General features: G+C 48.7%; 47 protein-coding genes and 1 riboswitch (1 of these 48 running past the window's edge). Of the genes, 14 read left to right on the forward strand and 33 right to left on the reverse strand.

Annotated features, from left to right (window positions below; translation table 11 throughout):
• The first annotated feature begins 184 nt into the window (after nucleotides 1-184).
• Nucleotides 185-1,387: an enoyl-ACP reductase FabV gene (gene fabV / locus NX722_RS01320; protein WP_262566364.1), complete on the forward strand. Its 1,203-nt coding sequence runs from the start codon at nucleotides 185-187 to the stop codon at nucleotides 1,385-1,387.
• A 101-nt stretch (nucleotides 1,388-1,488) separates the two neighbouring features.
• Here the strand turns inward: fabV and NX722_RS01325 are convergent, their stop codons facing one another.
• The 8 genes from NX722_RS01325 to NX722_RS01360 all read right to left on the reverse strand — a co-directional run bounded on the left by NX722_RS01325 (nucleotide 1,489) and on the right by NX722_RS01360 (nucleotide 10,484).
• Nucleotides 1,489-2,202: an electron transport complex subunit E gene (locus NX722_RS01325; protein ID WP_262566365.1), complete on the reverse strand. Its 714-nt coding sequence runs from the start codon at nucleotides 2,200-2,202 to the stop codon at nucleotides 1,489-1,491.
• Complete coding sequence (gene rsxG / locus NX722_RS01330) at nucleotides 2,195-2,905, reverse strand: electron transport complex subunit RsxG (RefSeq protein ID WP_262566366.1); 711 nt, start codon at nucleotides 2,903-2,905, stop codon at nucleotides 2,195-2,197. The genes NX722_RS01325 and rsxG overlap by 8 nt, the downstream gene beginning before the upstream one ends.
• 5 nt (nucleotides 2,906-2,910) lie before the next feature.
• The gene (gene rsxD / locus NX722_RS01335) at nucleotides 2,911-3,966 is read right to left on the reverse strand and encodes an electron transport complex subunit RsxD (RefSeq protein ID WP_262566367.1); all 1,056 of its coding nucleotides are present in this window, start codon (nucleotides 3,964-3,966) and stop codon (nucleotides 2,911-2,913) included.
• 62 nt (nucleotides 3,967-4,028) lie between these two features.
• Nucleotides 4,029-6,272: an electron transport complex subunit RsxC gene (gene rsxC, locus NX722_RS01340; RefSeq protein ID WP_262566368.1), complete on the reverse strand. Its 2,244-nt coding sequence runs from the start codon at nucleotides 6,270-6,272 to the stop codon at nucleotides 4,029-4,031.
• The gene (gene rsxB, locus NX722_RS01345) at nucleotides 6,269-6,874 is read right to left on the reverse strand and encodes an electron transport complex subunit RsxB (protein WP_262566369.1); all 606 of its coding nucleotides are present in this window, start codon (nucleotides 6,872-6,874) and stop codon (nucleotides 6,269-6,271) included. The genes rsxC and rsxB overlap by 4 nt, the downstream gene beginning before the upstream one ends.
• Before the next feature lie 19 nt (nucleotides 6,875-6,893).
• Complete coding sequence (gene rsxA / locus NX722_RS01350) at nucleotides 6,894-7,478, reverse strand: electron transport complex subunit RsxA (protein ID WP_262568758.1); 585 nt, start codon at nucleotides 7,476-7,478, stop codon at nucleotides 6,894-6,896.
• A 459-nt stretch (nucleotides 7,479-7,937) separates the two neighbouring features.
• Nucleotides 7,938-9,767 carry a CyaA/EF/ExoY family adenylyl cyclase toxin gene (locus tag NX722_RS01355; protein ID WP_262566370.1) on the reverse strand — a complete coding sequence of 610 codons (1,830 nt, stop codon included), beginning with the start codon at nucleotides 9,765-9,767 and terminating at the stop codon, nucleotides 7,938-7,940.
• A gap of 87 nt (nucleotides 9,768-9,854) precedes the next feature.
• Nucleotides 9,855-10,484 carry a glutathione S-transferase gene (locus NX722_RS01360; RefSeq protein WP_262566371.1) on the reverse strand — a complete coding sequence of 210 codons (630 nt, stop codon included), beginning with the start codon at nucleotides 10,482-10,484 and terminating at the stop codon, nucleotides 9,855-9,857.
• 116 nt (nucleotides 10,485-10,600) lie between these two features.
• Between NX722_RS01360 and NX722_RS01365 the strand changes: the two genes are divergently transcribed.
• Nucleotides 10,601-11,323 (forward strand): SDR family oxidoreductase, encoded by a 723-nt coding sequence (locus NX722_RS01365; RefSeq protein ID WP_262566372.1) that lies wholly within the window; start codon nucleotides 10,601-10,603, stop codon nucleotides 11,321-11,323.
• 4 nt (nucleotides 11,324-11,327) lie between these two features.
• On the opposite strand, the gene nhaC is transcribed toward NX722_RS01365, so the two are convergent.
• Both nhaC and NX722_RS01375 read right to left on the reverse strand, forming a co-directional pair.
• Nucleotides 11,328-12,770 (reverse strand): Na+/H+ antiporter NhaC, encoded by a 1,443-nt coding sequence (nhaC, locus tag NX722_RS01370; RefSeq protein WP_262566373.1) that lies wholly within the window; start codon nucleotides 12,768-12,770, stop codon nucleotides 11,328-11,330.
• A 277-nt stretch (nucleotides 12,771-13,047) separates the two neighbouring features.
• Nucleotides 13,048-14,505, reverse strand: coding sequence for a hypothetical protein (locus NX722_RS01375; RefSeq protein ID WP_265442327.1), 1,458 nt, complete (start codon nucleotides 14,503-14,505; stop codon nucleotides 13,048-13,050).
• 838 nt (nucleotides 14,506-15,343) lie between these two features.
• On the opposite strand from NX722_RS01375, the gene NX722_RS01380 reads away from it, so the two are divergent.
• The 3 genes from NX722_RS01380 (at nucleotide 15,344) to NX722_RS01390 (ending at nucleotide 17,095) form a co-directional block, all read left to right on the forward strand.
• On the forward strand, nucleotides 15,344-16,024 hold the full coding sequence (locus NX722_RS01380; protein WP_262566375.1) for a hypothetical protein: 681 nt from the start codon (nucleotides 15,344-15,346) through the stop codon (nucleotides 16,022-16,024).
• Nucleotides 16,025-16,153: 129 nt separating this feature from the next.
• The gene (locus NX722_RS01385) at nucleotides 16,154-16,801 is read left to right on the forward strand and encodes a hypothetical protein (RefSeq protein ID WP_262566376.1); all 648 of its coding nucleotides are present in this window, start codon (nucleotides 16,154-16,156) and stop codon (nucleotides 16,799-16,801) included.
• A 9-nt stretch (nucleotides 16,802-16,810) separates the two neighbouring features.
• On the forward strand, nucleotides 16,811-17,095 hold the full coding sequence (locus tag NX722_RS01390) for a DUF2288 domain-containing protein (protein ID WP_262566377.1): 285 nt from the start codon (nucleotides 16,811-16,813) through the stop codon (nucleotides 17,093-17,095).
• Between the two features lie 70 nt (nucleotides 17,096-17,165).
• Here NX722_RS01390 and pstB read toward each other — a convergent pair whose 3' ends face one another.
• From pstB to NX722_RS01410, 4 genes are all read right to left on the reverse strand, one after another.
• Nucleotides 17,166-17,936, reverse strand: coding sequence for a phosphate ABC transporter ATP-binding protein PstB (gene pstB / locus NX722_RS01395; protein WP_322740902.1), 771 nt, complete (start codon nucleotides 17,934-17,936; stop codon nucleotides 17,166-17,168).
• A gap of 1 nt (nucleotide 17,937) precedes the next feature.
• Complete coding sequence (gene pstA / locus NX722_RS01400; protein WP_262566378.1) at nucleotides 17,938-18,846, reverse strand: phosphate ABC transporter permease PstA; 909 nt, start codon at nucleotides 18,844-18,846, stop codon at nucleotides 17,938-17,940.
• Nucleotides 18,843-19,709, reverse strand: a complete 867-nt coding sequence (gene pstC, locus NX722_RS01405) for a phosphate ABC transporter permease subunit PstC (RefSeq protein ID WP_262566379.1) — start codon at nucleotides 19,707-19,709, stop codon at nucleotides 18,843-18,845. The genes pstA and pstC overlap by 4 nt, the downstream gene beginning before the upstream one ends.
• 141 nt (nucleotides 19,710-19,850) lie before the next feature.
• Nucleotides 19,851-20,693, reverse strand: a complete 843-nt coding sequence (locus NX722_RS01410) for a phosphate ABC transporter substrate-binding protein (RefSeq protein WP_262566380.1) — start codon at nucleotides 20,691-20,693, stop codon at nucleotides 19,851-19,853.
• Nucleotides 20,694-20,874: 181 nt separating this feature from the next.
• On the opposite strand from NX722_RS01410, the gene arfB reads away from it, so the two are divergent.
• Nucleotides 20,875-21,288 carry an alternative ribosome rescue aminoacyl-tRNA hydrolase ArfB gene (gene arfB / locus NX722_RS01415; RefSeq protein ID WP_262566381.1) on the forward strand — a complete coding sequence of 138 codons (414 nt, stop codon included), beginning with the start codon at nucleotides 20,875-20,877 and terminating at the stop codon, nucleotides 21,286-21,288.
• Nucleotides 21,289-21,440: 152 nt separating this feature from the next.
• Nucleotides 21,441-22,016 carry a hypothetical protein gene (locus tag NX722_RS01420; protein ID WP_262566382.1) on the forward strand — a complete coding sequence of 192 codons (576 nt, stop codon included), beginning with the start codon at nucleotides 21,441-21,443 and terminating at the stop codon, nucleotides 22,014-22,016.
• Between the two features lie 43 nt (nucleotides 22,017-22,059).
• On the opposite strand, the gene NX722_RS01425 is transcribed toward NX722_RS01420, so the two are convergent.
• Complete coding sequence (locus NX722_RS01425; protein ID WP_262566383.1) at nucleotides 22,060-23,238, reverse strand: hypothetical protein; 1,179 nt, start codon at nucleotides 23,236-23,238, stop codon at nucleotides 22,060-22,062.
• Between the two features lie 426 nt (nucleotides 23,239-23,664).
• On the opposite strand from NX722_RS01425, the gene NX722_RS01430 reads away from it, so the two are divergent.
• Complete coding sequence (locus NX722_RS01430) at nucleotides 23,665-24,627, forward strand: Tim44 domain-containing protein (protein ID WP_262566384.1); 963 nt, start codon at nucleotides 23,665-23,667, stop codon at nucleotides 24,625-24,627.
• 37 nt (nucleotides 24,628-24,664) lie between these two features.
• On the opposite strand, the gene NX722_RS01435 is transcribed toward NX722_RS01430, so the two are convergent.
• Complete coding sequence (locus NX722_RS01435; RefSeq protein ID WP_262566385.1) at nucleotides 24,665-27,592, reverse strand: hypothetical protein; 2,928 nt, start codon at nucleotides 27,590-27,592, stop codon at nucleotides 24,665-24,667.
• A gap of 124 nt (nucleotides 27,593-27,716) precedes the next feature.
• Here NX722_RS01435 and rlmF point away from each other — a divergent pair, with 124 nt between their 5' ends.
• Both rlmF and NX722_RS01445 read left to right on the forward strand, forming a co-directional pair.
• A complete protein-coding gene (gene rlmF, locus NX722_RS01440; protein WP_262566386.1) occupies nucleotides 27,717-28,673 on the forward strand; it encodes a 23S rRNA (adenine(1618)-N(6))-methyltransferase RlmF in 957 nt (318 codons plus the stop codon).
• A 121-nt stretch (nucleotides 28,674-28,794) separates the two neighbouring features.
• A riboswitch (TPP riboswitch) is annotated at nucleotides 28,795-28,902 on the forward strand.
• A 64-nt stretch (nucleotides 28,903-28,966) separates the two neighbouring features.
• Nucleotides 28,967-29,950, forward strand: coding sequence for an ABC transporter substrate-binding protein (locus tag NX722_RS01445; RefSeq protein ID WP_262566387.1), 984 nt, complete (start codon nucleotides 28,967-28,969; stop codon nucleotides 29,948-29,950).
• A gap of 131 nt (nucleotides 29,951-30,081) precedes the next feature.
• Here the strand turns inward: NX722_RS01445 and NX722_RS01450 are convergent, their stop codons facing one another.
• The 3 genes from NX722_RS01450 to NX722_RS01460 form a co-directional block, all read right to left on the reverse strand.
• On the reverse strand, nucleotides 30,082-34,908 hold the full coding sequence (locus NX722_RS01450) for an RING finger domain-containing protein (RefSeq protein WP_262566388.1): 4,827 nt from the start codon (nucleotides 34,906-34,908) through the stop codon (nucleotides 30,082-30,084).
• Between the two features lie 271 nt (nucleotides 34,909-35,179).
• A complete protein-coding gene (locus NX722_RS01455; protein WP_262566389.1) occupies nucleotides 35,180-36,691 on the reverse strand; it encodes a peptide MFS transporter in 1,512 nt (503 codons plus the stop codon).
• Nucleotides 36,692-36,905: 214 nt separating this feature from the next.
• Nucleotides 36,906-38,213, reverse strand: coding sequence for a peptide MFS transporter (locus NX722_RS01460; protein WP_262566390.1), 1,308 nt, complete (start codon nucleotides 38,211-38,213; stop codon nucleotides 36,906-36,908).
• A 447-nt stretch (nucleotides 38,214-38,660) separates the two neighbouring features.
• Between NX722_RS01460 and NX722_RS01465 the strand changes: the two genes are divergently transcribed.
• On the forward strand, nucleotides 38,661-39,653 hold the full coding sequence (locus NX722_RS01465) for an IS30 family transposase (protein ID WP_262563592.1): 993 nt from the start codon (nucleotides 38,661-38,663) through the stop codon (nucleotides 39,651-39,653).
• 373 nt (nucleotides 39,654-40,026) lie between these two features.
• On the opposite strand, the gene NX722_RS01470 is transcribed toward NX722_RS01465, so the two are convergent.
• Entirely contained in the window at nucleotides 40,027-40,254 is a 228-nt protein-coding gene (locus NX722_RS01470; protein WP_262566391.1) for a hypothetical protein, read from the reverse strand.
• A 446-nt stretch (nucleotides 40,255-40,700) separates the two neighbouring features.
• Between NX722_RS01470 and NX722_RS01475 the strand changes: the two genes are divergently transcribed.
• Nucleotides 40,701-41,462: a hypothetical protein gene (locus tag NX722_RS01475; RefSeq protein WP_262566392.1), complete on the forward strand. Its 762-nt coding sequence runs from the start codon at nucleotides 40,701-40,703 to the stop codon at nucleotides 41,460-41,462.
• Nucleotides 41,463-41,900: 438 nt separating this feature from the next.
• On the opposite strand, the gene NX722_RS01480 is transcribed toward NX722_RS01475, so the two are convergent.
• The 11 genes from NX722_RS01480 to NX722_RS01530 all read right to left on the reverse strand — a co-directional run bounded on the left by NX722_RS01480 (nucleotide 41,901) and on the right by NX722_RS01530 (nucleotide 51,923).
• The gene (locus NX722_RS01480; RefSeq protein WP_262566393.1) at nucleotides 41,901-42,245 is read right to left on the reverse strand and encodes a hypothetical protein; all 345 of its coding nucleotides are present in this window, start codon (nucleotides 42,243-42,245) and stop codon (nucleotides 41,901-41,903) included.
• A gap of 217 nt (nucleotides 42,246-42,462) precedes the next feature.
• Complete coding sequence (locus NX722_RS01485; protein ID WP_262566394.1) at nucleotides 42,463-42,681, reverse strand: Imm32 family immunity protein; 219 nt, start codon at nucleotides 42,679-42,681, stop codon at nucleotides 42,463-42,465.
• A 193-nt stretch (nucleotides 42,682-42,874) separates the two neighbouring features.
• Nucleotides 42,875-44,458, reverse strand: coding sequence for an HsdR family type I site-specific deoxyribonuclease (locus tag NX722_RS01490; RefSeq protein WP_262566395.1), 1,584 nt, complete (start codon nucleotides 44,456-44,458; stop codon nucleotides 42,875-42,877).
• Nucleotides 44,458-45,093: an HNH endonuclease family protein gene (locus NX722_RS01495; protein WP_262566396.1), complete on the reverse strand. Its 636-nt coding sequence runs from the start codon at nucleotides 45,091-45,093 to the stop codon at nucleotides 44,458-44,460. Before NX722_RS01495 ends, NX722_RS01490 begins: the two co-directional genes overlap by 1 nt.
• A complete protein-coding gene (locus tag NX722_RS01500; RefSeq protein ID WP_262566397.1) occupies nucleotides 45,077-46,474 on the reverse strand; it encodes an AAA family ATPase in 1,398 nt (465 codons plus the stop codon). Before NX722_RS01500 ends, NX722_RS01495 begins: the two co-directional genes overlap by 17 nt.
• Nucleotides 46,474-47,691 (reverse strand): restriction endonuclease subunit S, encoded by a 1,218-nt coding sequence (locus NX722_RS01505; RefSeq protein WP_262566398.1) that lies wholly within the window; start codon nucleotides 47,689-47,691, stop codon nucleotides 46,474-46,476. Before NX722_RS01505 ends, NX722_RS01500 begins: the two co-directional genes overlap by 1 nt.
• Nucleotides 47,681-48,289: an endonuclease domain-containing protein gene (locus NX722_RS01510; RefSeq protein ID WP_262566399.1), complete on the reverse strand. Its 609-nt coding sequence runs from the start codon at nucleotides 48,287-48,289 to the stop codon at nucleotides 47,681-47,683. Before NX722_RS01510 ends, NX722_RS01505 begins: the two co-directional genes overlap by 11 nt.
• Nucleotides 48,282-48,428: a hypothetical protein gene (locus tag NX722_RS01515; RefSeq protein WP_262566400.1), complete on the reverse strand. Its 147-nt coding sequence runs from the start codon at nucleotides 48,426-48,428 to the stop codon at nucleotides 48,282-48,284. Before NX722_RS01515 ends, NX722_RS01510 begins: the two co-directional genes overlap by 8 nt.
• Nucleotides 48,418-49,548, reverse strand: coding sequence for a PDDEXK nuclease domain-containing protein (locus NX722_RS01520; RefSeq protein ID WP_262566401.1), 1,131 nt, complete (start codon nucleotides 49,546-49,548; stop codon nucleotides 48,418-48,420). Before NX722_RS01520 ends, NX722_RS01515 begins: the two co-directional genes overlap by 11 nt.
• On the reverse strand, nucleotides 49,541-51,070 hold the full coding sequence (locus NX722_RS01525) for a type I restriction-modification system subunit M (protein WP_262566402.1): 1,530 nt from the start codon (nucleotides 51,068-51,070) through the stop codon (nucleotides 49,541-49,543). Before NX722_RS01525 ends, NX722_RS01520 begins: the two co-directional genes overlap by 8 nt.
• Before the next feature lie 259 nt (nucleotides 51,071-51,329).
• Entirely contained in the window at nucleotides 51,330-51,923 is a 594-nt protein-coding gene (locus tag NX722_RS01530; RefSeq protein ID WP_262566403.1) for a DNA-3-methyladenine glycosylase I, read from the reverse strand.
• 205 nt (nucleotides 51,924-52,128) lie between these two features.
• Here NX722_RS01530 and NX722_RS01535 point away from each other — a divergent pair, with 205 nt between their 5' ends.
• Nucleotides 52,129-55,920, forward strand: a complete 3,792-nt coding sequence (locus NX722_RS01535) for a hypothetical protein (RefSeq protein ID WP_262566404.1) — start codon at nucleotides 52,129-52,131, stop codon at nucleotides 55,918-55,920.
• A 27-nt stretch (nucleotides 55,921-55,947) separates the two neighbouring features.
• On the opposite strand, the gene NX722_RS01540 is transcribed toward NX722_RS01535, so the two are convergent.
• Nucleotides 55,948-56,733 carry a hypothetical protein gene (locus NX722_RS01540; protein ID WP_262566405.1) on the reverse strand — a complete coding sequence of 262 codons (786 nt, stop codon included), beginning with the start codon at nucleotides 56,731-56,733 and terminating at the stop codon, nucleotides 55,948-55,950.
• 203 nt (nucleotides 56,734-56,936) lie between these two features.
• Between NX722_RS01540 and NX722_RS01545 the strand changes: the two genes are divergently transcribed.
• Nucleotides 56,937-57,422 carry an FKBP-type peptidyl-prolyl cis-trans isomerase gene (locus tag NX722_RS01545; RefSeq protein ID WP_262566406.1) on the forward strand — a complete coding sequence of 162 codons (486 nt, stop codon included), beginning with the start codon at nucleotides 56,937-56,939 and terminating at the stop codon, nucleotides 57,420-57,422.
• A 246-nt stretch (nucleotides 57,423-57,668) separates the two neighbouring features.
• Here NX722_RS01545 and NX722_RS01550 read toward each other — a convergent pair whose 3' ends face one another.
• On the reverse strand, nucleotides 57,669-57,671 hold the end of the coding sequence (locus tag NX722_RS01550) for a hypothetical protein (RefSeq protein ID WP_262566407.1). It continues 2,409 nt past the right edge of the window; 3 of the gene's 2,412 nt are visible here — the last part of the coding sequence; its start codon lies beyond the right edge, outside the window; the stop codon is at nucleotides 57,669-57,671.

The raw sequence follows: 57,671 nt of genomic DNA on the forward strand, positions 1-57,671 counted from the left end.
GCTGAATTGAAACAAACAGCGGTCACTCAATTTTACAGGGTGTTACCCTGCTTCACGCCCTCAGACTTTCTGAGGCCCGGTCTTTAGGGTACTCTTGCCTGCACTGATTCTGATTCCAGTTAACTCGTTCCGTTTATGGAGCACCGGCCACGATTAAGGTCGGACTGTCTACCAGGGAAAACGTATGATTATCAAACCAAAGATTCGTGGCTTTATCTGCACAACCACCCATCCAGCCGGTTGTGAGAAAAACGTACAAGATCAGATTGAGTTCGTTAAATCCCAGCCAGCCCTTGAAGGGGGTCCAAAGCGTGTGCTGGTGGTTGGTTCTTCCAGTGGTTACGGTCTGGCTTCCCGTATTTCTGCTGCTTTTGGCAGTGACGCAGCTACCATTGGAGTGTTCTTTGAAAAGCCGGGTACTGAACGTAAGCCGGGTACAGCGGGTTGGTACAATTCTGCTGCTTTTGAAAAGGCTGCTCACAAAGCGGGCCTGTACGCTAAAAGCATTAATGGCGATGCGTTTTCCCATGCGGCTAAACAGAAGGTCGTTGACCTGATCAAAGACGACCTGGGACAGATCGATATGGTTGTGTATTCGCTGGCCTCCCCGGTGCGTAAGTTACCTGACAGCGGTGAAGTGATCCGCTCAGCCCTGAAGCCCATGGGTCAGACTTACACGGCCACCGCCGTTGATACCAACAAGGACACACTATTTGAAGCCAGTGTTGAGCCTGCGACTGAACAGGAAGTAAAAGACACAGTAACGGTCATGGGTGGAGAAGACTGGGAGCTGTGGATAAACGCCCTGGCAGAAGCGGGTGTTCTGGCTGAAGGTTGCCGAACTGTGGCATACAGCTACATCGGTACTGAGATTACCTGGCCAATCTACTGGCACGGTGCGCTGGGTCAGGCGAAGATGGATCTGGATCGTGCCGCGAACGCCCTGAACGATAAACTGACAGCCATTAATGGTGGCGCTAACGTTGCGGTTCTGAAAAGCGTTGTGACTCAGGCATCATCTGCGATTCCGGTAATGCCCCTGTACATTGCCATGGTATTCAAGAAGATGCGTGAGGAAGGCGTGCATGAAGGCTGTATCGAACAGGTATGGCGCATGATGTCTGACCGCCTCTATCGTACCGACGGCACAGTCCCGACAGATGAAGAAAACCGCTTGCGTCTGGATGACTGGGAACTGCGTGACGACATCCAGCAGCACTGCAAAGACCTGTGGTCACAGCTGACCAACGAGAACCTGCCTGAACTGACCGACTATCGCCAGTATAAGGAAGAGTTTCTGAGCCTGTTTGGCTTTGGTCTGGAAGGCATTGATTATGAAGCGGATGTGAATCCGGCAGTAGAGTTTGAAGCTATTACTCTTGATTAGTACATCGGTTCATTATATTTGACTCGTAGGCTGGGACGAGTGAAGCGACTCCCAACCTGCGTAAATCAATTAAGTGGCAGTAAAAAAAGAGCCGTCACAGTCTAACTGATCGTTCCTGTCACCCGTACACGACGACTTCCACTTTCTTTCAGTGGCTCATTCGCCTTGCGCCTGTCTTCCAGCTTTTTATCGATCACGTTTTTAAAAGCGATCAGAAAGCCCATAAAGACAAAGGCTCCCGGCGGCAGAATGGCAAACAGGAACTGTTTGTAGTTGGGGAATACGACCAGTGTCCAGTTTTCTGCCACTGGACCAAACAATAGATCCATACCTGAGAACAGAGTCCCCTGACCGACCAGCTCACGCATGGCACCCAGCAAAACCAGAACCGATGCAAAGCCTGTACCCATCATCAAACCATCAAAGGCGGCAGGTGCTACCGGGTTTTTAGAAGCGTAGGCGTCGGCGCGACCAAGGATAATACAGTTGGTTACGATCAACGGAATAAAGATACCCAGAATACGATACAGCTCGTAGGTGTAAGCCTGCATCAGCAGTTCAATGCAGGTGGTCAGCGAGGCAATGACCATCACAAACACTGGCAGACGAATAGCGTCGGTGACCTGATGCCGAATCAGGGACACGACAATGTTCGACCCCATCACCACCATCATGGTGGCAAGACCAAGCCCCAGGGCATTGACAACACTGTTTGAAACACCCAGCAACGGGCAAAGACCCAGCAACTGAACCAGTGCGGGATTGTTTTTCCAGAGACCATTCAGAGCAATTCTGGATGCAGAATCATTAGCCATTGTTTTGCTCCTTTTTAACGTCCTGACTGTCGTGCATTGCCTGAAAACCCTGTTTGAACAGGGCGTCCTTATGTTCGGCAAAATAGTTCAATGTGCGGTAGACCGACGCTACCACTGCCCGTGGTGTTACGGTTGCCCCGGCAAACTGATCAAAGTCACCGCCATCCTTTCGGACAGCCCAGTGGCCGGGCTTGGGATTAACCAGTGATTTACCGGTAAAACCCAGAATCCAGTCGGTGACATTGGTATTGATCTTGTCGCCCAGCCCCGGAGTTTCTTTGTGGTTAACCGCTCGTACACCTGCCAGAGTGCCATCGGCATAAATGCCAACCAGCAGCTCAATACGACCAGAATAACCGTCTGGCGCTGTGGCTGGCAGAATCACCGCAACAGGCTGGTTGCCACGAAAGGCGACATAACCATCCTTTTCCGTGGTATTGGCCAGCAATGGTTCTGGCTGGAGACTAATGCGGGTATCCAAAAGTGAATTGTCGTGTGTATTCGGCGGCAGAATTTCCATCAGTGCCTTTGCTTCAAACGCACGAACCTGGTCGGCGATGCGACCTTCGGTGAACACATAGGTGCTGGAGATCAGCCCGACGGTTAATACAGCAAACAGCCCCAGTCCAAGACTGTTGCGGGCAATGCTTTTTACCAGTGTCTGTTTTGCAGTTGTCTGTTCTGTTGGTGTCGTTTCACTCATAACCATCAATCCGTCTTCGGCAGTCCCTTGTTAGCCTTTTTATGACCGTAGGTACGAGGCTGGGTGTAATAGTCAATGGTGGGCGCTGCCATGTTCAGCAGCAGTGTGGCAAAGGCGACACCGTCCGGATATCCACCCCAGGTACGGATCACATAAGTCAGTACACCAATCAGTGCGCCAAAGATCAGTCGGCCTTTTGTGCTGGTGGCACTACTGACCGGGTCGGTAATAATAAAAAATGCACCGAGCATGGTAGCACCGCTGAACAGATGGAACAGTGGCGAACCATTACTACCGGAACCGATACCGCCCCAGAACAGGGTTGCCATAACCGTCATGGCGACCAGCATGCCCACAGGAGCATGCCAGGTGAAGACTTTTTTATACAGCATGAACAGCCCACCCAGCAGGTAGGCTAAGTTCACCCACAGCCAGCCTCTGCCGGCAATGGTTCCCAGGGCATCGTTTGCTTCACGCAGCTCTGCCATGGTCAGGGTGCTGTTTTCACGCACAATGTCCAGCGGAGTTGCCATACTGATGGCGTCCAGCTGAACACCCTGTCCGAAGATCGGGAAAATCGTATTAAAGGCATCGGCAAAGCTGCCAACATAACCTTCCAGGCCATTGGGTGCCAGCCACTGGGTCATCTCTTGTGGAAACGAGATCAGCAGCAGCACATAACCGAGCATGGCAGGATTAAACGGGTTATTACCCAGTCCGCCGTACAGTTGCTTGCCAATGATAATGGCAAAGGATACGCCGGTCAGGGTCAGCCACCAGGGGGCAAAGGGTGGCAGAGCCAGTGCCATCAGAACCGCAGTAACGATGGCGCTGCCGTCGGACAGGAAAAAGCCCGGAGGGCGATTTCGTATCTTCAGAATCAGCGCTTCCGCTCCCAGCGCTATCAGGGAACACCAGACCAGATTGATCAATGCACCCCAGCCAAAGAACCAGGTCTGTGCCAGAATGCCGGGAATCGCTGCGATCAGAAGCAGCTTCATCACTTGCTGTGTGCTGTTAGGGCCACGAGCATGTGGGGATGTCTGTCGAACCAGAGTCATCTTGTTTACCAGATAGTAAGCGGGCTGAAAGGTTGAGCCAGGCTCAACCTGCAGCAGCCGTTTTATACATGTGTTTCGAGCGCTTTCTGAGCGGCTTCTGCTTTCTTTTGAGCAGCATTTAAAGCAGCTTCCAGTTCGGGCGTAACCGAATCAGCCTGATCCATTGCCCGTTGTGCTTTTTTCAGTGCGGCTTTTGCCATGGCGCTTTCTATTTTCAGCCTTTTGGCTTCATCCGTCTGTGCCGGTTTTGCCGCTTTGGGTTTGCCAGTCTGACTTGTGCTTTGAGCAGAGGGCTTAGCAGCAGAGGGCTGTGCAGCAGAAGCCTGAATAAGCTGTTCCAGTTTCGCACGACAGTCGTCAACGGTTTCCTGAAGCGCCCGGGTTTCAGCGCTGTTTTCTTCCAGCGCTTTCGCAAGAGAACGTTCAGCTTTCTTCAGGGCAGCTTTTGCCATTGCCTGCTCAATCTTCAGCTTTTTGTCTTCAGCAGACGGTGCCGGTTTAGCCGCTGGTGCGGCAGACATGACAGCATCAAACTGCTTTTGCAGCTTGTCGGCCTGAGCCTGAAGCATATCCACATTGGCTTTCAGCTTGCTGGTATCACCTTCACCGGTCGCTTCAGCCTTGCTCAACGCCCGCTGTGTTTTCTTCAGCTGGGCATTGGCCATGGACAGGTCAATTTTCAGTTTCTTCTGTTCAGGAGTAAGCTCTTGCTTACCGGTTGTTCCCACAGAGCCAGCGGCTTTCTTCGCTTTGGCACGCTCGATGGCAGCTTTTACCGGATCGATTTCTTCACTGCTGGCAGATGTTGCACCGGCGGCTTTTTGTGCTTTCAGCAGGGCGGCTTTTTCAGCATTTGCCTTGCGTCGTGCTTCTTTCTCTGCCTTTTCACGTTCCAGACGATTCTGGCGGTTTTCATAACGGACTTTCGAACGTTCTGATTTAGCGTGTCTGGCTTCAAGGTTGCGGATTTCACCTTTGGAAGCCCGGTAGTATTGCACCAGTGGAATACTGCTTGGGCATACGTAAGAGCAGGCACCGCATTCGATACAGTCAAACAGGTTATGGTGCTTCAGCTGTTCGTGGTTTTCTGCTTTGGCGTGCCAGAATAACTGCTGTGGCAGCAGCGACGCCGGACAGGCTTCTGCGCACATACCACAGCGAATACAGGCCTGGGCAGGCGGTGCTGACGGAAACTCCATGTCGCTGCCAGCAATGACACAGTTACTGGTTTTAGTCACCGGTACATCGGGGTCGTCCATTGTGAAGCCCATCATCGGACCACCCATGATCAGGGTCTTCAGTCGTTCCTGCTTGAGTCCCGTCACCTGAAGTAAATTGTGAACCGGAGTACCCAGCAGAACTTCCAGATTCTGCGGCGTCTGCAAGGCTTCACCAGTCAGGGTGGTGATTCGGGAAATCAGTGGACGACCATGGACAACGGCCTCTTCAATAGCGACCGCAGTCCCCACATTTTGTACGACAATGCCCAGATCCGCAGGCAGTTTACCGGAAGGAACTTCCTGCCCGGTCAGAATCTGTATCAGCTGTTTCTCGCCACCGGACGGGTAACGGGTCGGGAACACCACCACTCTGATCGTGCGACCCTTACGCTGTGCCAGTGCTGTTCTCATGGCGTAAACCGCTTCCGGTTTGTTATCTTCAATGCCGATCAGGCAACGTTCGGTCTTCAGCAGGTGCATCATAATTTCAGCACCGGCAATCACCTGCTCAGCCCGTTCCCGCATCAGCATATCGTCAGCGGTAATGTAAGGTTCACACTCGGTACCGTTAAGAATCAGGGTGTGAACCGGGTTTTTCGGAGCCAGCTTGATGGCTGATGGAAAACCCGCTCCCCCCAAACCAGCAATACCGGCATTGCGAATCACTTCAACCAGCTGTTCGGGGTCTGTCTGACGGTAGTCTTCTATTGGATTCAGTTCACACCAGCGGTCTTCACCATCACTGTCAATAACAATACAGTTGTCGTTCATTCCGGACGGGTGAGGAATGGCATGAGGTTCAATGGCCTTGATGGTTCCGGAAGTTGGCGCATGTAAGGGCACACTGACAAAGCCGGTTGCCCTTGCGATCAGCTGACCTTTCAACACTTTGTCACCTGCCTGAACCACGGGGTCCGCAGGGGAACCTGCATGTTGCGACAGGGGTAATATCAGGCGCTCAGGCAGTGGCGCAGGTTTAATGGGCAGGCCGGTGGACTGGTGTTTGTTTTCCGGTGGGTGTACACCGCCGGTCAGTGGCCATACTCTGGCATTAACTTCTTTCAGGTCGATCAGGGACGTATTCATACAGCCTGCCCCCGCTGGTCAGTAGCAATCAGGTTTTCGTCAGAAAGTCCGGTAAAGGCCGGAGACTGCTCCGGCAGCTCCCAGCGCCAGCTTCTTGTGGTTACTTCAATAGGGCGCATTTCTATACAGTCAACAGGGCAGGGCTCGACACAGAGGTCACAACCCGTGCATTCATCACTCATAATAGTGTGCATCTGTTTGGCAGCCCCAAGGATGGCATCCACCGGGCAGGCCTGCAGACACTTGGTGCAGCCAATGCATTCGTCTTCACGAATAAAAGCGACACTGGCAGGCTTTTCGGTACCACTCTCCGCATCCAGGGGTTCGGCTTCAACATCCAGCAAATCGGCCAGGGCGTTGATCGTCGCCTGCCCACCCGGAGGGCAGCGGTTAATGGCTTCCCCATTGGCAATGGCTTCTGCATAAGGGCGGCAGCCGGGATGGCCGCACTGCCCACACTGGGTCTGGGGCAGCAATTCGTTGATCTGGTCAACAATTGGATCGCCTTCCACTTTAAACCGCACACTGGCAAAGCCCAGTATGGCACCGAAAATCAGTGCCAGGGCTAGCAGGGCGATAATGGCATAAACAATAATTTCCATGTTGGCGTCGAGTTCTCCCTTACAGCCTGATCAGACCGGTAAAGCCCATGAAAGCCAGCGACATCAGGCCAGCGCTGATCATACCGATAGCGGCTCCCCGAAAGGGCGCAGGCACATCGGCAGCGGCAAGGCGTTCGCGCATGGCAGAAAACAGCACCAGTACCAGGGAAAAGCCCACGGCTGCTCCAAAGCCATAAGTGGCAGAGTCCACCAGAGAGCTGTTTATGCGGTTGCTGTTCAACAGTGCTACACCCAGTACGGCGCAGTTACTGGTGATCAGGGGCAGAAAAACACCCAGCACCCGGTGCAGCAGGGGGCTGACTTTACGTACTACCATTTCTGTAAATTGCACAACCACGGCAATGACCAGAATAAAGGAGATCGTCTTCAGAAATTCCAGGCCCAGCGGAATCAGCAGATATTCATACGTCAGATAGCTGCAAATCGAAGCCAGGGTCAGTACAAATGTGGTCGCCAGAGACATGCCCATGGCGGACTCCAGCTTATTGGAGACCCCCATAAACGGACACAACCCCAGAAACTGCACCAGTACGAAGTTATTGACCAGTATGGCGCTGACAAGAATCAGCACCAGTTCACTTATTTGATCCATTGTTCATTCAGTCCATAGCGGAGTTTTAGAATAGCCGCTCTACGAATTTCCAGATACCGGCAGGGCGGCATCAGGTGACAGTTATTCAGGTGATGACCGGAGTATATATTCCTGAAACAGGCAATCAAATTGACCGGGTAGACTCAAAACGAATAACCATAAACCCGCTTCGAAGTGATGCCACTCTCTACTGCTGCCGACACTGCATTTGGCGCTAAATACCTTTAAAAGATATGGTTTTTGTCCGGATTTTCCGGATTTCGTTCCAAAAGCGTAATAAAAAAATCTGCGTGATTATATCCATATTGAGTGTCTGGTGCATCGTAGAATTCCACAGACCTTAGCCTGTAAACCGGATCAAATGGACCAGCTGATTTGGGTACACAGGCGCTCTGATCAGGGGTATTAGGTCGGGGTGTCTTTTTTCAGATGGCACTCTCAGTGCTGCTCTCAGTGCTGCTTGGAGATCATTGGTTCACCCGTCACTGCGCTGTAACGTCTGAAGCTTTTGCTGCGGACGCGGTGAATGCTTCCCCAGGCCGGGTTAGTGGGGGCGTAGTAGCTGTTGTCTTTCAGGAGGTTGATAAATGCCTTCAGCTGCTTTTCATCTTCGATGATGTAATAACGCTCTTTCAGTGGCTCAATGAACCTGGGCAGAACGACGGTTAAGGGGAAGTTGGTGTCGAGATCAGAAACCGGATTGTTGTTATCGGCGCCATGGTGGAACATTGGGTTCAGGCCGGTGCGTCCAATGGCGTAATTGAGAGTATGTAGATAGTGCTCTTCCTGTTTGGTCAGGTTGCCAAGCACCTGATCCATTTTTTGCAGGAAAGATTTCAGACTCTGAACCTCTAACTGTATTTTTGCAAATTCAGCTTTTGACTGCTCCGATAATGTTTTTCCTTCCAACCGGGCCAGCCTTTGGCGAATTTCATCCGGACTGATGTCAGGCACTGGCACTTTGTCTTTGCCAGCCAGGTCAAGCTCTTCCTGCAGGGAGTAAAGGAAACACAGGTCATAATCCGGTATCAGGGGAACCACTTTAAGCGGTACAAATTCGCCGTCTTCCTGTATGTCGATAAGCCAGTCACCGTCTTCTGTTTTTGAACCCCGGTAAAAATAAGGTAAATGTCCGGGTGATGGCCGGCACTGAAATGTGATCTGATCTCTGGCAGTGTACTCAAGCTGTTCAATCATCGACACATCGGAACCAGGCAGCTTTAGCATCTGCAACCTTTTCAGCTGTTGATCCGCTTGCCTCAGTTGCACGGCTTTATCAGACCATTCGTCAGCATACTTCTGAAATTTTTTCAGCTTGTGGGCGGGAGCGTCAAAGAGCTTGCCGTATTCCTGATTGTCGGTCAGATAAGGCGCCTGTACTCCCCATGATGCGGACTTTTGCTTGTGACTTAATGGCTTGGATCTGGCATTGTCCAGGGCAAGCTGCGTGGCGGTTTCAGGAAACGGCCTGATGCCAAGAACCAGGTGGTACACGCTACAGGTTTCGGCAAGCTCAACCAGATGCTCTCTGGGAATACCCTGACCAGGATAGGCCAGAACGGCTTCAAGCCCGCCGATGACAGGCAGTTTGCTAATGTACTTCAGCAGATCTGGAGGAGCTGACTCGCGCTCCTGTTTCAGGAGAGCAACGGGCAGCGACATGCGACGTTGAACGATTTTTCTGCCCGGCGAAACCTTCCACCCCCTGTCTTCCGGTTCTTTCTGAACCAATGTTGATCTCGTTGTTCTTGCAGTGGTCTCTCTTGTAGTGGTCTCTATGGAGGGCAAGCTGTGACGTTTGCGGAACGGACCGAATATGGACTGTATAGACAGAAAGTGTGGCGTCGGTTCAGCCCCCGGGAGGGCACTACTTAACTCTCTGGAGTACTGTCGACTGTGATATTGAGCAGGCACGCCCTCATCCGGAGGACTTGAGGAAATAGGTGAAAGGACAGAAGGCAGCATTGTATCCCGTGTTTCGGTGACTTTAGCTGACAGGCGAAGCTCCAGTGGTCTTGCAGGAGATGTCGAATCATCGGAGCTTCGATTTAACGATGCTGTGAACTGCGGGGTGAGCATTACCTGTTTGTGCGACCAGTACCGTGAAGCGGAGTGGAGGCGTCGCCCATTGAATTTAGCACCTGTTCTTTTAACCGAAAGAACGTAATCGGAAGACGTTGATCGAATAATAGCCCGCGCCACGGCTTTGTTTTCAGGAGCCGAAGATTCAGTTGTTTTTTGCGGCAGATAAATTCCGGGCTTTGGTTGACTTCCTTCCAATCGTTAACCCTCCGGGGTGCTGGATCGACAGGGATTGGACAATAAGCAGGGGTATAAGTTCAAGGCAGAAAAGCGCTGGCAGCGCTTTCAATCAGGCACTTGCGGCTGCTTTGGGGGCGGCTGCCAGACAGCCCGTTTGATCATGATTGCTTGAAAAAGGCTGGAGCCAAGGATATTATCCAGCCAGCGGATCAGTTGGGGGTAAGGGCTGCTATAAAACCAGTCCCGGTCCACATGGGCAAACTGGCGAACAAAGGGGGCAATACCATAGTCTGTGATGCTCAGATGATTCGCACTGAGCCCCTTGGTATGTAGTAGCTTACTTTCGAGCAGGGACAAAAAGCGTTCGCCCTGCTTGCGATAGTGTTCAGCGGAATGATCAGGGTGACGGTCGGCGTATTTATACCGGTCGAGCCAGAGTTTGAATTCGTTGTCACACTGTTGAATCAATCCGGTATCTCCCGCCAGCCAGTGTTCCGGATCGTTAAGCTTCAGCGCCCACAGCATGATATCCAGGCTTTCATCAATCACTTTCCCATCGGGTAAAACCAGAACCGGAACGGTGCCTTTGGGCGACACAGCCAGCATGGCTTCAGGTTTGTCCCGTAACAGGATTTCCCTGTATTCAACCGCTTGCTGGCTGACGGCAATTGCCAGCCTTGCCCGCATGGCGTAAGGGCAGCGGCGGAAAGTGTAGAGTACTGGCTGTTGTGTCATTTTTTCTAAAGATAATGAAAAGTTATGAATGATCTAATAAATAGATATTTCAAACCGTTGTGGCTGAACGGGTAGAGTAGCATCGTACTTCATTCATAGCATACAGGAGAAAGTCAATGAGCAAACCACTAATCGTAGTAACAGGTGCCAGTTCTGGTATTGGTGAAGCTATTGCCCGTAAGTTCAGTGAGCAGGGTCACCCTCTGCTTCTTCTGGCAAGACGGGTTGAGAAGCTGGAGGCCCTGGATCTGCCTGAGACTCTTTGCAGAAAAGTCGATGTCACTGACCGGACTGCCGTTGCTGCGGCGGTTAAAGAAGCAGAGGAAAAGTATGGTCCCACGGATTGCCTGGTAAACAACGCAGGCATGATGCTGCTGGGGGTGGCGGCAGACCAGAACCCGGAAGAGTGGGACAAAATGATTGATGTGAATGTTAAAGGCGTCCTGAATGGCATTCATGCGGTGTTGAAACCAATGCAGGAGCGCAAGAGTGGCACCATTATCAACATCAGCTCTATTGCAGGCATCAAAGGGTTCCCAAACCATACGGCATACTGTGGCACCAAGTTTGCGGTTCATGGCTTAAGTGAAACCCTGAGAGAAGAAGTAGCTGACGACAATGTTCGAGTGATTGTTATCGCGCCGGGTGCTGTTGAAACTGAGCTTCTGAGTCACACGACGTCTGAAGACATCAAAAGCGGCTATGAAGGCTGGAAAGACAGTATTGGCGGAGCTATCACTGCGAGCAATGTTGCCGCCTGCGTGTCCTTTGCTTATGCGCAGCCGCAAGATGTGTGCGTGCGTGAAGTCGTTGTCGCTGCGACCCGGCAGCAGCCCTGAAAGCTTACTGAGAATTTGACTTACTAAACGTTTGATTTAGTGATTTTGAATAGTTGCGATCAGTCGCTGGAGTTACCATGTTGAGCTTCATGGGTTTTATCCGGGAGAACAGCATGGCAACGCCAATGCAGGTGAACGAGAGCCACATATAAGGCAGGTAGTCCAGTGTGGCGACGCCCAGAACACCGGTCATGAATATGCCATTATCACTCCACGGCACCATGCCACTGGTAAGTGTTCCGCCAAACTCGGTGTTGCGGGACAACAGGTGGCGATCCGCTTTCATACGGTCGTAGGTATTGATCAGCAGACGCGGTGTCAGTATCAGGGAGAAATACATGGCACTGCCCAGCAGGTTGCCCATGAAGGCGGTCAGCAGGGTGCAGCCAGTCAGTTTGCTTTCATTGTTGATATGTTTTTCCAGTCGATCTGCCAGCGCATGAATAATGCCTGTCTTTTCCAGCAGACTGCCAAAGCCAAGCCCAAAAACAATGACAGCCAGAGAGCCAAGCATGCCCTGCATACCACCATTGGCTAGCAGACTGTTGAGAATAGTGACCCCGGTATCTGGTTGCGGCAGCACCCAGGCGCTGCGAAGGGCTGTGACGGGGTCTGTGTGTTGAAACAGAATCGCCCAGATAACACCCAGCAGTGCGCCGAAACTGATGGTTGGAAAAGCCGGTTTGTTCATGGCTAACAGGACAATAATTGCAATCGGTGGAATCATACAGTGCCAGCCGATATTGAAGTGCTGATCAATGGCGTAAATAACCTGCTGAACCCGGTCAAGGTCCATGTGATGGCCGTATTGCAACCCGGTGATAGTAAACAGTGCCAGAGTGATGCAGTAACTGGTCAGGCTGACAGGCAACATTCGACGTATATGACGGCTGATATCAACACCGGACATGCTGGAGGCCAGCACTACGCTGTCAGACAACGGAGACAGTTTATCGCCAAAGTAGACGCCTGAAAGAACCGCTCCGGCGGTAATTGGGGCAGGTACTCCCAGACTTTGCCCGATGCCCATCATGGCTATGCCTGCCGTACCCGCTGCGCCCCAGGAAGTGCCGGTTGCCAGGGCGGTCATGGAGCAGATCAGAACGGTGGTTGGTAGAAAAAGCCCCGGACTGATGGTGTTCAGGCCTGAATAGATAATGGCAGGGACAATGCCTCCGGCGATCCAGGTGCCGGTGAGTACGCCCACTGACAGAAGAATCAGTATGGCGCCAGTGCCATTGTATATTCCTTCAGCAGCAGCCTGTTCCAGTGAGCGGTAATCGTGTCCGAGCCAGATGCCCAGACCCATCACCACAAACCAGCCAATAAACAGGGCAAGGTGCACTGGTAAGTCAAACAGGGTGGTAAATGAGAAGGCAAGCAGCAGAAATAAGCCCAGAACCAACACGACTTGAAGCATTGAGGGTAGAGAGGGACTTCTCGACATACAGCATCTCCGGATAATTAATAGTACGTCTGTACCTTTAGAGCCGCCAAGCAAAGCAGGAACAGGGTTTCTCTATCTCAGACTGTCTGTAAGCAAAAAAGTGCATTTGAAGTAATAGAGAAAAATATTGACCAGTAGAATTAATAGTTCGACTTTTCTCTTTTTGCCATAGAATCAGCAAAAAGGCCTGTAGTCTTTTGACGACAGGCTTGCAATGGGTAGATCTGAATCACCAATAAGGCAAATAACTAATGAAGTAAGCGGTTGAAGTAAGCGGTCATTTCTTTTTACCCTTCCAGAAATGCCAACTTTTACTGTCTTTGTTTTTTTTCTTTTTTTCTTTTTCCTGTTCCTTTTGTGCTTTTTCCTTTTCTTTTTGAAGTGGTTGAAACACTTTCTTTTCAAAGTAGCTTCCCTGGGTTATACGTTCCCGTTGTGTGGGGTTAAAGCCCAACTGGCCGGAATTTTGGGAGCAGATATCAATTAATCTATCCAGTATTTCGCGGAGTACGTCCGGATTACTTGCTGCTAACATGCTGCGGGGAGCACGAGGAAGGTGCGGGTTACTTATCAAGAAGGATAAGAGGATAACAAAATGGTAATCAAGATTATCTGCCCCACTATGATGAAGCATTGTCCGAACACCGCTAATTACTCTGAAGACAATAGACTGAGTTTGATCTGTGTGCTCTCCGGTGTTAAAAGCAGGATCAATACTGGCCAGTGCGTTTAGTCTGTTTAATGCCTGATCGTTTTCTCCAAGGAATGCCAGATAAAGTGCAACGAGAGAAGAGTGTAAGGCATACTGTATTCGTCCTCTTTCAGGAAAGCCTTCATCGATTTCCAGGTTACCCTCTATAAAAAACGAGGCCCTGCTGCTGGCATAACCCAGACTGCTTTCTTCAAGGTATCTGCCACCTTCTTTGCCGTATGAAGTAATAATGGAGATGTCGTTCAGAAAATTTCTAATCTGGCTGTCTGGTTCCGAAGAACTGACTGCATTTTCCCGCCACTGCGTGAATTCTGCCTCTGCGATCGCGATAACATTGCTGTAAAGATTACCGAATAACAAACGAAGTGTGGACTCATTGATAGCACCATTGTCGGCAGCAGAGTTGTCGGCAGCAGAGTTGTCGGCAGCAGAGTTATGCAATAGTGTGTCCTGTAAGGTTCTTAATGGTGTCAGTAAGCTTTCCCTGCCTGCCTGAATATCTGTTAGCAGGTTAAATCTTATCAAGCCCCGATGATGGTAGTATTGAATCAATGCAGCGATATCACGGGAAACGGTCATCAGCCCGTTTTGACCAGTCTGTTCTGCTAATTTCGACAGCAAAAAATAAACATCTACAAGTGTATGATTGTCTGGTGTACTTACTATGGATGCCAGTGTTTGATTTACATCCATGACTCTTATTGGTTCAGTAACAGGGATTTGTTCTGGAAATGCACGGCTAATTGCGTTAGCGTCATTAGTACCATGAATCTTCTTCTGTATCGATTTATAATCGCGCTGCATTGATTCGCATACATTGTTATAGATGTCATTTGGATCCATTGATCTGACTATTGCTTCATCATCAGTGTCTGATGAGTCCTCATAATCAATGCTTGATGCGTCCTCATCGTCACTGTCTGATGAGTCCTCATAATCAATGCTTGATGCGTCCTCATCGTCACTGTCTGATGAGTCCTCATCATCAATGCCTAATGCCTGGATGCCCGTGTCGAGAGCCACTGCGCCTTCTTCTGGTTCTGGTTGCTGATTTGAGTTTTCCGTGCGTGCTGGCAGCACAGGTATTTCACCGGGTTCGCCAGATGGGGGCATTTGAGCCAGTCTCGCCGGATCTGCTGGCAGCCCGGGTGCAGCCCCGCGCATCAATGGATTGGCACTCGGCTCTTCTGAATTTTTCATGGGAGGCAGAGCATAGCTCGACCCAACAGTAAGAGAGACTGCGAAGCTGGTCGAAAGCAACAGAAACCGGCTTAAGTTTTCCGGGGTTAAAGAGAATGTCGATTTTTTTTTGAACATTGTACAGTTCTTACTTCCAGTGATGATTAATGAAATCAATGATCCTTAGTACTCACTCCTGATCCCTACTCTTGAAAAGTAATGTAATTATTGATCTGATGACTGATTTTTATGATTGTAAGTATTTTTGTAAGTTCTTTCGATAGACGCCTCAGTATAGCTAAGGGATACCGGAATGATGCATGAAAGTCTTCTCCAATTTTAAATATCGCTTCAGGAATCAAATAAGAAATAAAACAAAAAATATATTTATTAATTTGCCGGACAAGGTTAATGATTCCGACCCAATGAGAAGAGAGCCATGCAGGAAGAAAAAGAAAAACTCAATCTGGAAACCGCCCGCATATCGTAGAAAGAGCTGGAGCGTTTTTTTGCTCAGGGTGTTGTGCTGAACGTCGCTGCGACCTGACAGCAGCCCTGAAAATGTAAATGACGTTTCGCACTTGCGCCTGTCTGATTTTATGCCACGCTCTAACGACATTTTTAGCAAGTTCGAACGTGTATTGCTATGTACCTTTTCAGTGAAGTCAGAAAGGCAGGAGTAGTGGTCGCTGCCCTGATGAGTGGACTCTTTTTCCTTTCGATAAGTCTTGCCTCTCTTTCGGCAAGCGCCAATCCGGTAATAACAGACAGTGGGCAGGGCATTGTGTTTGATGCCTCCTGTCCGAACGGTGAAAAGGTCTGTGCGAATCATCCGGTTGACTGTCTGGGAGGCTGCGCACTGAACGCGACGACAGGGGCTACCGTATTTCAATGGGAACGCACTATTTTTGAGACTCAGCAGGATAAGTCTTTACGTCTTGATATTCAGGGAATGAAAAAATGCCTGAGTCGTGATGCTGTTCGTGAAGCTTTGCTAAAGGCTCAAGAGCAAACTCCGGGAACGGGTGCGGAGAAGTTGCCATGTACAGTGAAAGGCTCCGAATGGCGCTATATCTTTCCGAAGTATACGGTTTCTCTCCTTATGAAGGACACTTGTGATACAGCTGGTGACTATCTTGAGGCGCTGACAGGCCGCTGTCAGGATTGGAAAAATTCAGTGGGCGAAGGTTTATTGTGGTTAGCGTATGCTGCTGCCGCTCTTCTAACTGTGACAATTGGCTATTTTATAACCGCTCAGATAGGAAGATGTACCGGGTGCGTCAATTGGATTACCATTGGGGACATCGTAGCCGTTTGCTGCCTGAAGATACAAAGAACGCGCCGAGGATATGGACCTTCTTAGATTCTTTCTGTCGTTTGCGATTGTCTGATTTTGTGCCATTCTGGAATCGCATTTCGGCAAGCTCTAAGGTGAATTGCTGTGCTTTCTTTCATAGGGTTCCGGGCGGCAGCAGTAATGGTTGCTGTCCTGATGAGTGGACTTTTTTTCCTTTCGATAAGTCTTGCCTCTCTTTCGGCAATGGCCAATCCGGTAATGACAGGCAACGGGCAGGGCATTGTGTTTGATGCCACCTGCCCGAATGGTGAAAAGATCTGTGAGAATCATCCGGTTGACTGTCTGGGAGGCTGTGCGCTGAGCACGACGACAGGAGCCACTGTATTTAAATGGGAACGCACTCTTTTTGAGACTCTGCCGGATAAGTCTTCACGTGTTGATATTCAGGCAATGAAAAAATGCCTGAGTCGTGATGCTGTTCAGTCAGCTTTGCTAAAGGCTCAGGAGCAAACTCCGGGAACGGGTGCAGAAAAAGTGCCATGTACAGCGACAAGCTCCGTATGGCGATATATCTATCCGAAGTATACGATTTCTCTCCTTGTGAAGGACACTTGTGATACAACCCGGTTTTATCTTGATGAGCTGACAGGCAGCTGCCAGGACTGGAGAAACTCCATTACCGAACTTGGAGTATGGCTATGGTATGCTGCTGTCGGTATTGTTGGCGCTGTTACTTTTCTTGCTGTCACCTTTGCAGCTATTGCGATAGGTGGGGCTTCGATAAAAGAATGCCTGCTGGTGATACAGAAAAAGCGCTTTGAACACCTATACAGGCATTTATAAAGAAGGCTTATGGAAGTAAAAGAAAAACTCAATCTTGAAACCGCCCGTATCCCCTGGAAAGAGCTGGAACGTTTTTTCGCACAGGGTATTGTGTTGAACGTCACCGGTTCGCTGGATTTGCTTGACGCCGGTTGTGCTTTTGCAAGCGATGATACGCAGCAGGTGCAGGGGTGGCTTGAAGATGGGCAGTTAGAAAAGGTGACTGACCAGCAGGCACTTGAATGGCATAAGTTGAACCCGGAGCTATGGAGTGTCGTCGTGCGCCCCTGGATACTGGTTCAGGATCGCCCCTGAAAAGCTTTTGATAAAACACTGAAAAAAAGACCGTACAGCGGAAGCTTGTACGGTCTTTTTTCTATTACGTTTAACCAAAACGTCCGGTGATATAGTCGTGGGTACGCTCATCCGAGGGTGTCATAAACAGTTTGTCAGTGTCGTCAAATTCGATCAGTTCACCCATCAGGAAGAAACCGGTTTTGTTGGAAATACGACGCGCCTGGTTCATGGAGTGCGTCACAATAATAATGGTGAAATTCTTGCTCAGCTTATCCATCAGGTCTTCGACACGGGCGGTGGCGATGGGGTCAAGGGCGCTGGTGGGTTCATCCATCAGGATCACGTCTGGCTTCATGGCAATGGTGCGGGCAATACACAGACGCTGCTGCTGACCACCGGACAGACCCAGGGCAGAATCTTTCAGGCGATCCTTCACTTCATCCCACAGGGCAGCCCCCCGCAGTGATTCTTCCACCACTTCATCCAGTGTGCGGCGGTTGCTAATGCCCTGGGCACGGAGTCCGTAGGTGATGTTGTCGTAGATGCTCATTGGGAACGGGTTGGCTTTCTGGAACACCATGCCGACTTTCATGCGCAGACGCTGCACATCAATCTGACCGTAGATATCCAGTTTATCCAGTTGTACCGAACCATTAATACGGGCATCCGGAATCAGGTCATTCATGCGGTTCAGGGTACGCAGCAGGGTAGACTTACCGCAGCCCGAAGGACCGATAAGTGCAGTGACTTCCTTTTCAGGAATGTTCATGGAGATATCGAACAGAGCCTGCTTTTCACCGTAGTGCAGGTTCAGGTTTTCAATCTTGAATTTGCTCTGGTGCAGCTCAGGAGTGCTCATATCATTTAGCCTTGAAATATTTGGAAATCACACGGGTCAGGATGTTCAGTCCCAGCACAATCAGCACCAGAGTGGTAGCCGTGGCATACGCCTGATTCCATTCACTGATGGAAAACAGTTCAGTGGTCAGTTTATAAAGGTGTACGGTCAGTGTACGACCAGAGTCGAATACAGAGTGAGGAATGCGTGCCACCATACCAGCCGTCATGAAGACCGGAGCTGACTCACCGATGATCCGGCCAATACACAGGATGATTGAGGTGATAATGCCGGGCAGGGCATTGGGCAGAATCAGACGCCAGATGGTGTAAATGCGGGAAGCACCCAGAGCGTAGGAACCTTCACGATAAGTGTGAGGCACTGACATCAAAGACTCTTCCGTGGTGCGAATGATCACGGGCAGAATCAGGATACTCAGGGTCATGGCTCCGGCGAGAATGGAAAAGCCCATGCCCAGGGTCGAAACAAACAGGGTCAGACCAAACAGGCCATAAATGATTGAAGGAATGCCGGCCAGGCTTTCAGTGGCAAAGCGAATCATCTTAACGACTCTGCTGCCGGGCTTTGAGTATTCGGTCAGGTACACCGCCGCCATAATGCCTATGGGTGCAGCAATGGCGAGGGACAGTCCCACCATATAAAGGGTGCTGACAATCATTGGCCAGATACCGGATGTGCTGCCGGTCCGGGAGTAGTGGCTGGTCAGGAATGTCCAGTCAACATGGGCAATACCGTTACTGACAATATGCCAGAGAATCCAGGCCAGAATGCCCGTGGTCCCGACGGTAGAGAGTACGATCAGGGCAAACACTATATTGTCCTGAATGCGTCGTTTGTTCTGTCCTGCACTCAGGTCAACAGATTCTTCTGTAACCGCAGGAATAGACTGTTCAGAAACCAGAGTGGTCATTTGGACACCTTCTTACGGTTGAGATACAGCAGTGCGGAGTTCAGCAGCATGATAAAGATAAACAGTACGATACCCGTCGCATACAGGGCATTGGCATGCAGGCCGCTGGCATAAGACATTTCCAGTGCAATGTTGGCGGTCAGGGTTCGGGAAGGTTCCAACAGTCCGGCAATCATGGGCGCATTACCCATGACCATAATAATCGCCATGGTTTCACCAATGGCACGGGCAATACCCAGAATGACACCGGTAAGGATACCGGAGCGGGCAGCCGGAATAATCACCTTGAATATGGTGAATATCTGCGAGGCACCCAGTGCCAGGGAGCCTTCCCGGTAAGTGTGCGGAACGGCTCTCAAAGAGGTTTCAGACAGGGTGATCACAGTTGGCAGAATCATGATCGCCAACACAATAATACCGGCCAGTGTCGTGTTACCGGCAGGAATATTAAAGACCTGTTCGATCAGCGGTACGATGACCACCAGGCCAAAAAAGCCATAAATAACAGAAGGAATACCTGCCAGCAGTTCAATGGCTGTACGCAGAGTATGAGCGACGCGCTCCGGCGCAATTTCTGCCAGAAAGACTGCAGTCAGCAGTCCCATCGGTACACCAATCGCAATGGCACCAGCGGTAGAGAGAAGGGATCCGCTGATCATGGGCAGAATGCCAAAATAACCGGGTGGGTTCCAGCTGGAGCCGGTCACAAAATTTCCAACACCAACGCTTTGAAGAGCCGGTAATCCTTCAATAAAGATAAAAATGGCAATGGTGGCTACGGCAAAGGTGCTGACCAGGGCACTCAGGAAAAACAGGCTGTGGAACGACTTGTCGATTCGAACCTGTCGCATGTTGGGCGTCATGGTTAGTGTGGCTCTCTGATAACAAGATAAATACAGTACTCATCCTGTTGCTGGCGAATACAGTATTTTCTCTCGCAGGGCTTATAACTAATGGCCGGTGAACCTGACGTTCAACGGCCTCTTAAAAGCGCTCTGACAGGATCAGATTACGGAGATGTAACCTTTTTCCTTCACAATCTGCTGAGCTTCATCAGTCAGCATCCAGTCCAGATAAGCGTGGCTGGCTTCACTCTGGTCATCACTTTTGAACATCAGCTCAAATGGACGCGCTACGCCGTAATCACCGCTGCTGATGTTAGCAGGCGTTGCTTCGACTCCATTAACAGACAGCGCTTTCAGGCTGTTGTCGACAGAACCCAGAGAGATATAGCCAATGGCATAGTTATTCTGTGCCACGGTGGTTTTCACGGCACCGTTACCGGCGGCTACCTGGGCAGAAGCTGAGATAGCAGAAATTTTCTTGCCATCTTCAGTTTTCATCTTCAGGGACATAATGTCTTCAAAAGCACCACGGGTGCCGGAAGCCGGGTCACGGGTAACAACAACAATCGGGCTGTCAGAACCGCCCACTTCATTCCAGTTAGTGATTTCGCCTTTGTAAATGGCAGAAATCTGGTCAGTGGTCATGTTGGTAACGGTATTGCTGTTGTTAACCACTACGGCGATGCCATCGTGTGCCAGGGTGATTTTCTTAACACCTTCCGACAGTTCGCCGTCTGCAACCGAGCGGGAAGACATGCCGATCTGGCTGGTGCCGTCGTTGGCAGCACGAATACCGGCAGAAGAACCTGTACCCTGTACTTCAACCACCACATCAGGGTGGCTGCCCTGGAATGTTTCACCCAGAACTTCCATCAGTTCAGTGACGGACGTAGAGCCGGAAATGCTGATAGACTGGCTGGATTGTGTTTCCGCACCCCCGCAGCCCACCAGGGTCGCTGCAATACCAATAGCACCCAGAGTGGACAGAATGGTTTTTTTCACTTTGTAGCCTCTTTGATTGACTTCTCAGCCTGTGGCTGTTTGTTTGGAAATCAGAAGTAACTGGTTTGTGAGGCAGAGAGTAGGGAGGTTATATGACAGAAAAGTTTCCTGAATATGACAGAGATATTACAAGCAGTGAAAAATTGATCTGAATCAATAGAGAGCGTTAACTTAATCCAAAATGATCAGAATATCGCAGACTGTTTCCATCGATGATGAGGAAGTCAGTATCAGTTTTATCCGGGCTCAGGGAGCCGGGGGGCAGAATGTCAACAAGGTGTCGTCTGCCGCGCATTTGCGTTTTGATATAAAAGCGTCGTCTTTGCCTGATTTCTACAAAGACAGGTTGTTGAAACTGAATGACCAGAGAATTACCCGCGACGGTATTATTATTATCAAGGCACAAAGTTTCCGGACGCAGGAGAAAAACCGTGAAGATGCTCTTTTGCGACTGGTTGAACTGATCAGAAAAGCCGGTACAGTGCAAAAAAAACGTCGACCCACCAAACCCACCCGTGCTTCTCGGGCAAAACGGATGGACAGAAAAAACCAGCGTGGCAAGGTGAAGTCACTCCGTGGCAAAATCAAGTATTGAAAGATGACACCAGCAGTCAATTATTGCCCATTGGTAAGCAAGGCTGACTTTATGGTTAGGTAAATGGTCAAAATTTGAGGTTCTGGAACTTATTGGCAGAAACGGGCTCTATTCTGGTAACACCCTGAATGTGAGAAGAGAAGGAGTTCGCTATGAATCCATCTGCTATAGCTGGATCAGTCAAACAAGTCCTCAATACCCATGGCAGAACCGCTGCAATATCCCTGGCGGCTGCCTTTGGGCAGAGTGCTGGAGTGCAGTACGGTCCGAAAGTCGTTAACTGTTTTATTAACTGGACTGTTAAAGGTACTGTCGCAAAGTTTTTTCTTCGTAATGCTGCGCATGCGGCAATCGGTGGTGGTTACCCCTGGCTTGGACAGGTTGCTTTGACCGGAGCTGTATATGTTTGCCCGGGACCAGGCAAAATAGCGGCAACCTGGTCTGGATATAAATTTAATCGTGATTATCAGAATCAGCTGAAAACGTTTAATCCTGAGGCATTAAAAGTCCGGAGCGCAGAAGATGACTGGCTGTTGTGTGATGACCTTCAGGAGAAACCCTCTGCTGTGGAAGAAGAACCAGACGTTAATACCTTTGACTGGGTTGAGGATGATGCAAAGGATATAGCAACCCCTGCAACCATGGGTACACCGGAAGCGTTTGAAATGGATGATCTTGCGTCCGGTGAATCCGCGGAAGGGTTTGAATTTGTGAGTCGGCTTGATTGATTCCTGCGCCGGAATAGAACACCTCATGCCCTGAGCAGTTTGTTTAAATTTTGGAGATATAAACTTTATCACTGATTTTGTTGGCACCCAGTAGAAGGGTATAGTTGATGATGTATTTAATAACATCATCAATATTCTGGCTCATCATAATGCCCAGGTGTGGGGAAATGATAATAGCGGCATCCTGAAAAACAAATAAAAACAGACCTCCCTGATTGTAAGGGGATGTTACGCCTGAATACCTGAAGACAAAGCTTCTGATTCCTTGACTTAATTCCGTATTAATAAAATTAGTCATCCCGTTGCTTATGCCCTGGCTATTCTCAACACTTTGCTGGTGGCTCTGACCAAGGTGAAAGTAGGGAGCGTTTGTCTGAGGCCCAGGGTTGCTGACGAATCGCTCGATCTGAGCCCTGATTCTTGTGGAATATTGGTTGAAATTTGCCACGTTGGAATTTCTGGATTTCTCCTGCAGCTGTTGCATCAAAGAGCTATAAACAAAACTGTAATCCCCCATTACCCATGCAAGTGAGTGAGTGGTTTCCACGGGAACAACCAGTGAATGAAGATCCGTCGCTGGCGTCGTAGAAATGAGAGCTGACTGCAAGTAAGTTTGAAACTGCTGCATTAAAGTGGCCGCTTGATCTTCAGAGTAAGGGCGGGGAGTCCTATTGCTGATTTCTTCTACGTTTGCCTGCTCTTGCTCTGATTGTGCACTTTCGTAAATTATTCCAATGTTCTTATTGATCTCATTTAACAGCTTCGTTTTTCTTTGGGCTTCGGCAAATAGTTCAAGCAGGTTTTGCCAGTCTGTAGTGAAGTATTTGGCATATTGGTCTCTTGTTATCCTGACCTGGCTGACAGTGGGTGGCTGGTTTCTGCTGTCATCAAACGCTGCAGCGGGTGATCTTTGAGGGGCGGTAAATCCATAGTACTCTGCGCCGGAGACTACATTCGATGGCCCCTGGCTCCAGGCACTCGTCACAGCTGACAGATGAGCCATATTCCCCGGTGCCGGGGCGGTAGGCAAACTCACAAATCTGTTTTGATGGTTGTATTGAGGAGGTTGCTGATTGGGGCGTTGAGCTGTCGAGCGAACGGAAATGACTGCATCCGGTTCAATATTCCCAATAGTCTCAATAGTGATCGTTGCATCTCGAGTTATCAACCGGACATGACCGTCAGATTCTACATCATTACCGGGGTTGAATCGGGAGGGCATGGAGCTTGTCCCTGTATTCTCTGAATTCTGGCTCATTGATCGAAGCAGCGACTGAGCCTCCTGACATGGGCAGTATTCTGAATCAGAGCGGCACTTATTACAGGTAGCCTGAACGACCAATGATAACGTGAATAAAAAAATCAGGATAACAGAATGGAAAAGCTTCATATTCCTGAAAACATCCTCTTCTTTTTGGTTAGGTGAATTAGGGCTGCAAGGAAGTGTAGGCTAGTCGAATTAATTGTGGTGAATAGTTTTTTATTGGGGGCTGGCGTAATACCTGTCGAGGCAAAGCAAAGAGGGCAAATGTTTCGGGTCAAGCGTGTCGGGTCAAGTGCGTCGTGCTGACAGGATTTTGATACCTTTGCGGGTTGAAATATTCATTCATACCCATAGGATAGGAAGACCACAAGAGGTAGATAGTGAATGAAAAAACTTGCTTCGCTGATGGCCATGTTAATGGTGTTCAGCCTTGCCTTTACGGCTCCTGAAGCTGAAGCCAAGCGTTTTGGTGGCGGCAAAAGCTTTGGGCGCTCGTTTAAAACGGCACCGGCCCCCAAAAAACCGGCTTTTCAGCAGAATCGTGCCGACCGGCAACAACAGAATACCAACAGCACTCAGCAGAAAAACAGTCGTAAAGGAATGCTTGGCGGTTTGCTGGGTGGCTTACTGGCTGGCGGGCTGATTGCTTCCCTGTTGGGTGGTGGTGCTTTTGGCGGCATCGGGATTATGGATATTCTGATACTGGGGCTTCTCGCTTTCGTACTGTTTAAAGTATTCCGCAGTATGAACCGTGCGAAAGCTATGGCGGGCAACCACTCGGGTGCTTCCCGTCAAGACCAGCCTTTCGGTCAGAGCACCCAGAACTACCGCGATCAGCTGCAGGACCTGTTCAACAAGGACACCCCCGCAGAGTCTCGTGATGCTGGCTTTAACGATGCCCCTTCAAGCCCTGTCCCTTCCGGGGGAGCCAATCCAGAGGCTCAAACGGGTTTTGGTGCCAGCGATGTGCCTATGAATGTGCCGTCGGATTTCAACCTGAATGCTTTCCTGAATGGCGCCCGCGATCACTACCGAACTCTGCAGGAAGCCTGGAACCGAAGTGATTTCAGAACCATGCAGGAGTACCTTGATCCGGAACTGTTTAAACAGATGAAACCGGTTCGTGAACAGTTGCAGGGTGACCAGCATACGGAAGTGATGTTTGTTGATGCCGAAATGGTGCGTGCCGATTACACGGCGACGGTAGCCCAGATCAGCATTCGTTTTACCGGTAAATACCGGGATACGGTTGAAGGTATGGAAGAAGATATTACCGATATCTGGCACCTTGAGCGTGACCTGACCCGGCAGAATGCTCCCTGGCGGATTATCGGGATTGAGTCCTGATCGTCTTTCATTGCGTTTAATTGCAGGTTGGGTCGAGCTATCGCTCTGCCCAACCTGCAAGTTGTTTTGAGTAGCGATTCAGACTGCTCGCCAGCTCCTGTAAATCCCTCCGTGACTGTTGTTCAATGCCTGATGTTTTTAACCAGTGATCAATCATTGCTGCATTAAGTCTGGCACCATTCGGACACTGTTCACAAACAGAGACCAGCGCTCTTGCCTGTTCAAAGGCTTTTACCCGTTTTCGGGCAAACAGTTTATAGAGCAGTCTTGGCCTGAGCGTACTATCCATTTTCTTCAACAGGTGCGTTAACGCTTCAGGTACTTTTTTAACATCGGCCATTTTTCGCTGACCGGCTGGCGTAGTCTGATGTTCAGCTGTTTCCAGTACCTGATGCAAAGGATTCAGGATAGTGACTGCCTGCTCCGGTTTTATCTGCTTATTCGATACCATGGTTATTAAATTTTCTGCGACCTTACAGGTGTCGGCTGACAGGTTGGCAAGAGGGCTTTTCTCCAACTCTTTGGTAAAGGATTTCAGACTGGCCAGGTGCGTCTGTAATGCCTTTAACTTTTTTCGTCGTTTAGCGTGCTGTGTCTGCAACTGGTTTTCTAGTCCATGTAAAGCGCTTGTGACCTGACTGACGCCTGCATTGATCTGTTCTCTGACCTGAACCTGAGAATCAATGGTTTCCTTGTTTTCCTGAGCCAGCTGACCCGCTTTGTGGTACAGATTGAAATCTTTCAGAAAAACAGCTTTATAGTCATTGAGCAGCTCGGGTGGAAGGGGTAAAACCTCCCAGCTTCTGGTTAACTGATCAAAGTGAACCCTGTCGTCAGTGAGCGATTTTCTGAATGCTTCCGCAAAGGTTTTTTGCGGATCAGTGGTGCTGTTCAAAAATGCCCTGAAGTCTTTGTCGTTCAGGGTTTCTGGTGTGAGCGTTATCGCCACTTTGCTGGCTATTGCGTCTTTTTTGCCTTCAACCGGGGTTAAAGTGACTTTAGCAATACCCTGTAATGCCTGGTTTAAGTCTTTTTCAAAAAGCTCAGGTGTTGGCTTTTCAGATGCGAATATCTTTTGTAATTGTGTTGTTAACGATGTACGCAAAATGTCTGTTAATTCTTCAAAACGTTTGGCAGACGTTTTTTCGGCATGCTCCTTAATGGAGTCAGGATATTCGCTCATCAGATAAATCAGGGCATCCCTGCCTTTCTCTATGCCATCCACTTCAAAATCCATCTTCACGGTTTCCAGGCCTCTGACTGCATGTTGCACCTCTTCAAACAGAGTTATGTCCCAGTCATAGAGTGATTGCGAAATAGCGTGTATTTCTTCGAACGTTTTTGCTTCGTTCAGTATCCGGGACAAAAAATCAGGGGATGAAAAATTCTCAGAAGCGACTTTAATCAGTGCTGAAGAACGTTTTAATGCATCCTGCTCCCTGCGCCCTTCAAGAAACTCTGCCATGGAAGAAAACAGCTTTCTGGAGACTTCGCTTGAGACCAACTCTGGTTCCCTGGCTAAAAATGCACGACAGACAGGGTTTAGCAGGTGAAGAAAATGAGGGGCTGATTTGGGGCTGGTGGTCAGAACGGGCAGAATACGCTCTGGCAGGGTTTGTTCCAGCTGCTGTAAATAACTCAGTTCCTGATCCGCTTTTTCAATAGCCTGCATCCACTTTACAGTAAACTCAGGATCTTCAGTGGTTTTGACATGGCCTGACAATGACGTCAGTGCTTTCAGGGCGTCTTCACAGAGTTCAGGTGCCTGCTGCTCCTGAAGCCGGCTCTTTTCCAGGGTTAGTTTCAGTATCGGTTCCAGACGGCTGAAGTGCTGCAGGTTTTTCGCCAGAAAGTGATGGAGTTGCTGCTGCGCTTTCAGGCGCAATTCCGGGTTGTCAGCCTGGTCAATTGCGGCGACTATGGCCTTCAGCCTGGGGTTTTTGATCCGGGCGGCAACCCAGGCATCAAACTTTCCGTTTTTCACGCTTTCAATTCTTACGACCATGTCCCGACATTGCTCAAACAGCCGGGTGGCCGTTGACTGGTTTGAAGGGATGTCTTTTTTGTCGATTGTCTTAAGAGCGAGAGACTGCAATTTCTCAAACGCGCTATTGAAAACGCTCTGGTAGGTTGCCAGAGCCTCTGCATCCTCATCAGACGCCTGAGCTTCCTGTATCCATTGGGGCAGGAGCGTCAGCAGTCTGCCAAGCTCTTTAACCGAGCTGTCCAGCGTTGCTTTAAACGCTTTGGCTGTTGACTGTTTTACGTTCTGTGTCAGGGTTGCCAGTAGTTGTTCCGGGTTTTCAGAAGGTGGATCGCCGGGCAGCGGGGTTGTGTCCGGTAGAGTGGATGTTGTTGATTCCTGTTTTGGTTCAGGCAGGGTCGTTGAGTCGTTTAATTGCGCTTTGGTTTCTGAGATGACGCCTGTTGCCTTTGACATCAGGGTTCTGAGCTGAGCCATGCTGGCGTGCTGATTTTTTTTCCCAAACTGCCATTGCATCGACGCCTCTAATTCGTTCAGTTCGTCCAGTATGGGGGATAGCGCATTGTTGCGTACCATCACTTCGTCAGCGTTTTGCTTCTCGATACGGCCTTCGACAACCAGATGCGCAACTCGCTGTCTGTAGTGATTGAACAAGGTACTAAGACTGTTTCTGATGGTGTTGACAGCTTGCTTTAACCGGGAGCGTGGTATGACTGATTCTGACTTGCCGGACAGGTCTGCCACGATGTCAAAATACCGGTTTTCTATTTCCAGAACCTCTATGTCCCAGTCATCCAGGGAGCGGTTTGCTGTATGGTCTGCCTCCGGGGACATGTACTGGGGATTGTCACTGTGGGGATGGACAGAACGACCTTCGCCTGATACCTGAAATACGCCCTCCGGGGCGGCTTGTGATTCCTTGCCATCTTTTATCGAAGGCTTGGGGGTGGAGGAAGATCTTCCAGCAGAAGGTATCGACATGGTGACATTCCAGAGGTTGGTTTTTATTGTTCTTTATGATTGTCGGCAGACCGCTTTGATTTCGGATATTCTCAGGCGTATTTCATCTAAACTTCAGCTTGTTTTAGTTTGATTGGTCATTATTATGTCTGGTAACCACTCAGCCACTCAGCTTCACCCCCGCAATATTCATCAGGGTTGCTACAACTTTGACGATCTCTGCTCCATTCATCCGGAGCTTGAAGCCTTTGTTAAAGCGGACCCCAGTGGGGATAAAACCATTAATTTCTCTGATCAACAGGCGGTGGTCTGCCTGAATCAGGCACTATTGAAACAGCATTACCAGATTCAGCACTGGTCGATTCCATCGAATTACCCCTGTCCCCCCATTCCCGGCCGGGCAGACTATATCCATTATGCGGCCGACCTTCTGAAGTCGGTGAAACTGGGTAAAACCCCGGTAAAGGTTCTGGATATTGGCACCGGCGCTAACCTGATTTACCCCATTATTGGCAGTCAGGTCTATGGCTGGCACTTTGTTGCCAGTGATATTGACCCGGTCTCGGTTGAGTCGGCAAAGACGATTGTTAACAGCAATAGCAACCTGTCAGACAAGGTGGATGTTGTCCTGCAAAACAACAGTCAGCACTTTTTTAAAAACATCATTAAGAAAACGGACCAGTTTGCCCTGACCCTGTGTAACCCGCCTTTCTACGCTTCTAAAAAAGAAGCGGAAGCAGACACACTACGGGAATGGAAAAACCTGAAAAATTCAGAGGTCGAGCGTGGCAGCCAAATGCAGGTTGACAGCGAAAAACAGCTTAACTTTGGTGGGCAAAGCAATGAGCTATGGTGTGATGGGGGTGAGATTCGCTTTCTGAAAGATATGGTGAAAGAGAGTGCTGAATTTGCCGAGCAGGTGTTCTGGTTTACCAGTCTGGTGTCTGAAAAAGACAACATTACCCCTTTACGTCAAATGCTGGTAGATGTGGGTGCCATGCAGGTGAAATTGAGGGCGACGAGCCAGGGGCAAAAGATCAGCCTTATGCTGGCATGGAGTTTTATGATGGTTGAGGAACACCGTAACCCTGAGTCGCTTTAATCGGAACACACGCGCCTGTTGAGCTGGGCGCGTGTGTTCGCAAAGCTCAAGTGTCCCAGTCACCGTAAAAGTTCCCACTGTGGAACTGTGGGGGAGGATGTCAACTAAACTATACTGTTGACCCAGTGACGCAGGGTGCCTGTTTGATGTGTAAGTTATCAGGCTGAGATCATACCTGTTGAACCTGATCCGGTTAGTACCGGCGTAGGGACAGTCGAGATGTCGCCAGCTTGTTTATTCAGCTCTCCCAGATGCGTTGCTATTCCGTTCATATTTATATTGGAAATTAACGCATGTCAGATATTGTTATCTCAAAAACAGACAACTCCAGACTTTCCCTGTTGCTGAACTGGTACGCCAACCCCTACCACACTCCTATTTTTATGGCACATTATCTGGGGTTTTATGAAGAAGAAGGGCTTTCGCCTGCCATCATGGAAACCACCGACCCTTCTGATGTAACAGACATAATTGGTCAGAACAAAGTGGATATTGCCCTCAAGGCGATGATTCATACCTATGCGGCCAGGGCTAAAGGGTACAAAGTGGTCTCAACCGGCACACTGTTCCATGAGCCGCCAACAGGCATTATCTTTTTGAAGTCCAGTGGCATCAATGGCTTTGAAGATATCCGGGGTAAAAGGATTGGGTATATTGGGCGCTTTGGGAAAATTATCATTGATGATCTGGCCCGGCGGGCAGGCATTGAACCGAATGCCTATGAAACCGTTCGGGTTGGAATGAATATGACCGACGCCATTCTGCAGAACCAGGTGGATGCCGGCATGGGAATAGGCTGTTTTCAACAGGTGGAACTGGAACAGGTCAGTGGGCAGGAAACCGGAATCCTTCGGGTGGATGAGCTGGCTGGTCTGGGTTGCTGTTGTTTCTGCAGCATTCTGTTTCTGGTCAATGAAGAATACCTTGTGAATCATAAGGACGAGGTTCGCCGCTTTATGAAGGCAACCCAGCACGGTGTTCAGTGGACGCTGGAAAATCCGGAAAAAGCCTGGGACCTGCTGTGCCAGAACATTCCCCGCTTAAGAAACGACACTTTCCGCAAGATATACATCAGCTGTCTTCCTTATTTTTCAAGGGATCTGGTCAATGTTGACCGCGACTGGGATAAGGTGGGTCGTTATGCGCAGGAACTGGGCATTACCGATGAGTCCATGCAGGCTGACAGCTGTTACAGCAATGAGTATCTGCCGGAAAGGCCCTATGCCGCTTTCCAGCCTGTGGATGGCAGTTACCTTTCTGAGGTGAGAGCTTCCTGATCCTTTCTGTTCTTTACTCTCTGCTTTTAACATTGGAAGCCTGTTAGCAGGCTTCCTTCCTTCGAACAGGCTTTCCTGCCCTTAACCCTGTTTCTCAAGCAGCGCAGTGGCAGGCTGGAAATAATTGTTCTTCAATTCGTTCCCCCGGATGGTTGGGGACCTCTTGACAGGCGAGGCTGCATCTCGGGGGGTGGCTCTGAAATTCCCATGACTTTGAGGGTGCCAATCAATCGGTCAAGATAGTCCGGATCTGGATAGTAGTGGCCATCCGTAGGATTGCCGCTGCCATGAATTTTGGATTTCTGGGGTGGGTCGCCCCAGATAACCACATTATCCCTTTGGCGACTGAGTGAAGTTCCGAATGACAGAACAAACCCTCTTTTGTAGGCTTCCAGCAGCATAAAAAAGGCTTTTCTTCCCTTTTCGGTATCAGGTATGAACGCTTTTCTATCATCCTTGACGTAATCAACAGCCGCTTCCTGCCCAGGTTCCCGGTACTGACCGGCGGGGGTTGAGTAATCAATTTCAAAAAAACGGTCATAACATTCGTTTGCCAAACATGAGTGCCGGATGCTTTTCCAGGTTAGTGATCCTGAAGGTTGCGGACCCTGCCGGTCCACCAGGTGCCGCCGGCACATTGGGCAGTTACCCGAGCTGGTGGTTAATGCTCTGCTGAGGCAGGATTTATGAATATTTTTGCGGCAACAGGGCGCCTTTAAAAATGGAGAATCCGGATTGTCAGCGAAGTCTTCAAAACAGATAGGACACTCTTCTAACGGTTCAGTGGTGCTATGTACTGGCTGAAACTGATAAGTGGATTTTGCTAAGTCGGCTCCCGGTCCATCAATTCTGACGTAGTCAATCCGTCCCGAGGGTTCTACCAGGGCTGAGGGCGAAGCATCAGATACCTTCAAATTTTCGTAAATGGAAAAATCACTGCCCAATGGCAAGGCTATTTCATGAGGTCGTAATTTAATGTTGGGCAGTAACCGTAAGTTATCACCAAGGGTATCGAATGATGGAATTATCTTTTCTTGATTTTTTAACGTTTTCACCAGTGCCGGAGTGACCTCGCTATTGTCAATTGTGCCTGTCAACAGGGGCACGCCCTGATGCAGGTAATGATCGTATAAAGTATCAAATAGCAAGAACTCTTCAGTGGAAGCGGATATATAGATCAGCTCAAGCAGCGACATCTGGGGAATCTTCAGGTTTTGTTCAGTATAAGGCCATGGGGCAAATATTCCTGAGTGAGTACGAAGTGCCTCGGCCATTTTGTGGCTAATGTCTTCCTTTAATCGCCTCTGTACCCTGATCCAGTTTATTCTCTCAGAGGCTATTTCAACAAAAGGTCGCGGAGTATTTTGTTGGGTGTATTCCCTCATAGTGCCTTTGCCGCATTCTATGGGGGTGTGGTAATTCCAGCGAGTGGGTAAATCTTTTATGGCAGCGACCCGGTTGGAAATGGCTCCTTCATCTTCCTGCCTGATAAGCTTTTTCAGTGTGCTCCAGAGCTTGTAATTGATGCCTTCAGCTTCAGGTCTCAGGGTTTTAACGGCACTTAATATGTGGGCGTAGAGGGTATGTCTTTTGTTTATATCGAACACTTCATTGGGGTATAGCAGGGCTTTCTGTATGTTATCACGCAGACCGGCAGGTGCTGATTTTATAAAATCTGTAAATTGTATAGTAAAGGGGTAATCCATTGAATGGTGGCACCTGAAAGCATGATAGATAGCCGCAAAGGAAAGTAGTATTGTTTCACTGTCGTCAAACTCTATTCCTACGCTTTCAAGTAACTGACGATAGGCCGAACTGACCAGAACGGAACGGATAAGGACTCCCCTGAGTTCGTTGCCAAGTAGCAGAATATCTCTACCCAACTCATTCGTGTGCTGAGCATGGAGTTTATCTTTTGTCTGATAATAAAAGGTTAGTAACTCAATAAAACGACTGATGTTATCTGCAAAACACTCGCTGTTCATCAGGTTCGGTAGAAGAGTGCCTGCAGCGAGATGACTTCTGAAGTAACCAACATAAGATTGCTGGTTTAAATAGTCCATTTCCTGGAATAAATCTAATGGGGTGTCAGAATCGGTGGTTTTGAGTGCCTGCTCAAGACGAACCATACCTGTAGCAAGACCAGTAATGATGTCGAAAAAGTTGTCTGGCATTATGTCTGGTGGAAATTCAGGCAACTGAAAGTGGCGTTTGAGATATAATTCTTTACTCAACCATTCCCGGAAACTTTTTAGAGAGCCAAGCTGCCGAAATGCCCCTATCCCGTCGTGCATTATAATGGGAAGGTCTCCTTCTGCACCCGCGTTAATCAGTTCGTTTACCGCAATAGTCAGTTCGGGGATACTCTGTCGGTTCATCATGACGACGGCTTTTGCAGCACTCGCTTCTTTTCCGTCGAAATTACCAATCACCTCGTTGTGGCGTCCATATTGGGAAGGGCATCTTGATAGGGAAGGGAATCTTGACCTGCGTATACCTTCCATAAAATCGCCGGACTCAGCAATGTGTCCACTGGTTTCTGTTACAACTCTCAATGAACGATGAATAATACGTTCTTCTTCCAGCTTATTAATCAGGGATCGTTTGTTGGGGTGGTTTTTTACTTTCCTTCCCTCAGGCGTCTTGCAACTGTTTAACCCTGTTTCCAGATTATTTTTAGACTGGGTAAAAGCGTTGCTTTTAAAGTGCGCTTTTGTTTCTATCGCCTCTGGCGAATAGGCAAAGCCCACACCAGTATGTGCAGTTTCAGGCATAAAGGGGGTGCCATAGCCTGGTGTCACCAGAGAGGCCGATACCCATCGAGGGGTTCCTTTTTTTTCAAAAAAATCCTTCATAGCCTGATCGAAACTGCCGGTATCTCTCAGGCTATCCTTAACCAGCATCCTTACAATAAGCCCGTGCCTATTGAACTCGTTATTAAGACGGTTCCATTTGAGGTTGGTTTCCTTGAGCATTTGCTCGTGAGGCTTCTGCTCTGCGGTTGCACCATTCGCATCATCAGGAAAAATGGCAGAGTTGCTGCTAATCAGATGTGCATCAAGGGGGTTTTCTTTTAAACCTGTGATGGATGTTGAGTCACTGCGCGTTATACAAGACATGCAAAAAGGCACTTTGCCTCCATCCTGTTTTGTAAAGCCCGGGAATAATCGATTGTCGCAGTGATCATTAGAACAAGCGGGGAGGTTGGACGATGCTAAAAACGGTTGCATATTCTGACTAATAACTTGCAGGAGTGATTCATCAATAGCCCATAACGTAGTATCCCCCTGTACTTTACAGTCGGGGCAATCGGCTTGCCCTGATGCTCCCAAAAGCCTGTAGCAGCTCTGGCAGAGGTATATAGAATTCTGATCGCATTCACATAATCGCTTGTGAGGGAATAGTGGTGGACCTCCGCAGTGGTTACATTTGACCTCAGAGTCCTTGAAATAACCCAGCAGCCCTTTTAGGGCCTCCTGAGAGGGACGGAGGGTTGACGACGATGGTGAGGAAGTATCGACGGCGTAGGCACCATAGTCCTCTGGGTCAACCATATGAAACCGGTAGGTGAGAGGGTTTATCGCCTTAAACAGGGCGGTGAATCGTATCGATTTTGGGACAATTTCTGTGACAGACCTTTCTGGTAATAGAGCTTTGATTAAATAGCCGACAGGCGATTCTGTTGGAATGTTGGAAGGGACAAAGCTCTGGATGACTTGCGATTGTTCAGGTACGTCATAGGGAACAATGGGGTGGTCATTGGTGTCAGTGAAATGAGAAGGTGATTCCTGATGACCAGTGTAACGGTCAGAGTTCGCTCTGATCAGATCTATTGCCCGCCTTAATGCCTCTTGTTCAATCAGCTGCAGAATGTATTCGGCAACGTTCAGGCTCGACAGCTGAGTAATTAAAGCGTGTGAGGGACTTTTAACGATATGCTGCCCCATTAAAACAGGTCGTATATGAGGAATGGGCAAGGGTTCCCACACCAACTGAAGATACCAGTGGCAGTCGTTGCTTGCTTCACCGCAGAGATCCAGTCGGTGGACGTATCCCTGCTCATTAAACTCAAGGGTGCTGCTCAGCTCCGATGCAGAAAGGAGAGGCTGGATCGTTCCGGGCGATTCGATCAGGGCAATCACCCGGTCAATAATGGCCTGATTTAACAGGCTGGCCGCATGCCCCTGCCGCACCTCCATTTGGTGATAGAGCTGGGATTCAATAGTACCGGGCAGGTTTTCTGAATCTGACACCGGAAGATGAAAAGTCAGGGCGTGTTGGTCATGATAGCGTAGTTGAACAACTACGCCATGGCCTGAAGTTTGTTGGAACCACGAAAGGTCAATGCTTTCGATACGGTTTCGGGTGGCAACCAGGTACAAGGTGTCCCACGAATCTGGAAACGAGGCGTTTTGAGCCTGACGGGGTAATGTATTAGCGTTGCCGGGAAAGGGGGTGATGCGTAAGTGTTCATGGGGGCTGAATTGGCTGTAGATTAACTCCATGTAGAAGCGTTGCGCAATTTCATAGTCGCCTGTCTGTAATTGCTCGCTACCCCGCCGATGTCCCGTAAATAGACTGTATAAGCTATTTATCAGTCTGGGAAAAAGAAAGGCCGCCAGAGTTCCCGATGCCTGTGCGGCAACAGGGGATTGAACCCATCGCCCGGTGACAGAGGCAACGCTGGATCGAATAATGTTAAAAAGAAATGAATAGATGACGAAGTTGGTTGCGGTGTCCATGCTACCTTCAGATAAAATCCTGTCGTATTTTCGGAAGGTTGTATCCTGCCCAACGCGGAAGTAAACACCCAGTGGAGCTTCAAAATGCAATTCAACGTCGAGAAGTTTCCCGGCATCAAGTATGCTGCTCTGAGTCTCATATGAGATGAACACTGAAGACAATAAAAAAAAGACAAAGAGTAAATGCCTGAATCGATTCTGCCTTTTTTTGATCATTACAGACCGCCAGAGAAATTATGTTGAGCCGAATGTGCCGAACAAGATCCCTATGATAGGCTTATATTTTCTGTTACACAGTAAAGCATATGACAGCGGACAGCGCATAGCTGCTGTAATTTCTCTTCCCTGTGGTCATCATTAAGCAGTATTACTCTATCACCAGCGAGTTTTTTTCAGCTGGTTCTGGGATATCTACTTTCTCCGGAATACACACTCTGAATCAGGTGAGTAGATCGTTTCATGACGCTCTACTCAACCTGCGCAACACTTAAAGAGACGCTTCTGTTAACCCGGCAGTCCCCTCTGCCTGCTCAATAGCTTTGCTTTTGGCCACCAGCCTGGCAATCACTTTAGACAACATGAAAGTCACCACTGCCATCACCAGCGCAGCCAGAGCCAGTTTGGTGAAGTAGCCGGTGTATACGGAATTAACGATTTCTTCCGTTAATTCAATATCCTTCGGCAAAGCAATTTTAGTGGAAATAACGGCCGCCAGAATACCAGACAGTGACAAGGTAACTGCTCTCAGTCCCATAGCGAATGCTGACAGGGTCTTTGGCACCATTTCCAGAATAAAACCAACACCAAGGGCACCTACAATCAGTTCGGCAATGGCTTGAAAGAAGTGAACCATCATGACCCAGTCGGCGGAGATTTTACTGTTCTCATCAACAAACTGGGTAGACAATGCCAGCAGGCCAAAAGCAATAGCCGTGAAAACAAAGGCTGCAGCAAACTTGGTGGGAATGGTTGGGTTAAAGCCCTTCTTCTCTAACCAGGAATAGGCAAAAATAACCGGTGCGCCAATGACAAAACACCAGAGAGGGTTAAAGGCTGAGTTTGCTTCCGGAAGAATAGGGATAATGCCCAGCAGACGATCCCCCATCAGGTTGATGGCGTAAATATTCATAGACGTCATCATCTGCCCATAATAGAAATAAAAGCAGATCATGATAAACAGCATAATCAGTACACAGCCCATTCTGTATTTATAAGCGGTAGATGCCTTAAAAATACAGGAAATAAAATACAGGATGGCAGAGACACCCAAAGCGTAAAGCAGGTTTTTACCTTCATCCAGGTTGCTGAAAATCCAGAACACCACACCCAGCATGGCCACAGAGCCAAGCGCAAACAAAACCCAGACGGTTTTTCTCACAGGCCGTTGGTCAAAGTCATTGCCCACTGCCGTCAGCTGTCGGCGGAAAACCCAGAACATCAGCACGTTGCAGCACATCAAGGCAAAGGAAATGTAGAAGTTACCCCGGTAGGCAATGTAAGCCACAAAGAACGGGAGCAGGTAGTGCGCCAGAAACGACCCGAAGTTGTTAATGGAATAATTAAACGTCAGGCCTTTCTGAAAATCATCCCGCTGATCATCAGGGAAAGAGTTACCCAGCAGTACCGTCGGACAGGTAGCCGACAGTCCCCGTGCATAACAGATCACGGCAATGGACATAAGACTGAGAGGAATACTGGCAGTAGATGCACCAATACCCAGCATCAGAAAACCAACAGCGTAGATGGTATAGCCGATATAGACGGCCCGGAATGCACCAATATAACGGTCAGCAATAAAGCCCCCCACCGCAGAAAACACCGGCCCCACGGCACCAAAGGCACCCAGAACCATAATTGTGTCTGCCTCGCTGTAGTTCAGCTCATTAAGGAAGTATTTGGTGAGAAGGACATAGACGCCGTAAAAAGCGGCTCCCCAGAGAAATTGTCGCAAGATAAGCAGTCTTGCCGTTAAAGGCAGCTTGGAAATAAAACCAGACACAGTTTTCTCCCTGTTATTCTGAGAATTGATCTATTGAAATGACTTAGTATTCATTTACTGTCGTTTATATTTTTGGTTTGGAGCTATTCTTTGGAGCTATTCTTTAGAGCTACTCTTTGGAGCTATTGCTGCGGAACCCGGTTTACCCGAATCCATCAAGGTAAACTAAATCAGGAACAAGGCATGTGACGACCCTGCTCCTGAGAACGCACTATTAGGCAGGTTGCAGAGATGCCTCCTGACAGGCAATCGCTTCACTTCTGGCAATCAGCCTCTTAATCAGTCTGGACAGTATCAGCGTGACAAAGAACATGGCAAAAGCAGCCAGGGCCAGATTGGTAAAGTAGCCGGTATAGACGTTATTAATCACTTCCGTGGTCAGCTCTATATCCTTAGGCAAAGCAATTTTGGTAGAAATGACTGCGGCCAGAATACCGGACAGTGACAGGGTAACGGCACGCAACCCCATGGCAAACGCCGAAACACTCTTTGGCACCATCTCGATGATAAAGCCGACACCGAGAGCGCCAACAATCAGCTCTGCCACAGACTGAAAGAAATGAACCATCAGAATCCAGTTAGCGGAGAACTTACCATCGTTACCGATATATTGAGTAGAGGTCGCCAGCAGGGCAAAGGCCATGCCGCTAAACACAAAAGCGAACGCAAACTTAGTTGGGATAGAAGGCGAGATACCCTTCTTCTCCAGCCAGGTATAAATAAAGATCATGGGCCCGCCCATAATGAAACACCACAGCGGGTTAAAGGCGGCACTGGATTCAGGCATGACCGGAATAAAGCCAAGCACCCGATCCCCCATCAAATTGATGGCGTACAGGTTCATGGAAGTCGACATCTGCCCATAATAGAAATAGAAGCAGATCATAATAAACAGCATGACCAGCACAGAACACATCCTGTACTTATAGACAGCCGGAGCGCGGATAATCAGGGTGATAAAATAGAGAATCGCCGCCGCACCCAGAGTATAAAGCAGGTACTTACCTTCCGTCAGATTGCTGAAAACCCAAAACACCAGCCCCAGCATCGTCAGGGAAACAGCGATAAACATCATCCATACCTTGATGCTTAAAGGCTGCTGGTCGTGATGGTTGCCCACTGCTCTCAGCTGTTTACGGAAGATCCAGAACATCACCAGGTTGCAGCACATCAGGGTAAACGACAGAAAAAAGTTACCCTGGTAGGCAATAGCGGCGATGAAGAAAGGAAACAGATAGCGTGCCGTGAAAGAACCCAGGTTATTCAGTGAGTAGTTGACGGTAAGACCTTTCTGAAAATCTTCCCGGTGCTCGTCAGAAAACGAGTTACTCAGCAAAACCGTCGGACAGGTGGCGGATAGTCCCCGGGCGTAACCGATCAGGGCAATCGCCATGATGCTGAGGGGAATATTGACCAGCGACGCACCAACCCCCAGCAGCAAAAAGCCAAGGGCATAAATGGAATAGCCAATGTAAACCGCACGGAAAGCACCAATATAACGATCCGCAAGAAAACCACCCACCGCAGAAAAAAACCGGACCTACCGCACCAAAAGCGCCCAGCATCATAATCGTGTCGGCTTCACTGTAATTCAGCTCATTAAGAAAGTATTTGGTTAGCAGTACATAGACACCATAAAAAGCGGCGCCCCAAAGTAATTGCCGAATAATCAGCACCTTTGCCGTTATGGGCAAACGATTTGCGAAGACAGACACGGTTTTCCTCAGAAAAAATCAACTGACTCAGCAATTCAAAAAAACAGGTTGAATAATGTTGAACTGCCGGTGTTGATAATGGGCGGAAGATTAACACGGGGGAAAAATCAGAAAATTGACCTGATACAGTAATCCTGAATTCGTATCATAAGTGCATAACCTCTGTAACCAGAGGATTGTTTCAGAACCTTTGAAGTGAATCAGAACTCAGGGGTATTCTGTAAAGCAACCAAACCATACAGAGGAAGCCAAGGATGGCCTATACACACCTGAGCTCTGAAGAGAGATATTATATCGAAACTGAACTCAAAAATGGGACTTCACAAAACAAAATTGCTAAAAAGCTTGGCCGTTCACAGCCTACCGTGTCGCGAGAAGTAAACCGCAATAAAGGGCAAAGAGGGTACAGGCACCAACAGGCTAATCGCACAGCTCGGCAGCGGCACAAAGATAAGCCAAAAGCTATTAAGCTGACAGACGACATTAAACAACGTATTTCAAACGATATCCGTTCAGATTGGAGTCCTGAACAAGTGGCTGGAAGGCTTGAAAAGGACGGTGTAATCAAGCTGCATCATGAGACGATTTATCAATTTGTAGCGGATGATAAACGGCGCGGAGGCTCGCTCTATAAGCACTTGAGGCACCAGAAAAAAACTTATCGAAAGCGATACGGTTCAGCTCATAACCGAACCGGTATACCAAATCGGGTTGGCATTGAAGAACGCCCCGAAGTGGTCAACAACAGAGAGCGAGTTGGTGACTGGGAAGCTGATACTGTAATAGGTAAAAATCATAAAGGAGCCATCGCTACATTAGATGAACGAAAAACCAAGCTTCGCCTTGCTGTCCCTCTACCAGGCAAGAAGGCAAAAGCGGTTAAACAGGGAATAATTGACGTACTCAAGCCTCTGAAAAGGTTTGTAAAGACAATAACATACGACAATGGAAAGGAGTTTGTTCAGCATGAATCAATTGCCAAAGCTTTAAAATGTGACAGCTACTTTGCTGCCCCCTACCATTCTTGGGAAAGAGGCCAGAATGAGAATGCTAATGGTTTGCTAAGGCAGTATTTCCCCAAGTCGATGGAGCTTAATGGCGTGACAGAAAAAGATGTCATCATTGCAGTGGATAAGCTGAACAACAGGCCAAGAAAGTGCCTGGGCTACAAGACTCCTTATGAGGCATTTAAAGAGTCAACTGGAATAGATGCAAGAAAAGTCATGGGTTATGCACTTATGACTTGAATTCAGGAATTAGTGTTTATGGATATTTTTTAAACAGAAATACTTAAACAGAGGCATTCATTACGAAAGCTCCATAAAAAGGCTTCCAATTGACGACGATATTGGAAACCTTTGTTTTGGTTGATAAGTGACCGGAAGAGCACCAGCATATTCCACTTCCTGCCCCTTCTTCTGATGACCGTCAAGAAAGGAAGAGCTGCTTTTGATTTTAGATGACCCATGTTGGCCACTGCATAATAATCTCAGTGAAAGCCAGATCAGGGAGCATGTGAAACGGCACAAGACCAGTGGCGGGACGCGAAGCGATGCCGGGCGGCTTTGCTGTTGCGTAAGCGTAGGTATCGAGCCCACCACGAGTTACGCAATATCTGGGCTAATCCTCACCGCCATAAAAATCAAATACGATTCTTATCCCATACTCAGCTAGTTGATTAATAACTTCTACATCTAATTCAAACATGACATTTTCTTCAGAAAATATACCCAAGAGGAATGTGCAAACACCTCCAGAACCAACAATTTTAGAAATATATTTTTTGTCAAACTGCCTTAGCCAGCGTTTTAATGTAAGGGGAGCGGCAATAAAAAGATTACCAACCATTTGTCATTCCCACGAAAGTGGCAATCCACCACGAGCAGTGGATCCCCGCCTGCGCGGGGATGACGTTGGGATGTTATACGTTGCTACTCCCCTAAGTTCTAGACAATCTCCATCAAACCCAAGAGGTAGCTGATGTAGGTAAAAACCAACACTTGTCTGTTTGTAATTTCCACCTAACAGTTTCCCTCCTTTTGTCTTTCTTTCACATCCAACAGAATGAGAGTACTTAATGGGTAATCTGAAAGCATTTTCAATTTCTCTCGCCTCTGTGGATGCTATTGCAAAAATTATCTTAAGGAACATCACATACGTCTAAGATATAGATGGCACTGGTGTTTTCATGAAAATCTACTCGCTCTGAGAGGTGATATTAATGACAAATACCGTGTATGCATCAGGAAAATGTCACTCAAGAGAAAAATAGCAGATGCAGGAAGGGGTTTATAATGTTGACTGAAGTAGAGCTTTTTGACCGGAACAACCTGCTGTGCCTTGATAATCCGGCTAATTTCCAGAACACAATGAATGTTACCGGTGCCTGTTATGTTCCTAGCAGCTGGACAACTGACCTGAGTAATGAATGGGTGCTTGCAACACATAAACCCTCCTACTTCTCTGGTTATATTTTTCGGGGTGACGTCAGAAACCCACTAGAGATTTTGGAAAGTGGTTTTAGCCTAAGCCTAGATGTCCCTGATAGGCAGAACCGGTATCTGTATAGGCTAGTGTCCGGGGCTTCGAGGGGGAATACAGGTCGCTACGGCGTCTCTACAAGTGTCTGCGCTTCTGCCTGTACCCGATACGCCATGAACATGTTTTCCGTGCATAATATGAGTCTCCGGTATTTCGACGGTTATATCTACCTCATTGACGCTGTAGATTTTAAAGGCTTTGCCATTCCCAGCCTTCGTCCCAATGATCCTATAGCTATCAGATTTCCCCATTTACGGGAAGTTCATGAAGTTAACTTTCCTAATCCCATTCCCAATTTTAAAATTGTAGGTGTTGTATACTTTCCGGGGGTAAATAGTGTTACCGAACCGACCATGTGGCCTGAATACCCACCAAAACTCATGCTGGCTGTAAACCCATACTATTCGGCATCTTTCGTCTATGAACAAGAAAAGACAGGTATGGAAGCTGCGAAAGTGGTTGTAGACCGCTTCAATGACCCGCGTGACTACCCGCATGACTGGGTTATGGTTTAATTGTTGAAAACCACATCTAAATTAATGTCTGTTCAGTCAACCATTGCAAGGTTTGCACAAATACTGTCGCGAATGATAAACCCTGATGTTGAGGTTATTGATACAATGCGGCTAAGGAATAGCAGGAGCAGCAAGTGGATGCTATTGCCAGAATTATCTTAAGGAACGTCACATACGTCTAAGATATAGAAGTCACTGATATTTTCATGCAAATCTACTCACTCTGAGAGGTGGTATTAATGACAAATGCCGTGTATGCATCAGGAAAATGTCACTCAAGAGCGCCCCAAGCTGCTTGCGGCTTAACATCTACGAGTAACTTTTTCCTCTATCTGCAGAATTTTCCTATGATGGAGAGGAAGGTATACCCGGGCCAGAGACCGTAAACACACTGGTGCTTTTTGCCCGGTCAAGAGAGAACCTGATGTGTGGGGGCAATTAAAAGTGTTCTGAAGGAATACTATCCGGTAGCTTTTCTTCAGATTTCCCCATAACAACCCTGTGCCGTTTATCCCGGCTTCCTTGTTCATAGGTCAGGCAAAGTTTGGTTTCCTGCCAGTCCACTTTTCTTGTTTTGCGTTTGTCTCCCTCAGTTTCTTCATCGAAAAGAACTACAGGAATCATGCTGCTATCCATTTCGCCGATTAGCTGCCTGCCTTCTCCTACACATTCCTGACGGTTCTGTAATGAAGCTGTAGACTGTTCATTCATGCAACGGACGTGACTCAATGTTATCGCTCGTACAGACGACACAGGTGCAGTAGAGCCGTAATGCTCTTCCATTTTCTGTGAAGCTGTTTCAAAAGAGCTGTCTGATGCAAAATCAACCAATCGTCGTTGTAATGGCTGTGAATAAAGGATAACCCAACCATTCGCCTGCGATTTCCATCGTGATCACTTCACCATCAGCCAGCTTTGGTGGTGTACCACGGCATCGTAGGGGGGCAGTTATCAATGAATTGTATAAATCGTTAATCAAGCAAAATAAATTTGCCTGAATTCAGGATATACTGTTTTCATTAAATACAATTACATCGGCATCACTTTTTTCATCATCAAAATGTTCATGTTCCCAATCAGGGGTGTTTTCCATTTCGTCGGCGCATTGCAGTAAGAATTTTGCTAAACGACGAAGGTCGTCTGAATTCGTTTGAAACGTAACTTCCGAAAATTCAGATAACGTGTCAGCATCGTTTTTGGTATATCCAAAGCATTTCATAGATTAAAACTTCCCTTCATTTTATGCGCCAGGGCACTGGTTGGGGGCATTTTGGCAACCGAGCATAAATGGATCAATCAGACAAGGATTTAAGAGTAGCAATACTGCCCCGGAAGCCTCAACGATATCACGACATTTCTGCCATCACCATCCGGATCTTGCTGGGCTTTCTCACTGCCAAAGGCAGTTTATGTCAACCGAAATCCGGACATGCAGTGTAGGATATACACGACATAATATGATCATTCGTCATGCCCATTGCCTGCTGCATCGTGTAGGAGTGAATGATCTTGCCAAACTTGTTTTCAGTCTTATCGTCTTGCAGCAGGGGCGTACCCGTAAAGGCAATAAAAGCAGCGTTAGGCAAAGCTTGCTGCATACGGATATTATTCTCACCGTTCTGGCTGCGATGACCTTCATCAACCAACACAATCATGTCCGGACTGTCGTTATGGCATTCTGGCAATTTAATGGCGGTTCGGAACTTATCGATGATCGAAAAAATAATGCGTTCGTTACCCTTGCCAATCTGCTCCGCCAGTCGTCGGCCTGTTGTTGCCATAGCCTCTTTCTTGTCCTTGCCGGACAATGCACCACCAGAAGCAAAAGTACGGGCAAGCTGGTCTTCCAGATCAACCCTGTCAGTGACAACAACGACTCGACACCTGGCGAGTTCTTTCAGCCAGATCAGAGCTTTAGACAGGAACACCATCGTAAATGACTTGCCGGAGCCTGTGGTGTGCCAGATGACACCACCATTACGAGCCCCTTTGTCGTCAAAAGAAGTAATACGCTCAACCAAAGCTTTGATACCAAATACCTGCTGATATCGGGCAACAATCCTCCCCGCTTTTTTATCAAACAGAGTGAAAAGGCGGGTCATGTCCAGCAGACGGTCATGTCGCAAGAGCGAAACCAGCAGACGATCCTGATCAGTCACCACCCGATCACCGCCAGCAACCAGAGACTCATACTCTTCACGGACTTTTTGAGGTCTGTGAGCAAAAACAGAATCAAGCTGAATCTTGGATAGCGCCTTGTTTTTAAGTTTGGAAAACTCTGCTTCAGTAATCTCTTCTTCTTTCCACTTCGCCCAAAACTTTTCTGGTGTACCGCAGGTGGCATAAAGACCTTCATGTCCATTCACCGACAGCAGTAACTGGCTGTAAGCAAACAGATGCGGAATCTCATCGATCTTCTGGTTGCGGATATTCTGTGAAATGCCTTCTGAAACGGTAGCCTTGCCTTCGGTAGACGAGTCTGGTCGTTTAGCTTCAATAACCACCCAGGGCAGGCCATTCACAAAGCAGACCAGATCGGGAATACGTTTGCCGGTTCCCTGACTGTTCTCCACTTCCAGCTCTTCGGTAAAGTGGTAAACATTATTTTCCGGGTTTTCCCAGTCGATAACCTGAATGGTTGGGCTGGCTTTTTTGCCGCCCACAAACTCGGTGATACCAATGCCGTAGGTCAGGGCGTTGTAGAACTTTTCATTCGCAGCTTTCAGCCCTTCGTTCATAGCCGGTGTCGCCAGTTCGTGAACAATTTTGTCGATAGCGGCTGACGACAGTGGGTGTTCTTTTCCCATAAAGGTAAAGGTTTTTTTTGCCAACAGTTCACGCAGTACCTGAGGCAGAATAACGGTAGACCGGCTTCCCCGTTGTGTCAGGCATTCAGCCGGGGGAATAAACTGGTAGCCTAAATGAGTCAGAAGAGTCAGGGCGGGGATTTTTGCGCTTTGTTCTTCCTTAAAGTTCGCCAACATCACATCAGACATTATTTCACCCATTGTCTGAGTACATTCACCACCACTGGCGCATAGGCTTCCAGTTTGCCATTTTTTGGTTTGGAAATGTCCTCAATCACCATTTCAATCAGTTCGTCATCATCCAGCCCTTCCTCCGGATCAACACCATTGTTCAACAGAAGCGTTTGGACTAACGACTTTCTTTTTTCAATCAAGCTGCGGTTGTTCTGCTCCCGGTCACCAAGATTAAGAACTGCTATCGTTTCAATGGCTCTGGCCGACTTTCCGGTAACCCGTCCACTCAGTTTGAATTCAAACTCTGTTTCACACTCAGGCATGAACGGAGTCAAAGGCAACGGCTTTGACTCGTGAGCGTCATCACATTGTTTTAACGTTGTGCAGCTGGTAACGATGTTGGTGAAATCCAAACTGCGATTAGGGGCAATCCTGCGAGCCTCGACATGTTCATTCATGCAATCACTATTTTCACCGGAAATAGACTGGCAGCAATAAGCGCACAGGTAAAACTGCTCTTCTAAACAGGCAGCACGGATATCCTGTCGTTCCTTTTCCGTCAGGTCTCCATAATTACCTCTGGGGTTTCTGGCTTTCCACTGCCGCAAGCTTTCAGGCTCAAACCCTTCAATTTTACTGATTCTTCGCACTACGCAACTCCTTTTTACGAAGCTCTTTTTTACGAAGCAGTAACCGGGCTTTGGTCAGTTCCAGATTAGTCTCGGGAAGTTCCTCTTCTAACCCCTTCAGTAACTGATGGGCCAGTGTCAAATCAGCATCGTGTATGGCATCAAGAAGATCATTCAGCTGAATATTGATGTCTTTATTCCTGATATCGGTATCCATAATATCCAGCAGAACCGTGTTGGCATCTTCACCATACAACGGTTTCAGCTGTTTTAATTCATCATCGTCAATCAGGTAGGTCAGCACATTTTTACTGTCGCTGATCACCAAAGGTGAATGAGTGGTTAGCACAAACTGACAATTTGGGAAAGTTGCCGTCAGTTGATTGATTAAACTGCGCTGCCACTGGGGATGAAGGTGCATATCCACTTCATCAATCAAAACAATGCCATCGCCTTCCAGCGGGTTTTGCAGTGCCGGATTCATCACCGCCAGTCGCCGGGCAATATCACCAATCAATGCCATCAATGACTTTTCGCCCTGGGATAACTGGGCGACATCGAACGCTTCACCATTTTTGTCAATCGACATATGCAGCCTTGGTTTACGCCTTACCCGCAGGTTGGAAAACTCTGGCATAAATTTGTAAATAGCGGAGCGAACCGCTGACAGCTGCCTGTCTTTTGATGAGGCTTTCAACTCATTCAGCCGTTTCCAGGTATCTTCATCTTCTTTTAGTACTGAGCGCAGCTGGTCAAGAATATCATCCGAGAGACCAGACTCATTTTCGCTGTCCTCGCGCTCCCGGAACCATTCAAAAAAACGCCTGAAGTCAACGCCCTGACTAAGGGACTTGTCATAACCATCGAGTTGCAGGAAAGTGTGTTTGTCTCTAATTTTCAGGGGGATGTCGAGCACTACCCGCTCAACAGAATAAAAAGCCATCAGCGGTAAACTGGCTGTTTCATTTTTGGAGAGTGATGTCCGATAGTGGTCAGCCAGAGCTTTAGCGCCAGAGTATTCACTTTTGAACTCACCCTTGCGGCCTTTGCGAGCCTTAGCAACCATCCACGATAAATAATTATCTTCATCAGAGTACCCTTCAGCATCAGGGTCATCGGGATTACCGGTAAAGCAGAACACATCAACGGCCATCGCTGCCGAGTTTTTACCATTCTTTATGGCCAGCTCTGGTATCGGACTACCGGCACTTTTATCACTCTGGATACGGGAGACCAGCCAGCTCAGGGAGGTGGCCAGTGATCGCAGAATCGAGGTTTTTCCGGAACCATTATTACCCACAAAAACGGTAACATTGCTGTTCAGGTTCCCAAGGGGAGCCAGTAAAATGTCCAGCTCTGAAAAACGCCCGACATTGCGTAATGTCAGCTTTTTAACCTCCATTAACTTTCTCCCTGCTTGATACCGTTTTGTTCCACCTTAACCCTGCGCTTACCGGTCAGCAACTGTTGCATCAGGGCTTTTTTTTCTTGTTTGAGGTGGGTGAGTTTTGTTTCCAGTGTTTCGATTTCTTGATCTGCGGCAGTTAGGACTGAGGCGATTTTTTGTTGTTCATCCAACAAAGGTACGTGAACTTTAACTTGAAGTAGATCTTTTGGGTTAACTCTTCGTGCTTTTCGGCCGCCATTAGCTAAGCCAAGGTTAGATGTGTAAAAATCATCCCTTGAGACAAACTCAATGAACCACTTAGGTGTTACATTCTGAGTAAAATCGAAAGCAGGTAGATCTAAAGTTGACTCAAAGCCATCTAAATGCTTAGGAATAATACCAAAAGCCCCATTCAGAAAATCCAGTTTACTGTAGATAAACTGACCAGCTTTTCTTTTGTAATACGTGGTTGAGGCACTGCCTAAACGCTTTTCTTTTTTTTCAGTGACTCCACGACCATACAGCTTTACAGTAAGTTTTCTAGCACGTTCTCCGTTGGTTCCTGAAGTGCGGCTTTCGGTAATCAATTGTGAGATAGGAGTAATTTCCCACTCCCCCACAAACCCAGCAAAACGCTTTTTCCCTGTCAGCAACTGCTGCATTAGTGCTTTTTTCTGCTGCTTGCTGGCCTCAATCAGCTTTTCGGTGGTCGCAATGGCTTTGTCCCAGGTGTTGAGGATTTTTGCTATTTTGCGTTGTTCTGTAAGAGGCGGCCAGCAAAGTTGTAACTCTGCAAATCTTGAAACTCCGAGATGTGCTATGGACGTGGTTTTTTTTGCAATACCCTGAAATGTACCGTCATATAAACATAGCCGGAAGCGCTGTAGGGCGTAATCACGGTCAACCTTGTTGTTGCCACGAAATCTTACAAGAGTATTTTGAAAACAGCATTCTTCAGGAAAGCCTGTGTACATCGCTGGCCTACCAACAAGCTCTACACTCTGGCCTTCATTAAGTAATATGTCTCCATGATGAAGTTGATACTTCTCATATTCCTTTTCAGTAAATCGCATTGAGAGAATATCTTTAGTGCAAATTTTATCATCAAACACATTTGCAACTCTCAAATATTGGCGCACAGACCCATCTTTAAACTTAGGAGACCTTTGTCTTCCTGCGTTTACTACGCCAAAGTCCTTAACAGGAGCGCCAATCCAACCCTCAGGCACCATAACCCAACTCCTCCTTTACGGTAGAGGCAATAACTTCTTGCCCTTCCCCCTGGCAGGTGTCGGAGTGACTGGCACCGTCCGCTCCCTCCCCTGGTAAGGGGAGGGCTGGGGTGGGGTCACTCAGCCCATTCACAAAACCAAGCACCACCGCCAGAACCCCTTCAAGGTTGTGCATAATGTCCTCATTACTGAACCGCATCACTGTCAACCCAAGCTCTCTCAACTCCAGGTCTCTTCGAGTGTCGCGGTTTTTTGCTTCTGCCGTGATGAAGTGGCTCTCACCATCGAGCTCCACCACCAGCCTTTTCTCCGGGCAGTAAAAATCGACAATGTAATGCCCAATACCGTGCTGACGGCGAAATTTAACGCCCAGCTGTTTCTGACGCACTGACCGCCAGAAACGCTGCTCAGGAGCGGTCTGGTTCTTACGCAGGCTGATACGACGCGCTTTGTACTGGGGACGGTTGAATAGCCGTACGGGTTCCTTTACCCCCTCCCGGCCTCCCCCTTGACAGGGGGAGGGGCGATCAGTGCCTGCCTGCTCCCTTGTTCCTTCCCGTGGCAAGGGGAGGGCAGAGTCAAACTGGTCATCACTCATACCCAAGCTCCTTCAGATAGCCTGCGATTTCAGCTTCCAAAGCCGTCATGCAGAGAAATTGTGCAACGCTGCGTTGCACAAAATGGGCAGGCAGCAGTAAAGAAAGGTGCGACACTGCCGCACCATTGTTATTCATCATGGCTTGATGCCTCCAAAACGGCGGATAACTCTTGCTCCAGTTCTTCAATGGTGGGCAAGCTGGATTGCAGGTCTTCCGGCAACTGTTGGGTCATGGTCTGTTGCCAGTTAGAGACACCAATGGGGTTGTTGTAACCTGACAGAGCGTATTCAACCACCAGATTGTTCTTCTCTTTCACCAACAGTAAGCCGATAGTGGGCTGGTCGGTGTCGTGGCGCATCTGGTCGTCAATGACAGCCTGATACAGGTGTAGCTGGCTCACATGCTCTGGCTTAAACGCACCTATCTTCAGTTCCACCACCACATAACAGCGCATTTTCAAATGGTAAAACAGCAGGTCGGCGTAAAAGTCCTGGTTGCCCAGCTCAAGATGTACCTGTCGTCCCACAAAGGCAAAACCCTGGCCGAGCTCCACCAGAAACTGTTCCAGATGTTCTTGCAGACGTTTTTCCAGTTCTGCTTCCCGTTTAGGTGTATCCAGCCCTATAAAATCAAACAAGTAAGGATCTTTAAATAATTGCACCGCCATATCCGACTGAACGGGGGGCAGGGTTTCAGGGAAGTTGTTAATGCTTTTGCCCCGTCGGCCAAACTCGTTGTTGTCGATATGGAAAACCAGCATGTCCCGGCTCCACCCCCGTTCCAGTGCTTCCTGTGCGTACCAGAGACGGACGTTCTGCTCTTTAACCTTGTCCAGCAAAGCGCAATTGCTGCGCCATGGCAATTGTGCAACGGTGCGTTGCACAATTTCAGCATCTGGCCAGCTGGCAGCAAATTTTGTCATGTATTTCAGGTTTCTGGGGCTGAATCCAGACAGTGCGGGCAGTTGTTTTTTCAGGTCTTGCGATAGCCGGTCAATGACCTTTGCGCCCCAGCCAGCTTGCTGTTGTTTGATCAGAATGTGTTGCCCCAGCTGCCAGTACAACAGTATTTGCTCTACATTAACTTTGTGTAGGGCTGTCACTCTCTGACCGGCGATGATATCAATCATCCGGGTCAGGAAATCGGGGTAATCTCCGGGCAGGTTACTCAGGCTCTCACCGACTGGAAAGCACACTCCATCACGTTTAGATGGCACCCGTTCTTTGCGCTTTTCGTGTTTATGATCTTTATCACTCATACCCCAACTCCTCCAGATAACCCGCCATTTCCGCTTCCAGATTAGTCAGCTCATTTTGCAGCGCCAACCGTTCACTCCGCACCGCCATCAGATCAATCTCTTCTTCTTCCTCAAAGGTATCCACATAGCGGGGAATATTCAGGTTGTAATCGTTCTCCTGAATTTCTTCCAGAGTGGCAAGGTAGGCGTATTTGTCCACCGTCTTGCGATCCTGATAGGTATCAACAATCTTCTGAATATTGTCAGTAGTGAGCAGGTTCTGGTTTTTACCCGACTGGAACTCACGGGAAGCATCAATAAACAGTACTTTGTCGTCAGTTTTTTGCTTTTTGAAGATCAGAATCGCCGCAGGAATCCCTGTACCAAAGAACAGTTTTTCTGGCAGGCCAATAACGGTATCGAGCAGGTTTTCATCAATCAGCTGTTTACGGATTTTGCCTTCGCTGGATGCCCGGAACAGCACACCGTGAGGCACAACCACGCCCATACGTCCCCCTTGCTTTGATGAAGAGCCAGGTTTCAGGGTTTCAATCATATGGGAGATAAAGGCGTAATCCCCCTTGGTTTTGGGCGGAATACCACGACGGAAACGGGCAAACGTGTCATTGCCTGCATCTTCATGTCCCCACTTATCCAGTGAAAACGGAGGATTTGCTGTCACCACATCAAAGTGCAGCAAGCCACCATTACTGTCTTGCAGCTTAGGGTTGCGAATAGTGTCGCCCCACTCAATACGGTGGTTATCTTCGCCGTGCAGGAACATATTCATTTTTGCCAGCGACCATGTAGAGCCAATAGCTTCCTGACCAAACAAGGCGTACTTTTTAGAACCGTTATAGTTCTTCTGCACCTGCTTGCCACACTTCATAAGCAGAGAGCCAGAACCACAGGCCGGATCACAAATCTGGTCGCCTTCTTCAGGTTCCAGCAGAATAGAGAGCAGGTCGGACACTTCAGGCGGGGTATAGAATTCACCCGCAGACTTACCACTACCCGCAGCAAAGTGCTTGATCAGGTATTCATAAGCATTACCAATCACATCCAGAGAACCAACACGGCTTGGGCGCAAGTTCAGGGTTTCTTTACCGAAATCTTCCAGCAGGTGGCGCAGAATATCGTTCTTCTGCTTTTCATCACCCAGCTTGTCGGTATTGAAGCTGATGTCCTGAAACACATTTTTCAGCTTGGTTCCGTTGGCTTCTTCAATAGCATGCAGGGCTTGGTCAATACGGCTACCGTTACCCGCTTCATGGCGGTGTTCGTATAAATCCCAGAAGGTAGAACCTGTCGGAATTTTAAAGGACTGGCTCGCCATCATCGCTTCGATCATGGCAGGATTGTCACCAAACTGCTTGCTGAGTTCGTCTACTTTATCCTGATGCACATCGGAGATGTATTTCAGGAACAGCATGGTGAGGATAAAGTCTTTGTAAATCGACGGATCGACGGTTCCACGGAAGGTATCGCATGCTTTCCAGACGGTATTGTTGATCTCTTGCTGATCGATGGGCGAATTTGGCATAAGTGTTCTCGGTTAATGCTCTGAAGAGTGTGAGATTAAATCGTTGGCAATAGCGTTAAGCTGCTGTTGTCGGTTAGTCATGAGCTTCTGTAGCAGTGCGTTCTCTCTGACGCTGGCAGCATAGAGTTTGGCGATACAATTTTGTGTCTCTATATCTGGCAGTGCTATGGGAGCAGCCGCCTGATAGGAATCCTCCACCGACTCAGGTGGGGGAGGATGTCAAATTTTCACCATATAAGACATATTTACAGTTTATGCGTCAACCGAAATCCGGACATGCAGTGTAGGATATACACGACGTAATATGATCATTCGTCATGCCCATTGCCTGCATGTAGGCGTAACAAATAGTACTGCCGACGTATTTGAAGCCACGCTTTTTCAGGTCTTTGCTCATGGCCTCTGACTCAGGGGTTGTTACGGGGACTTCGTCCATGGTTTTCCAGTGGTTGATGATGGGCTGGTGGTTGACGAACTGCCAGATGTAGGTGTCGAAACTACCGAACTCTTTCTGTACTTTGATGAATGATCTGGCGTTGGTAATGGCGCTATTTATTTTTAAACGATTACGGATAATGCCTTCATCGTTTAAAAGTCGTTCTATGTCGGTTTCGTCAAACCGAGCGACTTTCTGCACATCGAAACCAGCCAGTGCGTTTCGGTAACCTTCGCGTTTCTTGAGAATGGTCAGCCAGTTCAGTCCTGCCTGTGCGCCTTCAAGAATCAGAAATTCAAACAGGGTCTGGTCATCATGGCAGGGAACCCCCCACTCTTCATCATGATAACGAATATAAAGCTCATCGCCTGTACACCAGTGGCATCGCTGCTCCTGGCTGACGAGTTGTTGTGTCATCGTGTAGTCCTTTGTGGAAAGTTATGCCTCGATGGAGCTGGCAGCCTGTAAAATCTCGTTCACAAACATTGTCAGTAATTTTGGCTGATACTTTCAAATATTGGCCGCACAAAATGAGACACTGCCTGAAGCTTGATTCAACTAATACAAATCCTCCTTCCCGCTAAATACATCACTTTGAGTCAGTCAGGCATTGAATCAATGCTTGCTGAATATTGCCGATAGCACACAGGAAAAACCGGGCAGACCGAATGGCTGGATAAGCGAAAACAGTGAGAGGGATACTCTGGCAATGTTTAATGGCATTGAACCTCAGTCAACAGGGAAAAGCACTTCAACGAAACTCTCCGGGCCAGTTGACCAGGGCGCTTCGGAAACAGGCAGAACGTCAGACTTCAGGGATGTCAGTGTTGTCCCTCCGACCGATTTTTCGAACAGTGGAGCCAGCCCTTACCAAAGTCCGGCACGCCAGCTTAAGCGCCGAAGGATAAGGCCGGTTCATGTAAAAGGTGACACAATCGGTTCCGGTTCGATATTGTGGCAGCCTGCCCCCCGCCAGACGCCACACCCCGCGACCCGACCTCTGTCTAAAGCGCAATGTGCTGGTTTGCCCAGGCGCAGGTTTATTGATCGGTTTATGGCGCTTGCTGTCTGCATGGTACTGGATATGAGCTCGGTAAGGCAGAAGTTTGTGTCATACTCCTCGGCGACCGTTCATCTCATAAAAGATCAGTTACAAAATCTGCAACAGTTACTTAAGCTGGGCAAATCTCTGAGTGGTGATGAGCGGGCAGCTTCCAGGAAACTGGTCAAAAGTCTGCGCAGAAACGTTAAGCAAGCTAAAAAGGCAGAACTGGATGAGGCTCATAATTACATTCAGCTGGTCAAGGCGCTCAAGAAAATCAACCGTGGAGAAATCAGCAGTCACAAGGTTCATTTAGCCGGTATTGAGTTGGCGGGTGGCAAAGCGAGCCTTGAAAATATCGATATGACGGTAACGGGCGTTGATGTGGTCAGCAGCGCAAGTGGTGAGCTGGTTCCAAGGCTAAAGGCTGACGTGAAGGCCACGCTGGTTGTTTCGGTTCCCGGAAAACCTCCGATTCGTGTCAGTGTTGACATTGAGGATGCCGAGCTGACCCTGGAAGGGCGGGTAATGCCTTTTGTTAATTCCTATATTCAGGGCAATGCAATTAAGAACCTGTTTAAAAACATCCGGCACCTGCGGGAGAACAAGAAAGCGAAGTTTCAGCTAAGCCACCTGGGGTTATCAGCAGCGAAGGTGTCGGCAAGGCTGGAGGACATTGATCCGGGCGCCGTCAGTCGTATCGCTGCTCGATCTGTTTATGGTAATCGTCGCCTGATTGAACGGCTGATGGCCGATCTGAAAATGCCTGTCGATTTTCGGGTTGATGAACTGGAGCTGTTTGACCATGACCAGAAGCATCCCATGTTAAAGGTTGAAGACCTCTGTGGACAGATGAAATGCCGTCAGGCTCATGAAGTGCAGGATGGCGAAAAGGAAACCAGGGGTTTCAGTCTGCAGACAGGCAACCTGTACTGTGATACTGAACAGGCTTCTGATCTTGCCAGTCGTACCCTGAAGAAAATGATACAGGTTCCGATGGCGGTGATGCCCGGGGACGCACCGGTCACTTCAACCGCTTCCGGTGTTTTGAGCAAGCATTCAGAGCGTTTCAGGGCAAACATCGCTCGCGCTGAAATAGATTTTAATATGGACTGTATTCACGAACAGCGCTCTTGCAAGACTCTGGGGCAGGAGCAGCTGGATATATGGGCGGACCAGCTGGAAGCGTTTAATGAAGGCGCAACCTATCTGGATCTTGGTGCCGGAGAAGTACATGTAAATATTGAAAGAAAGGGAAGCGACCGTTCGGTAACGACCAGACTTAACGACTTTATGATGGATGTCGATCTGCGTGAGGAATTACCGGACAAAGAGCTGAAACTGGACCTCCATGGTCGTGTACAGGGGCTTGATGCAGAACTCTCAGTCATCAAAAAAGACGGTGAAACCCATTACCACGGTGAACTGGGGCAGGTTGATATAAAGACAACGCCGGAAACCATGATGATCGCCAAAGGTCCGCTGGAAGTCTCTCTGCCTGGCAGTGGCCGTTTATCCTTTGATTCCGTTGTCGTGGACAGTCAGGCTCAGGAAGAGGGTCGTGGCAATCATGTCAGAATGGATGGTATCAAAGGCAAAGGCTCTGGCGATATTCGGGTAAAAAGTCCGGGCAATGAGTGGCGGGTGCCAGTGCGTGGTTCAGGGAGTGTTGAAGCTTTGGATCTGGCTGTGCAGCAAAATGCAGGTGGTGTTCAGGATGTGCCTGAAACCCTGGCTTATGCTCAGTTGCAGTCACTTAAATTAAATGACCTTGGAATAGCGGGTGTCAGGCTAGGTGAGGTAGAGGCTGACCTGGATGAACAAGGCAGTGGGATGATCCGGTTAAACCGGGTTGAGCTGGATGGCAGTGAGTTGTTGAAAAATATTGAACTATTGCCGGAGGCGTATCGGCAATGGATTACCCCGGCACTGGTTGAAGGGCGAATTTTCCGTTGTGATATCTCCCTCAAGGTCATGAATGGCGAAATTCTCAGCGACCAGTCGCAGGTATCCGGACTGGATATCGAGCATACTCAGGAAGCCGGAAAAACCATGACGGGGCAGGCAGCAGGCTACCTGCTGGGGATGTTCCAGGGGCTGGTTAATCGTCTGGATGTATCGGCTATCAATGTTCATGAGGGGCGGCTGTGGCTGGAACTGAACGTAAAAGGCTGGCATTTGCCGGTACCGCTTTTCAAGGTTGGCTCAGAGCATATGAATGAAAAAGGCGGGGTGTCGGTAGCCGGGCTGTTGCACGAAAACACCGGTGTGCAACTGATGGGAATGAACAACAACTATCGGGAGCTGCTGCATAGCGTCAATAATCGTGTCAGCACCGGAAAAAAAGACAGCCTGCGAGTACTGGAGGAAACCTGCAGGATGGCCCCGAAGCAGGAGGCCGTCAGTATTCTTCAGCGGGTTGATATGAACAGTATTCTGGAACAGGCGAGGGCAGGAAATCCAGAGGCTGTGGCTGACCTGCCAGTGTTTTACCGTTTGTTCCTTCAGTATCCGGAAACGGTTAACAGAGCCTTGCAGGTCAGGGAGTTTATCCAGTCGCCAGCAGAAAGTCTGGATACCTTCAGGGCTGAACCTTATGCCCGACAGGTTGACCCTGTCCTTTTATTCCAGAACCTGCAACGTGAAGGCGAACCGGAAAAGGCTCTGACAGTAATGGAACAGGCTCTGGAGCAGGCACCCTATAACCCCCGACTGAACTATTTTGCCGCCGTTCTCCTGAACGATCAGATGGACATTCCTTTAGAGAACTCGTCACCAGATAGCTCTCCATCAGAAAGCCAGCCATTGAAGGAAGGTGATGAAAAGCGGCTTCGCGTGCAGCAGGCAAGGGTTGCCAGCCTGTTAGCCAGGGCATCCAGAGGTGGATACACCCGAGCCAGTCAGCGGTTGAATGAGAAGGCTCAGGCCAACGATCCTTATGCCATTCTGGCACAGTGTGGTGATACCCTGACCCGGACAACAGACATATATGAATTCTATACAGCGGTGGCAAAACTGGAGCGCCTTGCGACGAATGCGCAAAGTGATATCAGGGATTGTGCAGGACAGATACTGGTGAGCAGGGCGCAGAATGCTGACTGCATGTTCCTGAACCCGGATCCGAAGCGGGTCAGTGAGCTGGATAAACAGCAACAGCTAATCGTTGAAGGCAGGGAAAGCGAACTGAGCAAGGAGGATGCCTACCGCTGGGGTTTACGTTTACTTTATGGTGTGGAAGGAGTGGGTGTGAACCCGGAGCTGGCCATGTATATCCTGGACCTCAGTCAGCAAAGTGGCGTTGAGTCGGCATCTGTTCATCAGCAGGTGTGCAACAGGGTACATCACTCTAATCCGGCAGCCGCTGCTGCCTGATGGCTCCCAGCCTCAGCTACCTGTGAATTAAACGGAGTGGGAGTGAGATTGCCGTATTCTTCTCAACTCTCGTATAGCCGGATCACAACGGCAGCGATAAATGATGGCTGCTGCCCCAAAAAAAACAATCCCGGCGCCGGCCGCACCCACTTTGATCTGAGCATTCAGACATTCGTCGTCTTCCTGGCAGGTGGCCATACTATAAAAACCACCAATCAGTGTTGTAAGCAGGGTACTCATGGCGCTTCCTACCAGCGTGTAAACCGGAACACGGGTTGCCAGATGTCGCAAATGCTGTAAGGTACTGGGCTGAGGTCTGCCTGCAGCAATACCGGCCATTTGTCCCATCAGGGGTTCCACCTGTCCGAGCAACGTCATCAGATCGTTTGCGGCGTCGTCATCCAGATCCTGGACTGCCTCATAGGAAAACTCCCGAAGACTCTCCATTAAGTGCTGGTATTGTCTCAATACTCTGGCGCTCCTCAGGTAGGAGTTCTGGTGCAGCGCGCTGAACATATGGTGCGCACGAAAAAAAAGAGGATGCCTGTTGGTTCTTTGTCCCACCGCATGCTGGCTGCTTGCCAGAAGAGGTGTTGTCTCGTCGCTGTGTTGTAACAGTGAACCTTCAAGAGAACGGTTACTGGCAGTACCTGCGTCGCACTGGATGCGCACCAGTAACTGGTCAAGGGCATTATCCCGATTGATGATCAGCGTGTGTTTGCGCCAGAACTCAATAATGCTTCGCTCTGCGGCCTCTCCCAGAGAAAATGAATGAGAACAGTGTTCACATAAAGTGCTGAGGGGAACTAGCACATCGCTACTCCCTGCCGTGATGAGTGTGACTCAAGGATAGAGCATTTGCAGGGCTTATGACACCTGAGTGCAGGCAGGGAACGCACCTCTGGCGGTAGTGACATCATGGATGCACGCAGCCTGTATGGGGGATAAAACACTGTCAGTTTGTTGGACAGGCAGGTATGCTGTTGAATTAAATACATCCCAGAGATAATGAACGAATGGTAATTTCCGACAACAAGGTCGTAAAGATTCATTACACCCTGAAGAACCAGGGCGGTGAGGTCATGGACAGCTCCGAAGGTCACGAGCCTCTGGCTTATCTCCAGGGCGCCGGGAATATTCTGGAAGCTCTGGAAACTGCGCTGGCAGGCAAGCAGGCGGGTGACAAGCTGAAAGTGTCTATCGAAGCGGCTGAAGGTTATGGTGAATACGACGAAAGTCTGGTTCAGCCAGTGCCGCTGGAACAGTTTGGTGATCACCAGGTGGAAGTGGGTATGCAGTTCCATGCTGACACCGCGATTGGTCCTCGTGTTGTGACCATCATTGCCATCAGCGAAGAAGAGAAGCAGGTGGTGATTGATGCCAACCATACTCTGGCCGGAGAAGACCTGTTCTTTGATGTTGAGGTGGTGGAAGTGCGTGATGCCACTCAGGAAGAGCTGGATCACGGACATGTGCATGGGCCGGATGGCCACGAGCATTAATTAGCGGATGCTGATTAAAAAAGCCGGGCAGGTAACAACAAACTGCCCGGCTTTTTTATTGCGTTATAGCGGTAATATATCAGGGTATTTTACAGTCATAATCAGTCAGTGGAATATTGGCTTCGGTTTCTGGAAAAGGTTGGGAGACTGCTCGCTTATAGCGATAGTAAACGTATAAGCCAGCGCAAAATACGCCTGCCAGTACCGCGCCCGCGCCAATACTGACTCCTGCTATGCCTCCGTTACTTA

The sequence above is a fragment of the Endozoicomonas gorgoniicola genome (assembly GCF_025562715.2).
Lineage (GTDB): Bacteria > Pseudomonadota > Gammaproteobacteria > Pseudomonadales > Endozoicomonadaceae > Endozoicomonas_A > Endozoicomonas_A gorgoniicola.

What these genes read in the sequence shown, in the direction of transcription:
- fabV (WP_262566364.1), top strand. Translation starts at nt 185, where the DNA reads ATGATTATCAAACCAAAGATTCGTGGCTTTATCTGCACAACCACCCAT.
- NX722_RS01325 (WP_262566365.1), bottom strand. Translation starts at nt 2,202, where the DNA reads ATGGCTAATGATTCTGCATCCAGAATTGCTCTGAATGGTCTCTGGAAA.
- rsxG (WP_262566366.1), bottom strand. Translation starts at nt 2,905, where the DNA reads ATGAGTGAAACGACACCAACAGAACAGACAACTGCAAAACAGACACTG.
- rsxD (WP_262566367.1), bottom strand. Translation starts at nt 3,966, where the DNA reads ATGACTCTGGTTCGACAGACATCCCCACATGCTCGTGGCCCTAACAGC.
- rsxC (WP_262566368.1), bottom strand. Translation starts at nt 6,272, where the DNA reads ATGAATACGTCCCTGATCGACCTGAAAGAAGTTAATGCCAGAGTATGG.
- rsxB (WP_262566369.1), bottom strand. Translation starts at nt 6,874, where the DNA reads ATGGAAATTATTGTTTATGCCATTATCGCCCTGCTAGCCCTGGCACTG.
- NX722_RS01360 (WP_262566371.1), bottom strand. Translation starts at nt 10,484, where the DNA reads ATGACACAACAGCCAGTACTCTACACTTTCCGCCGCTGCCCTTACGCC.
- NX722_RS01365 (WP_262566372.1), top strand. Translation starts at nt 10,601, where the DNA reads ATGAGCAAACCACTAATCGTAGTAACAGGTGCCAGTTCTGGTATTGGT.
- nhaC (WP_262566373.1), bottom strand. Translation starts at nt 12,770, where the DNA reads ATGTCGAGAAGTCCCTCTCTACCCTCAATGCTTCAAGTCGTGTTGGTT.
- NX722_RS01385 (WP_262566376.1), top strand. Translation starts at nt 16,154, where the DNA reads ATGAGTGGACTTTTTTTCCTTTCGATAAGTCTTGCCTCTCTTTCGGCA.
- NX722_RS01390 (WP_262566377.1), top strand. Translation starts at nt 16,811, where the DNA reads ATGGAAGTAAAAGAAAAACTCAATCTTGAAACCGCCCGTATCCCCTGG.
- pstB (WP_322740902.1), bottom strand. Translation starts at nt 17,936, where the DNA reads ATGAGCACTCCTGAGCTGCACCAGAGCAAATTCAAGATTGAAAACCTG.
- pstA (WP_262566378.1), bottom strand. Translation starts at nt 18,846, where the DNA reads ATGACCACTCTGGTTTCTGAACAGTCTATTCCTGCGGTTACAGAAGAA.
- pstC (WP_262566379.1), bottom strand. Translation starts at nt 19,709, where the DNA reads ATGACGCCCAACATGCGACAGGTTCGAATCGACAAGTCGTTCCACAGC.
- arfB (WP_262566381.1), top strand. Translation starts at nt 20,875, where the DNA reads ATGATCAGAATATCGCAGACTGTTTCCATCGATGATGAGGAAGTCAGT.
- NX722_RS01420 (WP_262566382.1), top strand. Translation starts at nt 21,441, where the DNA reads ATGAATCCATCTGCTATAGCTGGATCAGTCAAACAAGTCCTCAATACC.
- NX722_RS01425 (WP_262566383.1), bottom strand. Translation starts at nt 23,238, where the DNA reads ATGCCCTCCCGATTCAACCCCGGTAATGATGTAGAATCTGACGGTCAT.
- NX722_RS01430 (WP_262566384.1), top strand. Translation starts at nt 23,665, where the DNA reads ATGAAAAAACTTGCTTCGCTGATGGCCATGTTAATGGTGTTCAGCCTT.
- NX722_RS01435 (WP_262566385.1), bottom strand. Translation starts at nt 27,592, where the DNA reads ATGTCGATACCTTCTGCTGGAAGATCTTCCTCCACCCCCAAGCCTTCG.
- rlmF (WP_262566386.1), top strand. Translation starts at nt 27,717, where the DNA reads ATGTCTGGTAACCACTCAGCCACTCAGCTTCACCCCCGCAATATTCAT.
- NX722_RS01445 (WP_262566387.1), top strand. Translation starts at nt 28,967, where the DNA reads ATGTCAGATATTGTTATCTCAAAAACAGACAACTCCAGACTTTCCCTG.
- NX722_RS01450 (WP_262566388.1), bottom strand. Translation starts at nt 34,908, where the DNA reads ATGATCAAAAAAAGGCAGAATCGATTCAGGCATTTACTCTTTGTCTTT.
- NX722_RS01465 (WP_262563592.1), top strand. Translation starts at nt 38,661, where the DNA reads ATGGCCTATACACACCTGAGCTCTGAAGAGAGATATTATATCGAAACT.
- NX722_RS01470 (WP_262566391.1), bottom strand. Translation starts at nt 40,254, where the DNA reads ATGGTTGGTAATCTTTTTATTGCCGCTCCCCTTACATTAAAACGCTGG.
- NX722_RS01475 (WP_262566392.1), top strand. Translation starts at nt 40,701, where the DNA reads ATGTTGACTGAAGTAGAGCTTTTTGACCGGAACAACCTGCTGTGCCTT.
- NX722_RS01480 (WP_262566393.1), bottom strand. Translation starts at nt 42,245, where the DNA reads ATGGAAGAGCATTACGGCTCTACTGCACCTGTGTCGTCTGTACGAGCG.
- NX722_RS01485 (WP_262566394.1), bottom strand. Translation starts at nt 42,681, where the DNA reads ATGAAATGCTTTGGATATACCAAAAACGATGCTGACACGTTATCTGAA.
- NX722_RS01490 (WP_262566395.1), bottom strand. Translation starts at nt 44,458, where the DNA reads ATGTCTGATGTGATGTTGGCGAACTTTAAGGAAGAACAAAGCGCAAAA.
- NX722_RS01500 (WP_262566397.1), bottom strand. Translation starts at nt 46,474, where the DNA reads ATGGAGGTTAAAAAGCTGACATTACGCAATGTCGGGCGTTTTTCAGAG.
- NX722_RS01505 (WP_262566398.1), bottom strand. Translation starts at nt 47,691, where the DNA reads ATGGTGCCTGAGGGTTGGATTGGCGCTCCTGTTAAGGACTTTGGCGTA.
- NX722_RS01510 (WP_262566399.1), bottom strand. Translation starts at nt 48,289, where the DNA reads ATGAGTGATGACCAGTTTGACTCTGCCCTCCCCTTGCCACGGGAAGGA.
- NX722_RS01515 (WP_262566400.1), bottom strand. Translation starts at nt 48,428, where the DNA reads ATGATGAATAACAATGGTGCGGCAGTGTCGCACCTTTCTTTACTGCTG.
- NX722_RS01520 (WP_262566401.1), bottom strand. Translation starts at nt 49,548, where the DNA reads ATGAGTGATAAAGATCATAAACACGAAAAGCGCAAAGAACGGGTGCCA.
- NX722_RS01525 (WP_262566402.1), bottom strand. Translation starts at nt 51,070, where the DNA reads ATGCCAAATTCGCCCATCGATCAGCAAGAGATCAACAATACCGTCTGG.
- NX722_RS01530 (WP_262566403.1), bottom strand. Translation starts at nt 51,923, where the DNA reads ATGACACAACAACTCGTCAGCCAGGAGCAGCGATGCCACTGGTGTACA.
- NX722_RS01545 (WP_262566406.1), top strand. Translation starts at nt 56,937, where the DNA reads ATGGTAATTTCCGACAACAAGGTCGTAAAGATTCATTACACCCTGAAG.